The organism is Microbispora rosea, assembly GCF_900156315.1.
Classification (GTDB): Bacteria; Actinomycetota; Actinomycetes; order Streptosporangiales; family Streptosporangiaceae; genus Microbispora; species Microbispora rosea.
The window spans coordinates 115,107-172,777 of the sequence record NZ_FTNI01000005.1 but is presented as its reverse complement, the minus strand read 5'-3'; the positions used below and the strand labels follow the sequence as shown (position 1 = coordinate 172,777).

47 protein-coding genes and 1 riboswitch (2 of these 48 cut by a window edge) are annotated in these 57,671 nt (G+C 73.9%); of the genes, 31 read left to right on the top strand and 16 right to left on the bottom strand.

What is annotated here, in order from left to right; genetic code table 11:
- The 3 genes in view from BXA11_RS09525 to BXA11_RS09515 are tightly spaced (at most 4 nt apart) and all read left to right on the top strand, a layout consistent with a single transcriptional unit that may run on beyond the window.
- A protein-coding gene (locus BXA11_RS09525) for a thiamine pyrophosphate-dependent enzyme (protein ID WP_076434177.1) crosses the window boundary here: on the top strand, positions 1-1,501 show its 3' portion. It extends 266 nt beyond the left edge of the window; 1,501 of the gene's 1,767 nt are visible here — the last part of the coding sequence; its start codon lies off the left edge, out of view; it ends in the stop codon at positions 1,499-1,501.
- A 4-nt stretch (positions 1,502-1,505) separates the two neighbouring features.
- On the top strand, positions 1,506-4,508 hold the full coding sequence (locus tag BXA11_RS09520) for an FAD-binding and (Fe-S)-binding domain-containing protein (RefSeq protein ID WP_083744095.1): 3,003 nt from the start codon (positions 1,506-1,508) through the stop codon (positions 4,506-4,508).
- Positions 4,505-4,972: a MarR family winged helix-turn-helix transcriptional regulator gene (locus BXA11_RS09515; protein ID WP_030508039.1), complete on the top strand. Its 468-nt coding sequence runs from the start codon at positions 4,505-4,507 to the stop codon at positions 4,970-4,972. The genes BXA11_RS09520 and BXA11_RS09515 overlap by 4 nt, the downstream gene beginning before the upstream one ends.
- Positions 4,973-4,991: 19 nt before the next feature.
- Here BXA11_RS09515 and BXA11_RS09510 read toward each other — a convergent pair whose 3' ends face one another.
- Positions 4,992-6,035, bottom strand: a complete 1,044-nt coding sequence (locus BXA11_RS09510) for a family 2 encapsulin nanocompartment cargo protein polyprenyl transferase (RefSeq protein WP_076434176.1) — start codon at positions 6,033-6,035, stop codon at positions 4,992-4,994.
- A gap of 101 nt (positions 6,036-6,136) precedes the next feature.
- Here BXA11_RS09510 and BXA11_RS09505 point away from each other — a divergent pair, with 101 nt between their 5' ends.
- Positions 6,137-7,072 (top strand): aldo/keto reductase, encoded by a 936-nt coding sequence (locus BXA11_RS09505; protein WP_076434175.1) that lies wholly within the window; start codon positions 6,137-6,139, stop codon positions 7,070-7,072.
- Between the two features lie 3 nt (positions 7,073-7,075).
- Here BXA11_RS09505 and BXA11_RS09500 read toward each other — a convergent pair whose 3' ends face one another.
- Genes BXA11_RS09500 through BXA11_RS09485 form a run of 4 tightly spaced genes read right to left on the bottom strand, consistent with a single transcriptional unit; the run spans position 7,076 to position 13,838 of the window.
- Positions 7,076-7,744, bottom strand: a complete 669-nt coding sequence (locus BXA11_RS09500) for an ABC transporter ATP-binding protein (protein WP_083744093.1) — start codon at positions 7,742-7,744, stop codon at positions 7,076-7,078.
- A complete protein-coding gene (locus tag BXA11_RS09495) occupies positions 7,737-8,699 on the bottom strand; it encodes an ABC transporter ATP-binding protein (protein WP_076434173.1) in 963 nt (320 codons plus the stop codon). The genes BXA11_RS09500 and BXA11_RS09495 overlap by 8 nt, the downstream gene beginning before the upstream one ends.
- Positions 8,683-11,193: an FtsX-like permease family protein gene (locus tag BXA11_RS09490; RefSeq protein ID WP_076434172.1), complete on the bottom strand. Its 2,511-nt coding sequence runs from the start codon at positions 11,191-11,193 to the stop codon at positions 8,683-8,685. The genes BXA11_RS09495 and BXA11_RS09490 overlap by 17 nt, the downstream gene beginning before the upstream one ends.
- On the bottom strand, positions 11,190-13,838 hold the full coding sequence (locus BXA11_RS09485; protein WP_076434171.1) for an FtsX-like permease family protein: 2,649 nt from the start codon (positions 13,836-13,838) through the stop codon (positions 11,190-11,192). Before BXA11_RS09485 ends, BXA11_RS09490 begins: the two co-directional genes overlap by 4 nt.
- A 118-nt stretch (positions 13,839-13,956) precedes the next feature.
- Between BXA11_RS09485 and BXA11_RS09480 the strand changes: the two genes are divergently transcribed.
- From BXA11_RS09480 to BXA11_RS09405, 16 genes are all read left to right on the top strand, one after another.
- Positions 13,957-14,901, top strand: a complete 945-nt coding sequence (locus BXA11_RS09480) for a serine/threonine-protein kinase (RefSeq protein ID WP_076434170.1) — start codon at positions 13,957-13,959, stop codon at positions 14,899-14,901.
- On the top strand, positions 14,862-15,161 hold the full coding sequence (locus tag BXA11_RS09475) for a hypothetical protein (protein WP_076434169.1): 300 nt from the start codon (positions 14,862-14,864) through the stop codon (positions 15,159-15,161). The genes BXA11_RS09480 and BXA11_RS09475 overlap by 40 nt, the downstream gene beginning before the upstream one ends.
- Positions 15,162-15,243: 82 nt before the next feature.
- Positions 15,244-15,367: riboswitch (cobalamin riboswitch) on the top strand.
- A 111-nt stretch (positions 15,368-15,478) separates the two neighbouring features.
- The gene (locus BXA11_RS09470) at positions 15,479-16,984 is read left to right on the top strand and encodes a cobyric acid synthase (protein WP_076434168.1); all 1,506 of its coding nucleotides are present in this window, start codon (positions 15,479-15,481) and stop codon (positions 16,982-16,984) included.
- Positions 16,981-20,529: a cobaltochelatase subunit CobN gene (gene cobN / locus BXA11_RS09465; protein ID WP_204054034.1), complete on the top strand. Its 3,549-nt coding sequence runs from the start codon at positions 16,981-16,983 to the stop codon at positions 20,527-20,529. The genes BXA11_RS09470 and cobN overlap by 4 nt, the downstream gene beginning before the upstream one ends.
- On the top strand, positions 20,526-22,481 hold the full coding sequence (locus tag BXA11_RS09460) for a putative cobaltochelatase (RefSeq protein ID WP_083744091.1): 1,956 nt from the start codon (positions 20,526-20,528) through the stop codon (positions 22,479-22,481). The genes cobN and BXA11_RS09460 overlap by 4 nt, the downstream gene beginning before the upstream one ends.
- Positions 22,482-23,096 (top strand): cob(I)yrinic acid a,c-diamide adenosyltransferase, encoded by a 615-nt coding sequence (cobO, locus tag BXA11_RS09455; RefSeq protein ID WP_076434167.1) that lies wholly within the window; start codon positions 22,482-22,484, stop codon positions 23,094-23,096.
- 7 nt (positions 23,097-23,103) lie between these two features.
- Positions 23,104-24,447: a cobyrinic acid a,c-diamide synthase CobB gene (locus BXA11_RS09450; protein WP_076434166.1), complete on the top strand. Its 1,344-nt coding sequence runs from the start codon at positions 23,104-23,106 to the stop codon at positions 24,445-24,447.
- The gene (cobI, locus tag BXA11_RS09445) at positions 24,444-25,178 is read left to right on the top strand and encodes a precorrin-2 C(20)-methyltransferase (RefSeq protein WP_076434165.1); all 735 of its coding nucleotides are present in this window, start codon (positions 24,444-24,446) and stop codon (positions 25,176-25,178) included. The genes BXA11_RS09450 and cobI overlap by 4 nt, the downstream gene beginning before the upstream one ends.
- Positions 25,175-25,987 carry a precorrin-4 C(11)-methyltransferase gene (gene cobM / locus BXA11_RS09440; RefSeq protein WP_083744090.1) on the top strand — a complete coding sequence of 271 codons (813 nt, stop codon included), beginning with the start codon at positions 25,175-25,177 and terminating at the stop codon, positions 25,985-25,987. Before cobI ends, cobM begins: the two co-directional genes overlap by 4 nt.
- A complete protein-coding gene (locus tag BXA11_RS09435; protein ID WP_083744089.1) occupies positions 25,984-27,201 on the top strand; it encodes a cobalt-precorrin-5B (C(1))-methyltransferase in 1,218 nt (405 codons plus the stop codon). The genes cobM and BXA11_RS09435 overlap by 4 nt, the downstream gene beginning before the upstream one ends.
- Positions 27,195-28,370: a precorrin-6y C5,15-methyltransferase (decarboxylating) subunit CbiE gene (gene cbiE, locus BXA11_RS09430; protein ID WP_083744088.1), complete on the top strand. Its 1,176-nt coding sequence runs from the start codon at positions 27,195-27,197 to the stop codon at positions 28,368-28,370. Before BXA11_RS09435 ends, cbiE begins: the two co-directional genes overlap by 7 nt.
- A gap of 14 nt (positions 28,371-28,384) precedes the next feature.
- Positions 28,385-30,076 (top strand): precorrin-3B C(17)-methyltransferase, encoded by a 1,692-nt coding sequence (cobJ, locus tag BXA11_RS09425; protein WP_239105281.1) that lies wholly within the window; start codon positions 28,385-28,387, stop codon positions 30,074-30,076.
- A complete protein-coding gene (locus BXA11_RS09420) occupies positions 30,055-30,249 on the top strand; it encodes a 4Fe-4S binding protein (RefSeq protein ID WP_076434163.1) in 195 nt (64 codons plus the stop codon). The genes cobJ and BXA11_RS09420 overlap by 22 nt, the downstream gene beginning before the upstream one ends.
- Positions 30,246-31,286, top strand: a complete 1,041-nt coding sequence (locus tag BXA11_RS09415; protein ID WP_030508021.1) for a HoxN/HupN/NixA family nickel/cobalt transporter — start codon at positions 30,246-30,248, stop codon at positions 31,284-31,286. The genes BXA11_RS09420 and BXA11_RS09415 overlap by 4 nt, the downstream gene beginning before the upstream one ends.
- Positions 31,283-31,888, top strand: a complete 606-nt coding sequence (locus BXA11_RS09410; protein WP_076434162.1) for a precorrin-8X methylmutase — start codon at positions 31,283-31,285, stop codon at positions 31,886-31,888. Before BXA11_RS09415 ends, BXA11_RS09410 begins: the two co-directional genes overlap by 4 nt.
- Positions 31,885-32,754, top strand: coding sequence for a sirohydrochlorin chelatase (locus tag BXA11_RS09405; RefSeq protein WP_030508019.1), 870 nt, complete (start codon positions 31,885-31,887; stop codon positions 32,752-32,754). Before BXA11_RS09410 ends, BXA11_RS09405 begins: the two co-directional genes overlap by 4 nt.
- On the opposite strand, the gene BXA11_RS09400 is transcribed toward BXA11_RS09405, so the two are convergent.
- Together BXA11_RS09400 and BXA11_RS09395 are read right to left on the bottom strand one after the other, a co-directional pair.
- A complete protein-coding gene (locus tag BXA11_RS09400; RefSeq protein ID WP_239105280.1) occupies positions 32,751-33,596 on the bottom strand; it encodes an NAD-dependent protein deacetylase in 846 nt (281 codons plus the stop codon). The genes BXA11_RS09405 and BXA11_RS09400 overlap by 4 nt on opposite strands.
- A gap of 30 nt (positions 33,597-33,626) precedes the next feature.
- Positions 33,627-34,235, bottom strand: coding sequence for a YceI family protein (locus BXA11_RS09395; RefSeq protein ID WP_239105279.1), 609 nt, complete (start codon positions 34,233-34,235; stop codon positions 33,627-33,629).
- A 34-nt stretch (positions 34,236-34,269) separates the two neighbouring features.
- Here BXA11_RS09395 and tsaA point away from each other — a divergent pair, with 34 nt between their 5' ends.
- From tsaA to BXA11_RS09370, 5 genes are all read left to right on the top strand, one after another.
- Positions 34,270-34,689: a tRNA (N6-threonylcarbamoyladenosine(37)-N6)-methyltransferase TrmO gene (gene tsaA, locus BXA11_RS09390; RefSeq protein WP_030508016.1), complete on the top strand. Its 420-nt coding sequence runs from the start codon at positions 34,270-34,272 to the stop codon at positions 34,687-34,689.
- 38 nt (positions 34,690-34,727) lie between these two features.
- A complete protein-coding gene (locus BXA11_RS09385; protein WP_076434160.1) occupies positions 34,728-34,943 on the top strand; it encodes a hypothetical protein in 216 nt (71 codons plus the stop codon).
- 203 nt (positions 34,944-35,146) lie between these two features.
- The gene (locus BXA11_RS09380) at positions 35,147-36,391 is read left to right on the top strand and encodes a serine hydrolase domain-containing protein (protein ID WP_076434159.1); all 1,245 of its coding nucleotides are present in this window, start codon (positions 35,147-35,149) and stop codon (positions 36,389-36,391) included.
- A gap of 878 nt (positions 36,392-37,269) precedes the next feature.
- Complete coding sequence (locus BXA11_RS44420; RefSeq protein ID WP_204054032.1) at positions 37,270-38,652, top strand: poly(ethylene terephthalate) hydrolase family protein; 1,383 nt, start codon at positions 37,270-37,272, stop codon at positions 38,650-38,652.
- 176 nt (positions 38,653-38,828) lie between these two features.
- Positions 38,829-41,657 (top strand): glycosyl hydrolase family 95 catalytic domain-containing protein, encoded by a 2,829-nt coding sequence (locus BXA11_RS09370; RefSeq protein WP_208865557.1) that lies wholly within the window; start codon positions 38,829-38,831, stop codon positions 41,655-41,657.
- 116 nt (positions 41,658-41,773) lie between these two features.
- Here BXA11_RS09370 and BXA11_RS09365 read toward each other — a convergent pair whose 3' ends face one another.
- Both BXA11_RS09365 and arfA read right to left on the bottom strand, forming a co-directional pair.
- Positions 41,774-42,643, bottom strand: coding sequence for a universal stress protein (locus BXA11_RS09365; RefSeq protein WP_076434156.1), 870 nt, complete (start codon positions 42,641-42,643; stop codon positions 41,774-41,776).
- Between the two features lie 208 nt (positions 42,644-42,851).
- Positions 42,852-44,360, bottom strand: coding sequence for an arabinosylfuranosidase ArfA (gene arfA, locus BXA11_RS09360; RefSeq protein WP_076434311.1), 1,509 nt, complete (start codon positions 44,358-44,360; stop codon positions 42,852-42,854).
- 251 nt (positions 44,361-44,611) lie between these two features.
- On the opposite strand from arfA, the gene BXA11_RS09355 reads away from it, so the two are divergent.
- Positions 44,612-45,436, top strand: a complete 825-nt coding sequence (locus BXA11_RS09355; protein ID WP_204054091.1) for a hypothetical protein — start codon at positions 44,612-44,614, stop codon at positions 45,434-45,436.
- 25 nt (positions 45,437-45,461) lie between these two features.
- On the opposite strand, the gene BXA11_RS09350 is transcribed toward BXA11_RS09355, so the two are convergent.
- From BXA11_RS09350 to BXA11_RS09340, 3 genes are all read right to left on the bottom strand, one after another.
- On the bottom strand, positions 45,462-48,353 hold the full coding sequence (locus BXA11_RS09350; RefSeq protein WP_204054090.1) for a family 43 glycosylhydrolase: 2,892 nt from the start codon (positions 48,351-48,353) through the stop codon (positions 45,462-45,464).
- A gap of 160 nt (positions 48,354-48,513) precedes the next feature.
- Positions 48,514-49,143 carry an MBL fold metallo-hydrolase gene (locus tag BXA11_RS09345; RefSeq protein WP_076434154.1) on the bottom strand — a complete coding sequence of 210 codons (630 nt, stop codon included), beginning with the start codon at positions 49,141-49,143 and terminating at the stop codon, positions 48,514-48,516.
- A 95-nt stretch (positions 49,144-49,238) separates the two neighbouring features.
- A complete protein-coding gene (locus tag BXA11_RS09340; RefSeq protein ID WP_051761715.1) occupies positions 49,239-49,745 on the bottom strand; it encodes a CBS domain-containing protein in 507 nt (168 codons plus the stop codon).
- Positions 49,746-49,906: 161 nt separating this feature from the next.
- Between BXA11_RS09340 and BXA11_RS09335 the strand changes: the two genes are divergently transcribed.
- Positions 49,907-50,467 carry a CBS domain-containing protein gene (locus BXA11_RS09335; RefSeq protein ID WP_051761714.1) on the top strand — a complete coding sequence of 187 codons (561 nt, stop codon included), beginning with the start codon at positions 49,907-49,909 and terminating at the stop codon, positions 50,465-50,467.
- 20 nt (positions 50,468-50,487) lie between these two features.
- Here BXA11_RS09335 and BXA11_RS09330 read toward each other — a convergent pair whose 3' ends face one another.
- Together BXA11_RS09330 and BXA11_RS09325 are read right to left on the bottom strand one after the other, a co-directional pair.
- Positions 50,488-51,375, bottom strand: coding sequence for a universal stress protein (locus BXA11_RS09330; protein WP_076434153.1), 888 nt, complete (start codon positions 51,373-51,375; stop codon positions 50,488-50,490).
- Between the two features lie 37 nt (positions 51,376-51,412).
- Positions 51,413-53,092 (bottom strand): sensor histidine kinase, encoded by a 1,680-nt coding sequence (locus BXA11_RS09325; protein ID WP_076434152.1) that lies wholly within the window; start codon positions 53,090-53,092, stop codon positions 51,413-51,415.
- A 177-nt stretch (positions 53,093-53,269) separates the two neighbouring features.
- On the opposite strand from BXA11_RS09325, the gene BXA11_RS09320 reads away from it, so the two are divergent.
- The gene (locus BXA11_RS09320) at positions 53,270-53,725 is read left to right on the top strand and encodes an OsmC family protein (RefSeq protein WP_076434151.1); all 456 of its coding nucleotides are present in this window, start codon (positions 53,270-53,272) and stop codon (positions 53,723-53,725) included.
- On the opposite strand, the gene BXA11_RS09315 is transcribed toward BXA11_RS09320, so the two are convergent.
- Together BXA11_RS09315 and BXA11_RS09310 are read right to left on the bottom strand one after the other, a co-directional pair.
- Positions 53,692-54,495: an SAM-dependent methyltransferase gene (locus BXA11_RS09315; RefSeq protein WP_076434150.1), complete on the bottom strand. Its 804-nt coding sequence runs from the start codon at positions 54,493-54,495 to the stop codon at positions 53,692-53,694. The two genes, BXA11_RS09320 and BXA11_RS09315, sit on opposite strands and share 34 nt — an antisense overlap.
- A 35-nt stretch (positions 54,496-54,530) precedes the next feature.
- Complete coding sequence (locus tag BXA11_RS09310; protein ID WP_030508001.1) at positions 54,531-55,301, bottom strand: IclR family transcriptional regulator; 771 nt, start codon at positions 55,299-55,301, stop codon at positions 54,531-54,533.
- Between the two features lie 71 nt (positions 55,302-55,372).
- Between BXA11_RS09310 and BXA11_RS09305 the strand changes: the two genes are divergently transcribed.
- The 3 genes in view from BXA11_RS09305 to BXA11_RS09295 are tightly spaced (each overlapping or abutting the next) and all read left to right on the top strand, a layout consistent with a single transcriptional unit that may run on beyond the window.
- Positions 55,373-56,548 (top strand): 4-hydroxybenzoate 3-monooxygenase, encoded by a 1,176-nt coding sequence (locus BXA11_RS09305; RefSeq protein ID WP_076434149.1) that lies wholly within the window; start codon positions 55,373-55,375, stop codon positions 56,546-56,548.
- Positions 56,545-57,213, top strand: a complete 669-nt coding sequence (gene pcaH, locus BXA11_RS09300; RefSeq protein WP_076434148.1) for a protocatechuate 3,4-dioxygenase subunit beta — start codon at positions 56,545-56,547, stop codon at positions 57,211-57,213. The genes BXA11_RS09305 and pcaH overlap by 4 nt, the downstream gene beginning before the upstream one ends.
- Positions 57,210-57,671: the 5' portion of a peptidase associated/transthyretin-like domain-containing protein gene (locus tag BXA11_RS09295; protein WP_076434147.1), read on the top strand. Its footprint extends 30 nt past the window's final position; 462 of the gene's 492 nt are visible here — the first part of the coding sequence; its start codon is at positions 57,210-57,212; the stop codon falls past the right edge of the window. The genes pcaH and BXA11_RS09295 overlap by 4 nt, the downstream gene beginning before the upstream one ends.

Here is a 57,671-nt window from a genome sequence, read left to right as displayed (position 1 = left end):
CAAGCTCGACCACCAGCCGGTGCTGGCCATCACGGGCATGCAGGAGACCAGCGTGCTGGGCACCGGCTACCAGCAGGAGGTCCACCTCGACCGGCTGTACGAGGACGTGGCCGAATACAACCTCGTGGTGGACAACCCGGCCCAGCTGCCGGGGGTGGTGGACATCGCGATCCGCACGGCGTACGCGCGCCGCGGGGTCGCCCACCTGTGCCTGCCCAACGACGTCCAGGTGGCCCCCGCCGACGCCGACCCCTACCAGCACGTCGCCCCCGCGCGGCCGCCCGCGACCGCCCCCGTCTACCTGTCCCCGCCCGGCGTGCCGCGCCAGGAGGACCTGAGGGCGGCCGCCGAGGTGCTCAACGCGGCCCGGCGGCCCGCGATCCTGGCCGGCGCCGGCGCCCTGCACGCCCGCGAGGAGGTGCTGGCCGTCGCCGAGACGCTGGGCGCCCCCGTGATCAAGACGCTCCCCGGCAAGGCGGTCATCCCCGACGACTCGCCGTACGCGGTGGGCGGGATCGGCCTGCTCGGCACGAAGCCGGGCGAGGAGCTGGTCGAGGACTGCGACACCCTGCTGATGGTCGGCACCAACTTCCCCTACACCAAGCACCTGCCCGAGCCCGGCAAGGTCCGCGTCGTGCAGATCGACGCCGACCCCGCCCGCGCGGGCGTGCGAATGCCGACCGAGGTCCCGATGATCGGGGACGCCAAGGAGGGGCTTGCCGCGCTGCTGCCGCTGCTGCACCGCACCGACGACCGGGCGCACCTGGAGAAGTACCAGAAGGCCATGGCCGAATGGCGGGAGAACATGGCCGCCCTGGAGAACCCGGAGCGCGCCCCGATCGCCCCGCAGTACCTGATCGGCTGCGTGGACCGGGCCGCCTCCGACGACGCCATCCTCACCTGCGACTCCGGCACGATCGCGACCTGGGCGGCCCGGCACTGGACGATCCGCGGCGGCCGGGAGTTCTACCTGTCGGGCAACCTCGCCACCATGGCCCCCGGCCTGCCGTACGCGATCGCGGCGCAGCTCGCCCACCCCGACCGGCAGGTGATCGCGTTCATCGGCGACGGCGGCTTCGCGATGCTGATGGCCGAGTTCCTCACCGCGGCCCGTCTCGGCCTGCCGATCACCGTGGTGGTGAACAACAACGGCTCGCTCGGCCAGATCCTGTGGGAGCAGATGGTGCTGGGGTACCCCGAGCACGGGGTCAGGTTCGGCGCGCCGTCCTCCGACTTCTCCGCCTGGGCCCGCTCCTGCGGCGGCTACGGCCGCAAGGTCACCGACCCCGCCGAGGTGAACGAGGCCGTACGGCAGGCCCTCGCCCATCCGGGGCCGGCGCTGGTGGACGTGGACGTCGACCCGAACGAGCCGCCCATGCCGGGCAAGGTCGCCCGCGATCAGGCGGTCAAGTTCGCCGAGGCGTTCCTGAAGGGACAGCCGCACAAGGCGGCCATCGCGACGACGCTGTTCAAGGACAAGATCTCTCAACTGGGGCGGTGACGCCATGACGGACCAGGTGCTCGTTCCCCTGCCCGTGACGACCCGGCCGGGGCGCCCGTACGTGCGGGTGCGCGACCTGGAGCGGGACCTCGCCGCCCGGGTGGACGGCGAGGTCAGGTTCGACCCGGGCAGCCGGGGCGCCTACTCCACGGACGGATCGAACTACCGGCAGGTGCCGCTCGGGGTGGTGGTGCCGCGCACGGTGGACGCGGCGGCCGAGGCGATCGCCGTCTGCCGGGAGCACGGCGCGCCCGTCACCTCACGGGGCGGGGGGACCAGCCTGGCCGGTCAGACCTGCAACACCGCGGTGGTGATCGACTGGTCGAAGTACTGCCACCGGCTCGTGTCGGTGGACGCCGCGGCGCGCACCTGCGTGGTCGAGCCCGGAATCGTGCTCGACGTGCTGAACCGGCTGCTGGCCGACACCGGCCTGATGTTCGGGCCGCGTCCGTCCACCCACTCCCAGTGCACGCTCGGCGGCATGATCGGCAACAACTCCTGCGGCTCGACCGCCCAGGCGTACGGCAAGACCGCCGACAACGTCGCGCGGCTGGAGATCCTCACCTACGACGGACAGCGGATGTGGGTGGGGCCGACCAGCCAGGAGCAGTTCGACCGGATCGTCGCCGAAGGCGGGCCGAGGGGGCGGATCTACCGCGAGCTGCGGGCGATCGTGGACGAGCACGCCGACGAGATCCGCCGCCGCTTCCCCGACATCCCCCGGCGGGTGTCGGGCTACAACCTCGACCAGCTCCTGCCCGAGGCCGGGTTCGACCTGGCCAGGGCGCTGGTCGGGTCGGAGGGCACGCTGGTCACCGTGCTGCGGGCCGAGCTGCGCCTGGTGCCCGCGCCCAAGGCCGAGTGCCTCGTCCTGCTCGGCTATCACGACATCGGCGTGGCCGCCGACGCCGTGCCGCGCATCGCCCGCCACGGCCCGCTCCAGCTCGAAGGGGTGGACGACAAGCTCGTGGACTTCGAGCGGCGCAAGCACATGCATCCCGACGCCCTCAAGCGGCTGCCGGAGGGCGGCGGCTGGCTCATGGTCTCCTTCGGGGCGGACTCGCAGAAGGAGGCGGACGCCAAGGCCCGTGACCTGCTGAAGGAGCTGAAGGGCGGCGAGCACGCGCCGCACATCTCCTTCCTCGACGACGCGAAGATCGAAAAAGAGCTGTGGGAGGTCCGCGAGTCCGGTCTGGGCGCCACCGCCCGGGTGCCCGGCATGCGCGAGACGTGGGAGGGGTTCGAGGACTCGGCCGTCCCGCCGGACAGGCTCGGCGGCTACCTGCGCGACCTGCGCCGCCTGTTCGAGGAGTTCGGCTACGGCGACGCCTCGCTGTACGGGCACTTCGGGCAGGGCTGCGTGCACACCCGCATCCCGTTCGACCTGGTGACGGCCGACGGGGTGGCGGCCTTCCGCGCCTTCCTCGATCGGGCCGCCGACCTGGTCGTCTCCTACGGCGGCTCGCTGTCGGGCGAGCACGGCGACGGGCAGGCCAGGGGCGAGCTGCTGCCCAAGATGTTCGGGCCGGCGGTCATTACCGCATTCGAGCAGGTGAAGGCCGTCTTCGACCCCGGCGACCGGATGAACCCGGGCAAGATCGTCTCGCCGTACCGGCTGGACGAGGACCTGCGGCTCGGCCCCGAGTGGACGCCCGCCGACCCGCCCGTCCACTTCGGCTACCCGGACGACGAGGGCAGCTTCCAGCGGGCCGTGATGCGGTGCGTGGGAGTCGGCCAATGCCGCGAGCACACCGGCGGGGTGATGTGCCCGTCCTACCGGGCCACGGGCGAGGAGGAGCACTCCACCCGCGGGCGCTCCCGGCTGCTGTTCGAGATGCTGAACGGCCACGCCGACTCCGTGGTGCGGGACGGCTGGCGGTCCGCCGCCGTGAAGGACGCGCTCGATTTGTGCCTGGCCTGCAAGGGCTGCAGGCACGACTGCCCGATGCAGGTCGACATGGCGACGTACAAGGCCGAGTTCCTCGCCCACCACTACGCCCGCAGGATCCGCCCGATGGACCACTACGCCATGGGCTGGCTGCCGGTGTGGGCCCGCGTGGCCGCGCTCGCCCCGGGGGTGGTCAACGCGCTGGCGCACGCGCCCGTGCTGTCCGGGCTCGCCAAACGCCTGGCGGGGCTCGAACCGGCCCGGCCGGTCCCGGACTTCGCGCCGCTCCGCTTCAGCGACTGGTATCGGCACCGGGGGCCGCGCGGCGGGGGCGAGCGGGGACCCGTGGTGCTGTGGCCCGACACGTTCACCGACAACTTCCACCCTCATATCGGCCGCGCCGCCGTCTGGGTGCTGGAGTCGGCGGGTTACCGCGTGCTGATCCCGCCGCGCACGCTGTGCTGCGGCCTGACGTGGATATCGACCGGCCAGCTCGGCGTGGCGCGGCGGGTGCTGCGCCGCACCGTGCGCACCCTCGCCCCGGCGCTGCGCCGCGGCATCCCGATCGTCGGGCTGGAGCCGAGCTGCACGGCGGTGTTCCGCGCCGACGCGCCCGAGCTGTTCGCGCACGACCGGGACTTCACCCGGCTGGGCGAGCAGACCAGGACCCTCGCCGAGCTGCTGAGCGCGACCGACGGCTGGGAGCCGCCCCGGATCGACCGGGACGCCGTCGCCCAGCCGCACTGCCACCACCACTCGGTGCTCGGCTTCGACACCGATCGGGCCCTGCTGTCCCGGGCCGGTGTGCGGGTGGAGACGGTGGGCGGCTGCTGCGGCCTCGCCGGGAACTTCGGCTTCACCGCCGGCCACCTGGAGGTGTCGACGACCTGCGCGGAGCACGAGATCCTGCCGGCCGTCCGCGCCGCCGATCCCCGCACGGTCGTCCTCGCCGACGGCTTCAGCTGCCGTACGCAGATCGAGCAGGCGGGAGTGGGACGCCAGGCGATCCACCTCGCGGAGTTGCTGGCGGCCGGGGTGCGGGGCATTCCGCTGGGCGACCACCCCGAGTGGCGGGCCGCGCGCAGGCCCGGCCCGGCGCGGGTGCTGGGGAGCCGATGAGCGCCGAGATCATGGAGGAGACGGACCAGACACTGGACGAGGACGCGTGGTCCGTGGAGGACGCCTCGCTCGCCCTGGTGGAGATGACCCTCAACGCGATGACGCGCAGCTCCGAGCTCTCGGTCACCCAGTTGCGGGTGCTGCTCGCGGTCGACCGGCACGGCCCGGTGAACCTGAGCGGGCTCGCCGCCCTGCTGGGCATGTCGGTCTCGGCCACGGGCCGTCTGGTGGCCCGCCTGCACACCGCCGGGCTGCTGACGCGCCTGCTGTCCCCGCACAGCCGCCGTGAGGTCAGCATCGACGTCACCGAGACCGGCAGGAGGTCGCTGGAGCGGATCCGTGCGGCCCGCCGCGGGCACATCGCCGCCGCGCTGCGCCACCTGCCGCCGGACAGCCGCCGTACGCTCGCGCGGACGCTGCGCGAGCTCACCGCGGCGGCCGGTGCGCACGAAACGGACGGTTAGCCGACGGTCGGCAGGCGGGTCAGCGGTCGCGGTCGGCGGCCAGGCGGGCCAGGGCCTCGAGACCCGCCGCCGGACCGGGCGCCAGCTCCGCCGACCGCAGCGCCTCCAGCGCCTCGGACAGCAGATCGTCCACCCTGGCGAGGCTCCACGCCCGCCCGCCGGCCTCCTCCACCAGCCGCGCGGCCCGGGGGAGGTCGGCCGGCGCGAGCGGGCGGCGGTACAACGCGGCGAGCGCGCCGCCGGCCGGCGTGCCCGATGTCAGCGCGGCGACGACCGGCAGGGACTTCTTCCGGTTGCGCAGATCCGAGTGGACCGGTTTGCCGGTGACGGCCGGGTCGCCCCAGATGCCCAGCAGGTCGTCGACGATCTGGAACGCCAGCCCCACGCGCTCGCCGAACACCCGCAGGAAGGACACCTGCTCGGTGGTGGTGGCGCCCCCCGGAAGACCGGCGGCCTGCAGCGCGCCGAGGGCGCAGGCGCAGCCGAACAGCGCGCCCGTCTTGCCCTCCGCCATGCGCATGCACTCCCCCAGGCTCACGTCCGCCCGCTCCTCGAAGCCGAGGTCGGCGCTCTGGCCGTCCAGCAGCGACTGGACGCACCGGGCCAGCGTCCGCACGCCGGCGGCGGGGCGGCCGCTCCCGGCGAGCACGGCGAAGGCCAGCGTCAGCAGGGAGTCTCCGGCCAGGATCGCCTCGGAGCGCCCGAAGACGTTCCACACCGTGGGGCGGTGGCGGCGGACCGCGTCACCGTCCATCACGTCGTCGTGGATGAGAGAGAAGTTGTGCACCAGCTCGACCGCGACGGCGGCCGGCAGTGCCGCGTCCGCGTCTCCCCCGGCGCCCTCCGCCGCCAGGAGCGTGAACGCGGGCCGCAGGGCCTTGCCGCCGTCCGCCCGCAGCGGCCGCTCCCGCGCGTCCCACCATCCGAAGTGGTATCCCGCCATCCGGCGCATCGGCGGAGGCAGGGTGTCGACCGCATGGCGCAGGGCGGGCTCCACCAGGTCGCGCGTCCGGGCGAGCACCTCCGCCGCGGTGCGCACTCCCTCTGCAACCGGTTCCGTCACGCTCCCACCACCTCGGGCTCGAGTGGACCCACAGGCCGGCTGGACTTGTCGGCATACCCCGGCCGCCTCCGCACCACACGTGTCACCTAACGTGATACCCCATGCGGAAGTGGCTGCAGGAGATGGGTCTCGGGCTCGCCGCCGTCGGGCGCCCCGCGTACATCACGCTCGGCCGGGACGAGGATTTCGGCGGCGACCGCGACGTGGCGGCGATGCGGGCGCGCACCTGGGAGGTGCTGGACGCCGCCCGGGCGGCGGGCGTGCGGTACGTCGACGTGGCCCGGTCCTACGGACTGGCGGAGGAGTTCCTCGCGGGCTGGCTGGCCGACCGGGGCATCCGGCCCGGCGAGGTCGAGGTCGGGTCGAAGTGGGGGTACGAGTACGTCGGCGGCTGGCGGATGGACGCCGGCCGCCACGAGGAGAAGGACCTGTCGGCCGCGCGGCTCCGCCGCCAGCTCGGCGAGACCCGCGAGCTGCTCGGCGCGCATCTGTCGCTCTACCAGATCCACTCCGCCACGGTGGAGAGCGGGGTGCTCGACGACGAGGAGGTGCTCGGCGAGCTGCGCGCCCTGCGCGCCGAGGGCGTCGCCGTGGGCCTGTCCACCACCGGCCCCCGCCAGGCCGCGACCATCGACAGGGCGGTCGCGACCGGGCTCTTCGACACGGTCCAGTCGACCTGGAACCTGCTGGAGCGTTCGGCGGGCGAGGCCCTGGCCCGGGCGCACGCCGCAGGCCTCGCCGTGATCGTCAAGGAGGGCGTGGCCAACGGCAGGCTGACCGTCCGGGGCGCGCCCCCGGCGCTGGTGCTCGCCGCGCGCGAACGCGGCGTCACCCCCGACGCCCTGGCGCTGGCCGCCGCGCTCGCCCGCCCGTGGGCGGGGATCGTGCTGAGCGGCGCGGCCACGACCGCCCAGCTCGCCGAGAACCTGACGGCGCTCGCCGTCACCTGGGACGAGGAGGCCGAGAAGGCGCTCGCCGGGCTGGCGGAGGACGCCGAGACCTACTGGTCCCGCCGCGCCGCCCTCCCGTGGGCCTGACCCTCAGCTGAGGAACTCGCCGTCCTTGAGCTCCAGCACGCGGTCGGCGAGGCCGACGAGGGCCGCGTCGTGCGTGGCCACCAGCGCGGTGACGCCCTCGCCCCGGACGAGCACCCGGAGCAGCTCCATGATCTGCCGCGCGGTCTGCGAGTCGAGCTGACCGGTCGGCTCGTCGGCGAGCAGCAGGCGGGGCCGGTTGGCCAGGGCCCTCGCGATGGCCACGCGCTGCTGCTGGCCGCCCGACAGCTCGTAGGGCCGCTGCTCGGCCTGGTCGGACAGCCCGACCAGGGACAGCAGCACCTTGACCCGCTCCTCCCTGTCCCTGGCGGGAACCCGCGCCAGCAGCAGCGGCACACCCACGTTCTCGGCGGCCGACAGCACCGGGATCAGCCGGAACGACTGGAAGACGAACCCGACGACGTCGCGCCGCAGCCGCAGCAGGCCCTCCTCGGGCAGCTCGGGCACCGGCTGCCCTGCCACCCGCACCCGTCCCTCGTCGGGCCGGTCCAGGCCGCCGACCAGGTTGAGCAGCGTCGTCTTGCCCGCCCCGGAGCGCCCGCGGATCGCGACCAGCTCGCCGGGGTGAGCCTCGAAGGAGATCCCTCGCAGGGCGCGCACGCCCTTGGGATAGGTCTTGCGCAGGCCCTCGACGACGACCAGCGGCTCACTCATTCGTCTCTTCCTCTGTATCGTCCGTGTCGTCCCCGGCGACCGAGGGCCAGACCCCGATGTGGTCGCGTTCGAGCTCCAGGCGCACCCGGTGCTCCATCGACAGGGCGTTGACGAACTCCCTCGGCAGCTGCAGGCGCCCGGCCCGGTCCAGCACCGCGTACTCCTCGGCGACCACCCTGCCGTCGGAGGACGTGCGGCGGAACGTCTCGCTGGAGGTGCGGCCGTCCCGGATGCCGACGGTCCGGTCGACCTGCTCCGACACCAGCGGGTCGTGCGTCACGACGACGGTCGTGACGCCGAGCTCCCGGTTGACGTGGCGCAGCACGCCGAAGACCGTCTCGGCGCTCTCGCTGTCGAGCTCCCCGGTGGGCTCGTCGGCGAGCACCACCTCGGGCGCGTTGGCCAGCGCCACGGCGACGGCCACCCGCTGCTGCTCGCCGCCGGACATCTCCCCGGGCCGCCGGTCCGCGAGGCCGGCCATCCCCGTCAGCTCCAGCAGCTCGTCCGTACGCGCCGACCTGGCCCGCCGGGACGTGCCGCCCGCCAGCCGCATGGGGAGCATGACGTTCTCCCGCGCGGTGAGGTACGGCAGCAGGTTGCGGGCGGTCTGCTGCCAGACGAAGCCCACGACGGAACGCCGGTAGCGGAGGCGGTCGCGGGGGGTCATGGACAGCAGGTCGATCCCGGCGACCCGGGCCAGCCCGGCCGTCGGCACGTCGAGCCCCGACAGGATGTTGAGCAGCGTCGACTTGCCCGATCCCGAGGCCCCGACGACCGCCACCAGCTCACCCCTGCCGATGAGCAGGTCGAGACCCTGCAGGGCGACCACCTCGACCGCGGCGGACCCCTCGGTCTTGTAGATCCGCACGAGGTTGTCGCACAGGATGTGGGCGTCCGAGCCGAACGCGGGACCGCCCCGCGTCGCCCGGGCCTCCAGGTCAGCCAGCGTGTCCACGGCTTCCTCCCAAATAGGCGCCCACGAGGGCGACGGCGGCGACCCCGGCGGCCAGGGCACCGGCCACGGCACAGGGCAGGACGGGCAGGAGCGCGGTGGCCGTCAGCGCGCCGTAACGCCCGCCCGCGTACGCCGACAGGTCGATCCCCGGCCTGAGCAGCGCGGGCATGGCGAGACCGGCCGCCAGCCCGGCGACGGCGGTCAGGACGAGCAGCGGGGCCGCCTCCAGGACGGTGACCAGTCCGGCCTGCCTGCGCGTGAGGCCGAGGGCGCGCAGCAGCCCCAGGTCCTCCGCCCGCCGGGCCGCGCCCCCGGTCAGGGCGATCGCGACGGCCGCCAGCGCGTACGCGGCCAGCGCGGCGGCGGCGACCCGCAGCGCGGTGGTCAGCGCCTTCGTCAGCGGCATCCCGGTGATCTCGGCGAGCGCGCCCGCCACGGTGGTCATGTGCGCGCCGGACGGCAACAGCGGCCTGACCGCACCCGGGTCTCCCGCGATCAGCAGCGTGTTGACCTGCTCGGGAGCCGCGCGGAGGACGATGAGAGCGCCGTCGCCGGCCCGCACCCCCGGCATCGCGTCGACGGTCCCCGCCGGGGTGACCGTCGTCCGCGCGGGCCAGCCGATATCGAAGCTCCGCATGGCGGACAGGTCGGGCGAGACCAGCGCACCGGTTCCCGGCGGCGGCAGGTGGAGCGGGCTGCCCGCGACCAATCGGCGGTAGGCGTCGAGATCGACCGCGACGACCGTGGCCGGCCGCCCGCCGAAGCCCACCTCGGCGACCGTCGTCCCGACCGCGGCAGGGACGACGGCCCTGACGCCGGGCGCGCGGGCGATCTGCTCCAGCGTCTCCGGCGCGATGCCCTGCGCGCGCTCCACCCTGATCTCCGCGCCGGTCCGCTCCCACGCCGCCTGCCGCTGGGCCTCCTCCAGCCCTCCGGCGGTGACCATGCCGTACGCCGCCAGCGCGACGGCCGGCAGCAGCGTGAGCACCGGCAGCGCGGCGCCCGGCACGGCCCGGGCGGCGGCGAGCCCGAGGAACGGCACGGCGGCGGCGCGCCGGGCCGCGGCGCGAAAGGCGAGGTGGATCAGGGCCGGGCCGGCGCGCAGCAGCGCCAGCGCGGCGGCCAGCGCCAGCAGCACGGGCGCCGACGCGAGGAACGCGTCGCCCGCGCCCGGACCGCCCGCGCCCGGACCGCCCGTGCCCGGACCGCCCGTGCCCAGGCCGCCCGTGCGCAGGAGCTGGACGCTCGCCACGGCGAGCACGAGCACCAGGATCTCCAGCACGATCCGGCGCAGCGCGTTCGCGGACCGCCGGCCCGTGGACCGGCGCGCCGCGGCCGCGGCGCAGGCGATCGCGACGGTCCCCACCGCCAGCGCGGCGGGTCCCAGCCGCGCGAACGCCGTCGGTGCGCCCGGCACGAAGCCCGCGGCCAGCTGGCCCGCCGCGGCCGCCGGCACCGCCACGAGCGCGACCGCTCCCCCGCAGGTCAGCACGGCCCGGGCCAGGGACGCGCCGCGGGCGCGCATCAGCAGCAGGTCGCCGCGCACCCGCCCGGCGAACAACAGCACGGCCAGGGCCGTGGTGCCCAGGCACACGACGGCCAGCCCGCTCAGGAACACCGTGATGAGCGCGCGCGTGACGGCCAGCCGGTCCAGGTACTCCCGCAGGATGCGGTCGAACCCGGTCGACAGGGTGAGTTCGAGGTCCTGCCTGCCCAGCCGGCGGTCGAACTCCTCCGTGGCGGCGAGCACGTCCGCCGCGTTGCCCGCGCCGACGCGGCCCTGCGCCGGGGTGACGAGCCATCGGAAGATCATGGGCAGCTCGGCGCCCGCGAGCCTGTCGCCGTCGGTGAGCGCGGTGACGATCAGGTCGTCCTCCGTGGCGAGCGGCACGCGGTGGTGGATGACGTAAGTGAGCTCCGGCTCCAGAGCCCAGAACCGGTCGGCGGGACGCGCCGGCTCGAACAGGCCGGTGACCTTCGCGGTCAGGTCGCCGAGGCGGAGAGTGTCGCCCGTTCTGATCGACATCTCCGAGGCGGCGACCGCGGGGACGGCCACCTCGAAACGGGTGCCCGAGCCGGGGCCCGGGGGGCCGCCCTCGACGTACCGCACGTGCCGGTCCGCCCCGGAGACCCATTTCAGCGTCAGGTAGCGATGCGCCTGGTTGTTGATCAGGATCGGCGAGGAGGCGGAGAAGTCGAAGAGCGGGGCGGGATCGGCGGCCATCCGCAACGCCGTGGGGAGCAGGGCTCGCCAGGCGGTGTCCGCCCCGGCCACGTCGGCCGTCGTCCGCATCGGCCTCAGGTCGAAGCCCCGGCTGTACTGGACCGTCAGCGAGGCCGTGCCGGGCGGGGCGGCGCCGATGATCGACCTGGCCGCCGCGTCGAGCGAGGACTCGACCATCCGGGGCAGGGCCGAGACGACAAGTGCGGCGCCGAACACCAGCGTGGCCAGCAGCGCCGCCACACCTTTGTGCACCCCGAGAAGGCGGATCACGACGCCTCCCCAGAACGCAGCACGGCGGCCGGCTCACGGCGGTGCAGCGACCGCGCGAGCCCCGCCACGATCACGAGGAGCACGGCGAGGACCGCGACGGCGAGCACCGCCACCTGGAGCCACGGAACGTGGAGCAGCACCGGCAGCCCGCCTCCGGCCGCGTATCCGGCGGTCACCATCGGCGGCACCACCGCGGCGGAGACGGCCACGGCGAGCGCCACTCCGCCGGCCAGCGACAGCCCGATGACGAACGACTGCTCGGCGGCGAGCAGGCCGAGCGTCTGCCGGAAGCTCACGCCGAGCGCGCCGAGCACGGCGAACTCGCCCCTGCGCTCGCGCGCCGAGACCGCCGCGTTGACCAGGAATCCCAGCACGGCGAAGGCCAGCGCCGCCGCGAAGCCGAGCAGCAGCGCGCCCTGCAGGCCCGCCGCCGTGGGGTCGTCCCTGTGACCTGCGGTCAGCGTGGCCACGTCGACGACGTCCCTGTGCGTCAGCGCGGTGGCGGCTGGTGTGGTGTCGTTCCCGTCGGCGGCCAGCCACCACTCCGTCACCGGCCAGTCCGCCCCCTGCGCGCCTTGGCCCCGCAGCGCGGCGAGGTCGGCGAGCAGGGCCGGGGTGCCCTCCGGTGTGCCGGGCATCGCCGTGACGACGCCCACGACCCGGATCGGGATCGCCGCCGTGCCGGCCGTGATCCTGGTGGTGTCGGCCAGACCGGGGGTCACCACGACCGGTAGCGGCTGTCCGGCGGACCCGGCGATCCGGGAGGTCAGCGTGGCCGGCGACAGCTCCGACAGGTCGGGGCGAAGCAGCAGGACCCGGCCCAGGTGCGCCGCGTCCGCGGCGATCAGGGTGGCGTCCGCGCCGTTCGCGACGACCGTGGCTCGGTGCGCGGGCACGGCCGCCGCGACTCCCGGCAGCGTGGTGAAGGTCCGGGCGTCGTCGCCCGGGAGGGCCGAGACGCGCAGGGCGGCGCCGGCGAGATGCATGGCCCGGTCCTCCTGGGCGCCGCGCCAGGTCGCGGCCGTGGTCAGGGACAGCACGCCGATCGCGGTCGCCATCGTCAGCAGCAGCGCCGGACCGGAATAGCGGGCCGGGCGCCGGCTCACCTGCCGGGCGGCCACGGCCGGCCCGAACCCGGGGCGGCGCCGCGTCGCCCGCTCGGCGACCCTCGCGACGGCGGGCACCAGCCGGAGGGCGGCCATCCCGCCGCAGAGCAGGGCGAGCGCCGGCCCCGCCCCGACGAGCGGGTCGAGCCCGAGCTCGCCGCCGAGGCGCGTGACCTCCGGCGCGTCCTGGGCGCGCAGGCGCCAGACGGCGAGCGCCGCCAGGACGAGCAGCGCCACGTCGGCCCCGGCCCGCTGGACCAGGCCCGGCCGGTCGGCGCGCCCGAGCACCGCCTGCTCCTCGACGTACGTGCGGCGGGCGGCGAGCAGGGGCGGAGCGGCCAGCATGGCGGCGCAGGCGAGCGCGACCGCCGCCGCGACCGCGAACGTGGCCCCGTCGGGCGCGCGGGGCGGCGCCACGCCGGTGGCCTCGATCCAGGGGAAGGCGCTCATCAGCCGCAGGAGGACCGGCGCGAGGAACGGCGCCACGGGCGCACAGGGCAGCGCGATCAGCAGCGCCTCCCCCGCCGCCATTGCGGCGAGCCGCGGCGATCCGCCGCCCCTCGATCGCAGCAGCGCCGTCTCCATCCGGCGGTGCTCGGCGAGCAGCCGCGCGGTCAGCGCCAGCGCGTACGCGCTCAGCACCAGCAGCTGGAGCACCGGCACCAGCATGGTCGAGCGGGCGACCAGGGCGCCGCGGTCGAGCCGCAGCAGCGTGCCGGACAGCGTCTCGGTGACGGTGCACCGGGGGCAGCCGGACCGCACGTCCGCGGAGACCGCGGCGACCGACGCCGAGAACGGCCGCAGCCGGTCGGAGGAGAGCCGGCGCAGGTCGGGTTCGGCGAGCCAGCGGGCCGAGACACCGGTCGCGAACCTGCCGAGGAAGGCGCCGGCCGGCATGACCAGGGGGCCGCGGGAGGTGAAGTCGCCGGTCTGCGTGCCGTAGCGCAGCAGTTCCTCTCCCTTCCAGCGCGGGTCGTCGGGGTCGCGCAGCCGGAACACGCCGGTGACGCGCACGCGGACCGATTTCCCGTCCAGGCGTCCGACGACGGTGAACTCGTCGCCGGTGGAGACTCCCATCGCCCGCGCGGCCGGCTCCGAGAGCGCCACCGCCGTTCCCTCCGTGGGCCAGCGGCCACTCACCAGGTCCGCCTGGCCGTCCAGTCCCTCGTACGCGGCGAACCGGGTCAGGACGGGCTGACCGCCGCGGTCGTCTTCCTTCAGCGCGTACGAGGCGGACTCGACGCGAACGGTGACCCGTACGGGCACCTCGCCGTGGGCGTGGGCGATCCCCGCGCGGACGGCCCGGTCGGCCGAGGCGAAGTCCCCCGCGGTGACCGAGGAGGTGACGACGGTGGCGGTGGCGGCGAGCGGCGCCGTCTCCAGGGCCCGCCGTACACCCGCCTGGGTCGCCGAGCCCGCGTGCAGCAGCAGAGCCAAGATCGCCGTGGTGGCGAGCAGGATGGAGCCGAACGCGGCGGCCAGCAGCAGGGGCTCGGCCAGCGCGCGCCGGACCACCAGCGGCAGCCGCCCCCGCACCATCCTCACCACGTTCGTCTGAGTCTCGCCACGTTCATCCCGGCATCATGGCAAGGGTGATCGAGAAGCACCAGCGTGGCATTCGTCTAGGGTGAGGGCAAGACGGGCCGAGGAGGGCTGCATGCCTGCGGTGTGGCCGCTGCTCACGGGAGATCCGGCCGAGATCGGCGGCTGCCGGCTGGAGGGCCGCCTGGGCGCGGGCGGCCAGGGGGTGGTCTACCTCGGCCGCACGGCCGAGGGCGCCCCGGTGGCGGTCAAGCTGCTCCATGAGGGCTGGTCGGGAGACGAGAGCGCCCGCCGCCGCTTCGCGCGGGAGATCGACGCCGCGCGGCGGGTCGCGCCGTTCTGCGTGGCCCGGGTCCTCGACTTCGACCTGGACGGCCCCCGGCCCTACATCGTGAGCGAGTACGTGGAGGGCCCCACGCTGCGGCAGGCGGGGCGGCGGTCCGGGCCCGCCCTGCACCGGCTGGCCGTCGCGACCGCGACCGCACTCGCCGCCGTGCACCGGGCCGGGATCGTGCACCGCGACTTCAAGCCCGCCAACGTGCTGCTCGGGCCCGACGGTCCGAGGGTCGTCGACTTCGGGGTCGCCCGCGGTCTCGGCGCCACCACGGCGAGCGGCGGCATCGTCGGCACGCCCGCCTACATGGCGCCCGAGCAGATCGCCGGCGAGCCGCCCACTCCCGCCTGGGACGTGTTCGCGTGGGGCTGCGTGATGGTGTTCGCCGCCACCGGCAGGCCGCCGTTCGGCGACGACGCGCTGCCGGCCGTGCTGAACCGCGTCCTCACCAAGGAGCCCGACCTGGGCGACCTGGAAGAGCCGCTGCGCTCCGTCGTGGCGCTGGCCCTGCGCAAGGACCCCGCGGAGCGCCCGGGCATCCTCGACATCACAATGCGGCTGCTCGCCGCGGTGCCGGAGGGGGCCGCCGGGGGCTGCTCGCCGGGGCGCCGACCCCCGCACCGGCGGCCACGTCGCGCGCGCCCCTGCGCTTCACCGCACGCTTCGCGGGCGTGTGGCGCGGCAGGGTGGACTACGAGCCCGGCGCGTACGACACGCTCGTGCTGACCGTGCCGAAGGGCGGCGACACCGTCACCGAGCGGTTCGTCGACTACCGGTGCGAGGGCAGGTCCAAGCTCCAGGTCGTCAGCGGGACGACGGTGCGGCTGACGCGGGTGTCGATGCGCGGCAACTGCGTGCGCAACGGCACGATCTACCTCACCGTCCACGACAACGGGACGATGACCTTCGACTACAACGGACACGGCGAGAACGCGGTGACGAAGAACGAGCCGTTCTCCATGATCGCCACGCTGCGGCGAACGTAGCGTTTCCGATATATCAGACAGACCGTACTTGCGGGACATACGGCACGAAGGTGTAAGTTGACCACCGCAAGCGATGGACGCGGAGGAAGCCGGTGTGAATCCGGCGCGGTCCCGCCACTGTCACCGGGGAGCGACCCTCACCCACGCCACTGCCCAGCACGGGCGGGAAGGCTGAGGGGAGCGCTGATCCGGGAGCCAGGATACTCCGGCCGTCGGACCTTCTACCGGGGGCGCGGACCCCCAGGGGGGACATGCCATGGCCCGGACAGGCCTGCGCAGACGCGCCTCACTGCCGGTTTCGCGCTCCACCACCTGACGTGGCGCCCGGCGGCGGCCTGCTCGTGGCGGGCACGACCTCCGACGCGGGAAAGAGCGTGCTGGTGGCCGGCCTGTGCCGGTGGCTGGCCCGGCGCGGCGTACGGGTCGCGCCGTTCAAGGCGCAGAACATGGCGCTCAACTCGACGGTCACCGCGGACGGCGGTGAGATCGGGCGGGCCCAGGCGATGCAGGCCGCGGCGGCCCGGGTCGAGCCCGAGGCCGCGATGAACCCGGTGCTGATCAAACCCGCAGGCGAGCGGCACTCCCACGTGGTCGTGCTCGGCCGCGCGCACGCCGACGTGGACGCCATGTCCTACCGCGACCACAAGATGCGCCTGCTCGACGTCGCCCTCGACGCGCTGGACGGCCTGCGCCGTCGCTACGACGTGGTGATCTGCGAGGGCGCGGGCAGCCCGGCCGAGGTCAACCTGCGCGACCGCGACATCGCCAACATGGGCCTGGCCCGCGCCGCCGGCCTGCCCGCGCTCGTCGTCGGCGACATCGACAGGGGTGGCGTGCTCGCGCATTTCGCCGGCACCCTCGCCGTGCTCGACCGGCACGACCAGCGGCACATCGCCGCCTTCGTGGTCAACAAGTTCCGCGGGGATCTCGCGCTGCTGCGGCCGGGGCTCGACTGGCTCACGGAGACCACCGGCCGCCCGTGCCTCGGCGTGCTGCCGTGGCGCTCCGGCCTGTGGCTCGACGTGGAGGACTCCCTCGACCTCGACAGCCGTCCGGGCCTGCTCACCCCGCCGGTGGGACGTGACGTGCTGCGCGTGGCGCTGGTGCGGCTGCCGCGCATGTCCAACGTCACCGACGCCGACGCGCTCGCCGCCGAGCCGGGGGTGAGCGTCCGCCTGGTCACCACCCCCGCCGAGCTCGCCGACGCCGACCTCGTCGTGCTGCCCGGCACCCGCGCAACCGTCGGCGACCTCGCCTGGCTGCGCGAGCGGGGCCTGGACGAGGCGCTGCGCCGCCGCGCCGCCGACGGCCTCCCCGTGCTCGGGATCTGCGGCGGCTACCAGATGCTCGGCGCGGTCATCGACGACGACGTGGAGAGCCGGGCGGGCCGGGTGCCCGGCCTCGGGCTGCTGCCGGCCCGCACGGCGTACGCGCCGGACAAGGTGCTCGCGCTCGCGGAGGGCGAGTGGCGCGGCCATGAGGTCGCGGGCTACCAGATCCACCACGGCCGGGTGACGTCCGACGCGGGCGAGCCGTTCCTCGACGGCTGCCGGGCAGGCCAGGTGTGGGGCACGACCTGGCACGGCCTGTTCGAGCGCGACGGATTCCGCCGGGCCTTCCTCGCCGAGGTGGCCGCCGTCACCGGCAGGGCCTGGCTGCCGGGGACCGGCACGTTCGCCGCGCACCGGGAGGCCCGCCTCGACGCCCTGGGCGACCTGGTGGAAGAGCACCTCGACACCGAGGCCGTGTGGCGGCTCATCGAGCGCGGCGTGCCCGCCGGCCTGCCCACCGCCGGGATCACGCTGCGGGAGGACCGTCCATGACGATGCTGTTGCTGTCCACCGCCGACACCGAGCTGCTCGCCGCGACCCGCGGCAGGACCGGCTGGCGGGTCGCCAACCCCGCGCGTACGGCCGCCGGGGACGTGCCCGCCCTGGTGGAGGGCGTGGACGCCGTCGTCGTCCGGCTGCTCGGCGGCAGGCGCTCGTGGCCCGAGGGGCTCGACGCCGTGCTGGCGGCCGGGCTGCCCACCGTCGTGCTCGGCGGCGAGCAGGCCCCGGACGCCGCGCTGATGGCCCTGTCCACCGTGCCGTCGGGGGTCGCGGCGCAGACGCTGGCGTATCTGGCCGAGGGCGGCCCGGACAACCTGGCGGAGCTGCGCCGTTTCCTGTCCGACACGCTCCTGCTGACCGGCGAGGGCTTCGCGCCGCCCAGACCCACCCCCGCCTGCGGCGTGCGGCCCGGCCGGGCGCGCCGGGAGGGCCGGGAGGGCCGTCCTCTGGTCGGCGTGGTCTACTACCGGGCGCACGAGCTGTCGGGCAACACGGCGTTCGTCGACGCGCTGTGCGACGCGGTCGAGGCGGCGGGCGCCGACGTCCTGCCGGTCTTCTGCGGGTCGCTGCGCGGGGCCGGCGACGACCTGCTCGAACTGCTGCGGCCGGTGGACGCGCTGGTCGTCACCGTGCTCGCCGCGGGCGGGGCGGTCGCCGCCGCCGCGAGCGCCGGCGGCGACGAGGACGCCTGGGACGCCGGGGCCCTGGCCGATCTCGACGTGCCGGTGCTGCAGGCGCTGTGCCTGACCACGCCCCGGTCGGTCTGGGCCGGCTCGGACGCCGGGCTGACCCCGCTGGACGCCGCGATGCAGGTGGCGGTGCCCGAGTTCGACGGGCGCCTGATCGGCGTGCCGTTCTCGTTCAAGGAGGACGGGCCCGACGGGGTGCCGGTCTACGTCGCCGACACCGAGCGGTGCGCCCGGGTGGCCGCGCTCGCGGTCGCGCACGCCCGGCTGCGCCACGTGCCGAACGCGGACAAGCGCCTGGCGATCGTGCTGTCGTCCTATCCCACCCGGCACGCCCGGGTCGGCAACGCCGTCGGGCTCGACACCCCGGCCTCCGCCGTCGTGCTGCTGCGCGCCCTGCGAGCGGCCGGGTACGACGTGGGCGACGCGCCGGACGACGGCGACGCGCTGATCCACACCCTGATCGCGGCCGGCGGCCACGACGTGGAGTGGCTCACCGAGGAGCAGATCGAGACCGCCCCCGCCCGCGTGCCGCTGCGCGCCTACCAGGAGTGGTTCGCCGCGCTGCCCGCCGAGCTGGGCGAGGCGGTGACCGCCCACTGGGGGCCGCCGCCCGGGTCCCTCTACGTGGACGGAACCGACATCGTGCTGGCCGCGCTGCGGTTCGGCAACGTCATGCTCGCCATCCAGCCGCCCCGGGGGTTCGGCGAGAACCCGGTCGCCATCTACCACGACCCCGACCTGCCGCCCAGCCACCACTACCTCGCGGCGTACTGGTGGCTGGCCCGCGAGTTCGGCGCGCACGCGGTCGTCCACCTCGGCAAGCACGGCACGCTGGAGTGGCTGCCGGGCAAGGGGCTGGGGCTGTCTGCGTCGTGCGCGCCCGACGCCGCGCTCGGCGCGCTGCCGCTGGTCTACCCCTTCATCGTCAACGACCCCGGCGAGGGCACCCAGGCCAAGCGGCGGGCCCACGCGACCGTCGTCGACCACCTGATCCCGCCGATGGCCAGGGCCGACTCCTACGGCGACCTCGCCCGGCTGGAGCAGCTGCTGGACGAGCACGCCACCGTCGCCGCCCTCGACCCGCCCAAGCTGCCGGCCGTACGCGCGCGGATCTGGACCCTCGTCCAGGCCGCCCAGCTCCACCACGACCTGCACGTGGACGAGCGGCCGCAGGACGCGGAGTTCGACGACTTCCTGCTGCACGTGGACGGCTACCTGTGCGAGATCAAGGACGCGCAGATCCGTGACGGCCTGCATGTGCTGGGCCAGGTCCACACCGGGGAGGCCCGGGTCAACCTCGTGCTCGCCGTGCTGCGCGCCCGCCAGGTCTGGGCCGGCGCCGCCGGGGCCCTGCCCGGCCTGCGCGAGGCCCTCGGACTGCCCGAGGACGCCGGTGGGGCGCAGGTGGACGCGTTCGAGGCCGAGGCGCGGCGGCTGGTGGAGGCCATGGAGGACCACGGCTGGGACCCCGCGGCGGCCGGAGCGGTCACGGACGTGCCGGAGGTCGCCCGGGTGCTGCGCTTCGCCGCGACCGAGGTGGTGCCCCGGCTCGACCGGACGACGGACGAGGTGGCGCACGTGCTGCACGCGCTCGACGGCGGCTACGTGCCCGCCGGGCCGTCCGGGTCGCCCACGCGCGGGCTGGTCAACGTGCTGCCCACCGGGCGCAACTTCTACTCGGTGGATCCCAAGGCCATCCCGTCCCGGCTGGCCTGGGAGACCGGGTCGGCCCTCGCGGCCTCGCTGGTCGAGCGCTACCGCGCCGACACCGGCGAGTGGCCGCGCACGGTCGGGCTCACGGTCTGGGGCACCAGCGCGATGCGCACCCAGGGCGACGACATCGCCGAGATCATGGCCCTGCTCGGCGTGCGCCCGGAGTGGGACGACGCCTCCCGCCGGGTGACCGGCTTCGCGGTCATGCCGGCCGAGGAGCTGGGCCGCCCCCGCGTGGACGTGATCGTGCGCATCAGCGGATTCTTCCGCGACGCGTTCCCCCACGTCGTGGCGCTGCTCGACGAGGCCGTGCGGACGGTCGCCGCGCTGGACGAGCCCGCCGAGGTCAACCCGCTGCGCGCGCACGTCCACGCCGACCTCGCCCGGCACGGCGACGAGCGCCGCGCCACCAGCCGCGTCTTCGGCTCCAAACCCGGCGCGTACGGCGCCGGCCTCCTGCCGCTCATCGACGCCCGCAACTGGCGCGACGACGCCGACCTCGCCGAGGTGTACGCGGTGTGGGGCGGCTACGCGTACGGCAGGGGCCTCGACGGCCGGGAGGCCCGCGCGGACATGGAGGCGGCGTTCCGCCGCATCGACGTGGCGGCCAAGAACCAGGACAACCGCGAGCACGACATCGCCGACTCCGACGACTACTTCCAGTACCACGGCGGGATGGTGGCCATGGTCCGTCACCTGACCGGCAGGTCCCCCGCGGCGTATGTGGGCGACTCGCACGTTCCCGACGCGGTGCGCACCCGGACGCTGGGCGAGGAGACACGGCGGGTGTTCCGGTCGCGGGTGGTCAACCCGCGCTGGATCGCGGCCATGCGGCGGCACGGCTACAAGGGCGCGTTCGAGATGGCGGCCACGGTGGACTACCTGTTCGGGTTCGACGCCACCGCCGGGGTGGTCGACGACTGGATGTACGAGTCGCTTGCCTCCTCCTACGTCTTCGACCCCGAGGTGCGGGAGTTCATGCGGGCGTCCAACCCCTGGGCGCTGCGCGGCATCGCCGAACGGCTGCTGGAGGCGGCCGACCGGGGGCTGTGGGCGCGCCCGCGGCCGGAGACGCTCGACGGGCTGCGCGCGGCTTACCTGGAGACGGAAGGCGACCTGGAGGCGGGCAAGTGATCGTGGGATACCCCTTCAGCGCGGTGGTCGGGCACGACGACCTCAAGCTGGCGCTGCTGCTCAACGCCGTGTCGCCCGCGATCGGCGGCGTGCTCGTGCGGGGCGAGAAGGGCACGGCGAAGTCGACCGTGGTGCGGTCGCTCGCGGCGCTGCTGCCGGAGGTGGCGGTGGTGGCGGGCTGCCGGTTCTCCTGCGACCCCGCCGCCCCCGACCCGTCGTGTCCCGACGGCCCGCACGAGAGCGGCCTGTCGCCGCAGACGCGCCCGGCACGGCTGGTGGAACTGCCGGTGGGTGCGTCGGAGGACCGCGTGGCCGGGTCGCTCGACCTGGAGCGGGCGCTGACCGAGGGCGTCAAGGCGTTCGAGCCGGGCCTGCTGGCGGCGGCCCACCGGGGCGTGCTGTACGTGGACGAGGTCAACCTGCTCCACGACCACCTGGTGGACCTGCTGCTCGACGCGGCGGCGATGGGCGTGGCCCATGTGGAGCGCGAGGGCGTGTCCGTCCGCCACGCGGCCCGCTTCCTGCTGGTCGGCACGATGAACCCGGAGGAGGGCGAGCTGCGCCCGCAGCTGCTCGACCGTTTCGGCCTGGCCGTCGAGGTGCGCGCGTCCCGCGACCCGGCCGAGCGGGCCGAGGTGGTGCGCCGCCGCCTCGCCTTCGACGCCGACCCGGCCGGATACACCGGCGCGTACGCCGCCGGCGAGCGCGACCTCGCCCAGCGGATCGCGGCGGCCCGCGAGCGGTTGCCCGCCGTGACCCTGCCCGACGACGCGCTGCGGGGGATCACGGCGGTGTGCGCGGCCTTCGACGTCGAGGGGATGCGCGCCGACCTCGTGATGGCGCGTGCGGCCGTCGCCCTGGCCGCCTGGGAGGGCAGGGACGAGGTCACCCCCGGCGACGTCCGGACGGCCGCCCGCCTGGCGCTCCCCCACCGGCGCCGCCGCGACCCGTTCGACGACCCGGGCCAGGGGCTCGACGAGGAGCGGCTGGAACAGGCTCTCTCCGAGGCGCTCTCCCCGGACGACGACTCCGGCGACGACGCGCCCGACGACGGGCCCGACGACGACGGCCCGGGCGGTGGGGGCGCCCCGGATGGAGAGCCCGCGGACGCGCCGCCCGGCGAGGGCGGCGGGACGGGCGGCCGGAGGCCCGAGTCTCCGGGAGCGCCCTATCGGACCCGGCTCCTCGCGCCGGAGACGGTGGGCCGAGGCGGGCCCGCCGGCCGGCGTGGCCGCACGACGGGCGAGTCCGGGCGCGCCGCCGGCGCCCGCACCCCGGACGGGCGGCTGCGCCGGCTCGACCTGCCGGCGACGCTGGCCGCCGCCGCGCCGCACCAGCGCGGCCGCGGCCGCACCGGCTCCGGACTGGTGCTGCGCCGCGAGGACCTGCGTGAGGCCCTGCGGGAGGGACGCGAGTCGAACCTCGTGCTGTTCTGCGTGGACGCGAGCGGGTCGATGGCGGCGCGGACGCGGATGCGCGCGGTGAAGGGCGCCGTGCTGTCCCTGCTGCTGGACGCCTACCAGCGCCGCGACAAGGTCGGGCTGGTGACCTTCCGGGGCGAGGAGGCGACGGTCGCGCTGCCGCCGACCTCCAGCGTCGAGCTGGCCTCCGGCCGGCTGGCCCGGCTCGCCACCGGCGGGCGCACCCCGCTGGCCGCCGGGCTGCGCCGGGCGGAACGGGTGCTGGCCGCCGAGCGGCTGCGCGACCCCCGCCGCCGCCCGCTGCTCGTGGTCGTCACCGACGGGCGGCACACCAACGGTCCAGACCCGGTGATCACGGCCCGGCGGCTCGCCGGGGTCGCGAGCGTCGTCGTCGACTGCGAGCACGGCCCCGTACGGCTCGGCCTGGCCGGGCGGCTCGCCGCCGCGCTCGGCGGGACGGCGATCCGGTTGGAAGAGCTGGCGGCCGATCACCTGGCCGCGGTGGTGCGTGACGTCAGGAAGGTGGCGTAGATGCCGCAGGGCAGACCGGCCGGCGTGCCGGACGACGGGCTGACCACGCGCGAGCGGCGCAACCGCCCGCTGGTCATCGTGCACACCGGGGAGATGAAGGGGAAGTCGACGGCCGCCTTCGGCCTGGCGCTGCGCGCCTGGAACCAGGGCTGGCCCGTCGGGGTGTTCCAGTTCGTCAAGAGCGCCAAGTGGCGGGTCGGCGAGGAGGCCGCGCTGCGCGCCCTCGGCCGGCTGCACGAGCAGACCGGCGAGGGCGGCCCGGTGACCTGGCACAAGATGGGCGAGGGCTGGTCGTGGATCCAGCGGCCCGGCACCGAGGCCGACCACGCCGCCGACGCCCGCGAGGGCTGGGCGCAGATCAGGCGCGACCTCGCGGCCGAGACCTACGGCCTGTACGTGCTGGACGAGTTCACCTATCCGATGAAGTGGGGCTGGGTCGACGTGGACGACGTCGTCGAGACCCTGCGCGCCCGGCCCGGCCGCCAGCACGTGGTGATCACCGGCAGGGACGCCGATCCCCGCCTGGTCGAGACCGCCGACCTCGTCGTGGAGATGACCAAGGTCAAGCACCCGATGGACGCGGGACAGAAGGGCCAGAGGGGCATCGAATGGTGACGCTCGAATGGTGACGATCCCCCGGCTCGTGGTCGCCGCCCCCGCCTCGGGCGCGGGCAAGACCACCGTGGCCACCGGGCTGATGGCGGCGCTGACCGCGCGCGGCCTCGCCGTTTCGCCGCACAAGGCGGGCCCCGACTACATCGACCCCGGCTACCACGCGCTCGCCACCGGCCGCCCCGGCCGCAACCTCGACGCTTTCCTCACCGGGGAGGACCTGATCGCCCCGCTGTTCGCGCACGGCGCGCGCGGCGCGGACATCGCCGTGGTCGAGGGCGTCATGGGCCTGTTCGACGGTCGCTTCAACCACGGGCGTGGTCCCACGTCCGAGGCATCCACCGCGCACGTCGCCCGCCTGCTCGGCGCGCCCGTGCTGCTCGTGGTGGACGCGTCGTCCCAGTCGGCGTCCGTCGCGGCCCTCGTGCACGGCTTCGCCACCTTCGACCGGTCCGTACGTGTCGCCGGGGTGGTGCTCAACCGGGTGGGCTCGGCCCGCCACGAGGAGATCCTCCGCGAGGCGCTGCGGCCTCTGGGCATTCCGGTGGCGGGGGCCCTGCCGCGCGACGCGGCCGTCCACGTGCCGTCGCGGCACCTCGGCCTGGTGCCCGCCGCCGAGCGCGACGCGCAGGCGCGGCGGGCCGTCGCCGCCCTCGGCGCCCTGGTCGAACGGCACTGCGACCTCGATCTCGTGCTGCGCCTGGCCTCGGCCGCGCCCCCGCTCGCGGCCACGCCCTGGTCGGCCGCCGACGCGGTGGGAACCCCGGTTTCCGGCCGGCCCGTGGTCGCGGTCGCCGCCGGCGCGGCGTTCACGTTCTCCTACGCCGAGACGGCCGAGCTGCTGACCGCCGCCGGGGCCGAGGTGGCCCATGTCGACCCGCTGCGCGACGAGGCGCTGCCGCCCGGCACGCGGGGACTGGTGATCGGCGGCGGGTTCCCCGAGGTCCACGCCGCCGACCTGGCCGCCAACGCGCCGCTGCGGGAACAGGTGGCCCATCACGCCGCCCGCGGCCTGCCGATCGCGGCCGAGTGCGCGGGCCTGCTCTACCTGGCCGCCTCGCTCGACGGCGCGCCGATGTGCGGCGTGCTGCCGGTGGAGGCGCGGATGACCGGAAAGCTGACGCTCGGCTACCGCGAGGCCGTGCGGCCCGACGGCACCGTCGTGCGCGCTCATGAGTTCCACCGCACCGCCTGTTTCCCGCCCGCCGGCGAGTCCCCGGCGTACGTGCTGCCGGAGCGGGAGGGGTTCGTGCACGGCGGTGTGCACGCCTCCTACCTCCACCCGCACTGGGCGGGCGCGCCGCGCCTGGCCCGTGATCTCGTGGAGGCCGCTGTTTCGGAGGACGCCGCATGAGTCCCGTGCTGTTCGGGGTGGGCGTCGGCCCGGGAGACCCCGACCTGGTCACCGTGAAGGCCGTGCGCGTGCTGCGTGAGTCCGACGTGGTCGTGGTGCCGGTCGCCGACACCGGCGAGGAAGGCCGCGCCGAGCGCATCGTCCGGGCCCACACCGGCCGCGAGGTGACCCGCCTGGAGTTCGCCCTGAACGACCCTCCGGGCAGCGGCCCCCGGCGCGCCACGGCCTGGGACGCGGCGGGCGCGGCCGTCGCCGCCGCGTACGACGCGGGCGCGAGCACGGTCGCGTTCGCGACGATCGGCGACCCCAACGTCTACAGCACCTTCACCTACCTGGCCGAGACCGTGCGCGGGCTCGTGCCGGAGGTGGAGGTCCGCACGGTCCCCGGCGTCACCGCCATGCAGGCGCTCGCCGCGAGCAGCGGGACCGTTCTCGTCGAGGGACGCGAGTCGCTCGCGCTGATGCCGCTGACGGCGGGGCTGGACGCCCTGCGTGGGGCGCTCGACGTCCACGACACCGTCGTCGCCTACAAGGGAGGACGCATGCTGCCCCAGGTGCTGGCCGCCGTCCGCGATTCCGGCCGCCTGGCCGGCGCGGTGTACGGGGCGTCGCTCGGACTGCCGCAGGAGGACGTGCGGCCCGCCGCCGGGCTCGACCCGGCCGAGGCCGGGCCCTACCTGTCCGCGCTGCTGGTGACCCGGGAGCGTACGGGCCGGGGAGGCAGGCTGTGAGCGGGCCGGCGGTGAGCGGCACGGTGACCTTCGTGGGGGCGGGGCCGGGCGCGCCCGACCTGCTCACGCTGCGCGGCGCGGCGGCCATCGCGGAGGCCGACATCGTGATCTGGGCCTCCAGCCTGGTGCATCCCGGCGTGCTCGCCCACGCCCGCGACGGCGCCCGGGTGGTCGACTCCGCCGCCGTGCCCCTGGAGGAGGTCGTCGCCTTGTATGAGGAGGCGGCCCGCGACGGGCTGCGCGTGGCCCGCGTGCACTCCGGCGACCCCGCCCTGTGGGGGGCGGTCCAGGAACAGCTCGACCGGTGCGCCGCGCTCGGGCTGGAGACCGAGGTCGTGCCGGGGGTCTCCAGCTTCACCGCCGTCGCCGCCGCCGTAGGGCGGGAGCTGACCGTGCCGGAGGTCGCGCAGTCGGTCGTGCTCACCCGGCTGGAGGGCGGCAAGACGCCGATGCCCGAGGGCGAGACCGTGCGCGAGTTCGCCGCGCACGGCACGACGATGGCGCTGTTCCTGTCGGCGGCCCGTGCCGGCCGGTTGCAGGAGGAGCTGCTGGCGGGCGGCTACCCGCCCGGGACGCCCTGCGTGGTCGGCTACCGGGTCACCTGGGAGGACGAGCTGGTGCTGCGTTGCCGCCTGGACGAGCTGGCGGCGACCGTGCGCGCCCATCGGCTGTGGAAGCACACGCTGGTGCTGGTCGGGCCCGCGCTGGAGGCCCACGGCACGCGCTCGCACCTCTACCACCCCGGCCATTTCCACGGCCACCGCCGTTCCGACCCGGCGGCCAGGCGCGAAATGCGCGGCGCGCGATGAGCGAGGCCTCCGAACCGCGCGGTCCCGAACTGGGCGGTCCCGAACTGGGCGGTCCCGAACTGGGCGGTCCCGAACTGGGCGGTCCCGAACTGCGCGAGCCGGACCTGCCGCGCACGATGCGGGTGCGCAAGCGGGCGTTGCGCACCGGATGGACGACGGGCACCTGCGGCGCCGCCGCCGCCAAGGCCGCCAGCATCGCGCTCGCGCACGGCGACACCCCGTCCACGGTGGACACGCCGCTGCCGGGCGGTGGCCGGGTGACGCTGCCGGTCGACTCCTACGACGTGGCGGACGCGAAGGCCACGGCCGTCGTCGTCAAGGACGCGGGGGACGACCCCGACGTGACGCACGGCGCGCATCTGACCGCGACCGTGTCCTGGCGGCCCGAGGCCGGCATCGAACTCGACGGCGGCGTCGGCGTCGGTGTGGTCACCCGGCCGGGCCTCGGCCTGGAGGTCGGCGGCCCGGCCATCAACCCGGTCCCCCGCGCGCAGATCACCCAGGCCGTCGGCGAGGTCGTGGACCTGGGACGGCGCGGCGTCCGCGTGATCATCAGCGTGCCCGAGGGCGAGCGGATGGCCCGCAAGACCACCAACGCCAGGCTCGGCATCCTCGGCGGCATCTCGATCCTCGGCACGACCGGGATCGTGCGGCCGTTCTCCACCGAGTCGTGGCGTTCCTCGGTCGTCCAGGCCATCGACGTGATGGCGGCGCAGGGCGAGCGCACGCTCGTGCTGTCCACGGGCGGGCGCACCGACCGGGCCGCCATGCGGCTGCGGCCCGAGCTGCCCGCCGTGTGCTTCGTCGAGGTCGGCGACTTCACCGGGGCCGCGCTGCGCCGGGCCGCCGACGCGGGGCTGACCGACGTGCTCTTCGTCGGCATGGCCGGCAAGCTGACCAAGCTCGCGGCCGGCGTGCTCATGACCCACTACACCCGGTCGAAGATCGACAAGGATCTGCTGGCCCGGGTGACCCGGGAGGCCGGCGGCGACGAGGCCCTCATCGGGCGGGTCGCCGAGGCCAACACCGCCCGGCACGCGTACGAGCTGTGGGAGGCCGCCGGGCTGCTCGAACCCGCCGGGCGCGTGCTGTGCGCACGGGTCAAGGACGTGCTGGAGCGGTTCTGCGACGGCACGCTCACCGCGTCGGTGATCATGGTGGATCCCGACGGCCACGCTCCGGTCGCCTCCAGCGGGGAGGGACGCTGGTGGTGACGGTCATCGGCGTCGACGGGCGGCCGCTCGCCCCCTGGGCGGCCGAGCGGCTGGCCGAGGCGACGCTGGTCGTGGGCGCCGCCCGCCACCTCGTCGCGCTCCCCGTCCCCCGGCAGGCCGAGCGGGTGGTGCTGGGCCAGGTGACGGCGGGCGTGCGGGCCCTCACGTCCCACGACGGCCCGGCCGTCGTGCTCGCCTCCGGCGACCCCGGGTTCTTCGGCCTCGTCCGCCTGCTGCGCGAGCACGGGCTGGACGTCGAGGTCGCGCCGGCCGTCTCCTCGGTCGCGGCGGCCTTCGGCCTGGCCGGGCTGAACTGGGACGACGCCGTCGTGGTGAGCGCGCACGGGCGCGACCCCCGCCGGGCCGTCAACGCCTGCAGGGCGCTGGCGAAGGTCGCCGTGCTCACCGCCCCCGGCGCGGGGCCCGCCGAGATCGGCGCGGCGCTGCGCGGCTGGCCACGCCGGCTTCTGGTCGCGGAACGCCTCGGCACCGCCTCGCGGCGGGTGACCACGTGCACGCCCGAGGAGGCCGCCGGGCGGGAGTGGGCCGACCCCAACGTGGTGCTGTCCCTCGCCGATCGCCCGTCTCCGCGCGGCTGGGCGGCGCCGCCGCGCCCGGCTCCCGAGCGGTGGGCGCTGCCGGAAGAGTACTTCGAGCACCGCGACGGCATGATCACCAAGGCGGAGGTGCGGGCGCTTGCCCTCGCGCACCTCGGTCCCGGCCTGGGCGACCTGGTCTGGGACCTCGGCTGCGGCAGCGGCTCCGTGGCGGTCGAGGCGGCCCGGTTCGGCGCCGCCGTCGTCGCGGTCGACCGCGACCCCGGCCAGTGCCACCGCACGCGCCGCAACGCCGCGGCGTACGGCGCCGAGGTGCGGGTCGTGCACGGCGAGGCCCCCGGCTGCCTGACCGGGCTGCCCGCCCCCGACGCCGTGTTCGTCGGCGGGGGCGGCGCGGACGTGGTGAGCCACGTCGCCCGTCTCGGCGCACGCACCGTGGTCGCCGCGCTCGCCGCCGTCGACCGGGTGCCCGCCGCACGCGACGCGCTGCGCGCCGCGGCCTATGACGTGGGCGGCGCGTCGCTCGCGGCGAGCAGGTTCGCCGATCTGCCCGGCGGCGCCACGCGGCTGGCCGCGGCCAATCCGGTCTTTCTCGTATGGGGGCATCGTTGACAGTGATCGGCTTGGTGACCGCGACGAAGGCGGGCCGGACCGCCGCCGCGCTGCTGGAGCGGGCCTGGCCCGAGACCCGGTCGTATCCGGTGGCGGACCTGGCGCGGGCCTGGCGCGAGTGCGACCGCATCGTGTGCTTCCTCGCGGTCGGCGCGGCCGTACGGCTGCTCGCGCCGCTGCTGCGCGACAAGCACGACGACCCCGGGGTGGTCTGCGTGGACGAGGCGGGCCGCTTCGCGGTGGCCCTGACCGGCGGCCACGGCGGCGGCGCCAACCGGCTCGCCCACGAGGTCGCCGACGTGCTCGGCGCGACGCCGGTCGTCACCACCGCGACCGACGCCACCGGGACGGGCGCGCTCGACGCGCTCGGCCTGCCGGTCGAGGGCGACGTCGCCGCCGTGACCCGCGCCATGCTCGACAGTGTGCTCGACGGTGCGCCCGACGGTGTGCTCGGCGGCGAGGAGGTCACGCTCACCGCGGACGTCACCTGGCCGCTGCCGCCGCTGCCCGTCACCGCGTCGGACTCGCCGCGCCCGCCCTGCGTGGTCGTCACCGACAGGATCGTGGACCCGCCGCGCCCGGCCGTCGTCGTCCGGCCGCCGAGCCTCGTCGTCGGCGTCGGCGCGAGCCGGGGCGTCGCCGCCGAGGAGGTCCTCGCGCTCATCCACGACACGCTGGCGGAGGCCGGGCTGTCGCCCCGCTCGATCGCTCGCCTCGCCACCGCCGACGTGAAGGCCGACGAGGCCGGGATCGTGGCGGCCGCCCGCGCGCTCGGCGTGCCGCTCGTCACCCACCCCGCGGAACGGCTCGCCGATGTCGAGGTGCCGCACCCCAGCGAGGTCGTCCGCCGGGCCGTCGGCACCCCCAGCGTGGCCGAGGCCGCCGCGCTCGCCGACGGCGGTGAGCTTCTGGTGCCCAAGCGCAGGTCGGCGATGGCGACCGCGGCCGTCGCCCGGCTGCGGCCCCGCGGCAGGCTGGCGATCGTCGGCCTCGGCCCCGGCGCCCGCGACCTGATGACCCCGCGCGCCGTCGCCGAGGTGCGCCGCTGCGGCTACCTGGTCGGCCTCGACCAGTACGTCGACCAGATCCGCGACCTGCTGCGCCCCGGCACGCACGTCATCGAGTCGGGCCTCGGGGCGGAGGAGGAACGCGCCCGCACCGCCGTACGGCTCGCGAGCGAGGGACACGCCGTCGCGCTCGTCGGCAGCGGCGACGCGGGCGTCTACGCGATGGCCGCGCCCGCCCTCGACCTCGCGGACGACACCTTCGACGTCGTCGGCGTGCCGGGGGTGACGGCCATGCTCGCCGCCGGCGCGCTGCTCGGCGCGCCGCTCGGCCACGACCACTGCGCGATCAGCCTGTCCGACCTGCACACGCCGTGGGAGGCGATCGAGCGGCGGGTGCGGGCGGCGGCCGACGCCGACCTGGTGGTGGCCTTCTACAACCCCCGCTCGCGCGGCCGCGACTGGCAGCTTCCCCGGGCGCTGGAGATCCTCGCCGAGCGGCGCGGGCCCGGCACCCCGGTCGGCGTGGTGACCGACGCGAGCCGGCCCGGGGAGAGCGTCGCGCTGACCACGCTCGCCGGGCTCGACGTGTCCGCCGTGACCATGCGCAGCCTGGTGATCGTCGGCGCCACGTCCAGCCGGGTCGTGGCGGGCCGCTTCGTGACACCGAGGGGGTACGCGTGGCAGCCCTCGCCTACCTAGTCACAGAGTCCTGCGCCGGGTGCGGCGCCTGCCTGCTCACCTGTCCCGAGCACGCCATCCGGCCCAGTGACCGGCCCAGCGGCGCGCTCGTCGTACTCGATCAGAGGTGCACGCGCTGCGGCGAGTGCGCCGAGGTATGCCCCGTCGACGCCGTACTGGAGGTGCGGGCGTGAGTGTCGAAACGCACGGAGCCTGGACGCCCCGCGAACGGGCCAGGATCGGCGGCATCGTCGCCGTCGTCGCCGCCCTGCACATCGCGGGCTGGGCGCTCTACCTGTACTACGCGAACGGCCTGGCCGGGGCCGGGGCGTTCGCGGGCGCCGGGACGCTCGCCTACAGCCTCGGCATCCGCCACGCCTTCGACGCCGACCACATCGCCGCCATCGACGACACGACCCGGCTGATGATGCAGCGGGGCCGCCGCCCCGTCGGCGTCGGCTTCTTCTTCGCCCTCGGCCACTCGACCGTCGTCCTGGTGCTCGCCATGGTCGTCGCCGCCGCCGCAGGAGCGGCGGCGACCGGAGAGAGCGTCGAGGAGTTCCGGCACGTCGGCGGCGTGGTGTCCCAGGTGGTCGCCATGTCGTTCCTGCTGCTCGTCGCCGTACTCAACGCCCTCGTCCTGGCCGGGGTGATCGGCCTGTGGCGGCGGATGGCGCGCGGCACGCTCGACCGGGACGAGCTGGAGGTGCTGCTGCTCAACCGCGGCCTGCTCAACCGGATGCTCGGCCGCCGCGCGCGCGGGCTGATCCGGTCCTCGTGGCACATGTACCCGGTGGGCGTCCTGTTCGGGCTCGGCCTGGAGACCGCCAGCGAGGTCACGCTGCTCGCGCTGTCGGCCGGGACGGCGGCGCAGGGCGGGCTGCCCGCCCTCGCGGTGCTGACGCTGCCCCTGCTGTTCGCTGCCGGGATGACCGCCTGCGACACCGCCGACAGCCTGCTGATGTCGCGCGCCTACTCCTGGGCGCACCGCAGCCCAGCCCGGCGGCTCTACTACAACGCGGCGACGACCGGGATGACCGTCGTCGTGGCCGCCTTCATCGCGAGCGTCTACCTCGCCGGGCTCCTCGGCGGGCCGTTCGAGGCGTACGGGTCGCTCGCCGAGCACTTCGAGGTGCTCGGCTACGCCATCGTCGCCGCGTTCGCCGTCGTCTGGGCGGGCGCCGCCCTCGTGTGGCGGCTGTCCGGGCTCGGCAGGAGGTACGCGGAGTGAGAAGGGCCGTCCACCCCATCGAGGCGCGGTCGTACGAGATCCTGCGCTCCCGGGCCGACACCTCCGGGCTGCCGCCGCTGACCCGGGCCGTGACCGAGCGGGTGATCCACGCCAGCGCCGACCTCGACTACCTGACCGACCTGGTGGTCTCGGCGGAGGAGGACCTGCGGCGGGCCGCGGACGCCCTGCGCGCCGGGGCCCCCGTCGTCACCGACGTCGAGATGGTCGCGGCGGGCATCACCGCCGTCACCCCCGTCTGCCACGTCCGCCGGGCCGTCGCGCACGACGGCCTGACCCGCAGTGCCGCCGCCGTCCGCCTGGCGTACGACGAGGTCGGCCCGGGGGCGGTGTGGGTCGTGGGCAACGCCCCCACCGCGCTGGAGGAGATCCTCCGGCTCGGTGTCCGTCCCGTGCTCGTCGTCGGCCTGCCGGTCGGGTTCGTCGGCGCCGCCGAGAGCAAGGCCGCCCTGCGCGCGTCGGCACTGCCCGCGGTCAGCAACCGCGGCGAGAAGGGCGGCTCGGCGGTCGCCGCCGCCGCCGTCAACGCGCTGCTCTACGCCCGTGACAACCAAGCCCCGAACAACCTGGAGGGTTCACTATGACCGGCTCGCCGGCGCTGCTCCTCGTCGGCCACGGCACGCGGGACGCGGCCGGAGTCCGCGACTTCCACCTTCTGGTCGAGGAGGTGGCCGCCCGCTCCCCCGTCCCGGTCGCCGGGGGGTTCATCGAACTGTCCCGCCCGCCCCTGCGCGAGGCGGTCGCGACACTGACCGGCGCCGGGCACACGAGACTCGGCGTGGTCCCGCTCGTGCTGGTCGCGGCCGGGCACGCCAAGGGCGACGTGCCCGCGGCGCTGCAGCGGGAGGCGCTCCGCCACCCCGGCCTCGGCTACGCGTACGGCAGGCCGCTCGGACCGCACCCCACCCTGCTCCAGTTGCTCGACGAGCGGCTGGACGCCGTGCTCGACCCGTCCGAGCGCCCGGAGACGACCGTCGTGCTCGTCGGCCGCGGCTCCTCCGACCCGGACGCGAACGCCGAGCACGTCAAGGTGGCCCGGCTGCTGTGGGAGGGACGCGGCCTGGCCGGCGTCGAGCCCGCGTTCATCAGCCTCGCCGGCCCCGGCGTGCCGGCCGCGCTCGAACGGGCCCGGCTGCTCGGCGCCCGCCGGATCGTCGTCCTGCCGTACTTCCTGTTCAGCGGCGTGCTGCCGGACCGCACGGTGGCGCAGGCACGTGAGTGGGCCGCGGCGCGTCCGGAAGTCGAGGTGCGCTTCGCCGGCGTCATCGGACCCGCGCCCGCCCTGGCCGGCCTGGTGCTGGAGCGCTACCACGAGGCGCTGCGCGGCGACATCCGGATGAACTGCGACACCTGTCTCTACCGGGTGCCGCTGCCGGGTCACGAGCATCGGGTGGGCGCCGCCCAGCACCCGCACCACCACCCGGACGACCCGGCGCACGCGCACGTCTAGGAGATGCCGCGCAGGAGGGTGGTGAGGGTCGCGCCGAGCGGGGCGTCGAAGGTCATCAGCGCCTCGCCGTCGCCCCGGGTCGGCCCCTGGTTGATGATCGCGACGGGGATGGAGCAGACCGCGGCGCGCCGGACGAATCGGTATCCGGACATGACGGTCAGCGAGGACCCCAGCACCAGCAGCAGACCGGCCCGCTCGGTCAGCGCGTAGCACTCCTCGACCCGTGACGGCGGCACGTTCTCGCCGAAGAACACCACGTCGGGCTTGAGCACGCCGCCGCAGCCCTCGCAGTCCACCATGCGGAACGTCTCGATCTCGTCCACGGCCAGGACGGCGTCGCCGTCCGGGTTGATCATCTCCGAGCTGGCCTGCCACCCCGGGTTGGCCGCGCGCAGCCTGTGGTCGAGCACGCGCCGCGAGGTGCGGTGGCCGCAGTCCAGGCAGCGCACCCGATGCAGGCTGCCGTGCAGTTCCACGACCCCGTGCGCGCCCGCCGCCTGGTGCAGGCCGTCCACGTTCTGGGTGATGATCCCCGCGACCAGGCCGCGGCGCTGCAGCTCGGCGACCGCGAGGTGCCCGTCATTGGGCGCGGCGTCCACGATGTGACGCCACCCCAGATGGCTGCGCGCCCAGTAGCGCCTGCGGGCGGGGGCGCTGCTCACGAAGGTCTGGTAGGTCATCGGCTCGGCTCTGCGCCTGCGCCCGGTCTCCCCCCGGTAGTCCGGGATCCCGGATTCGGTCGAAAGGCCGGCCCCGCTGAGGACCACCACCTCGCCGTCGGCCACGAGATCGGTGAGCATCCCCCACCGCTCGGCAATCCCCGCGTCGCGCACCACAGTCACGCATCCATGGTGCCCGACACGCCGTAGTCGTCAGCCCCGCCCCTCCCCCAGCCGTACGTCGAAGATGACCTCGACCTCGTCGCGCAGCTTGAGCGCCCCGAAGAACGCGGTGTAGGGGCGGATGCCCCACGCGGACTGCACGACGGTCGCCCGTCCGCGCGCCCGGCCGCCCGCGAGCGCGCCGTCGACCGTGACGGGCCGGGTGACGCCTGCGATCGTCAGGTCCCCCTCGACGTGGAACGCCTCGGGATCGCCCCCGACCCGGGTCGAGCGGAACGTGACCAGTGGGTGCTGGTCCGCCTTGAGGACCTTGTTGCGCATGTTCTTCTCGATCTCGACCCGGTCGGAGTCGGTGAGCGGCTTGACCCCGCCCGTGCCCTCCCTGACCCGCATCGAGGCCACCTCGGCCTCCACCGTCACCCGGCAGCCCGCCGGGTCGCCCGGCGTCACGACCGCCTCGCCTCGCCACCGCGTGACCTCCATCGTCAGATCGTGCCCGGCCTTGGCGCCCAGCCCGGCGCGGCCGGTGAGGACCAGGAGCCGGCCGGACCTCGGCCCCAACGCGTACGTGCCCGCCTCGACGTCCATTCCGTGGGCATTCCCGCGGAACGGACCGGAGATGTCGGTGCCGGATGACATCGTGGTGATCCAATCACCCGAAAGGAGAGGGATCATGAGTGAGCCCGGGACATTCAGCGTGCGGCCCGTCGGAGTCGTGCGGTCCGTGCTGACCGATCGCGGCGAGGCGCCGCGGCAGGGGCGCGAGGGCGCGCCGGACGCCTGGCTGGAGGTCGACCCGGCCGTCGCGGAGGCGCTCGACGGGGTGACGGCGGGCGACGAGGTGCTCGTCCTCACCTGGTTCCACCAGGCCGACCGCGAGACCCTGCGCATCCACCCACGCGGGGAGACGAGCAACCCGTTGACCGGCGTGTTCGCCACCCGCTCCCCGGACCGCCCCAACCCGATCGGCCTGCACCGGGTCACGGTCCTGGAGGCCGACCCGGCACGGGGACTGCGTGTGCACCCCCTGGAGGCCATCGACGGCACTCCTGTGATCGACGTCAAGCCTGTGCTCGACGCTGCCGAGCGGTGACAATCGTCCAGGCCCCTTTACATTGTAGATTCAACTCCTTGAGGGGACGTCGCCACCGTCTCCTCTTCGCTCACCTGGGACCGCTGTGCGACGCGAGCGAGATCCGCTGGAAGGTCGTCGACGCCACCACCGGCCACGTCGTCGGCCGCGGCACGGGTGCCACCGACCGCTGGCGGATCTCCGGCCTGACCAACAGCTACTACGGCCGTCTGGACAACTGTCCCCGGATGACGATCCGCATCCACAACTCGTAGCCACCCACGAGAGGGCCGAACCGGCCTGATCTTTCCGGTCAGGCCGGTGGAGGAGGCGGAGGGGGTCCGGAAATCACCGCAAGCCATCGAAGACGGCCGCTAGTCACGATCACAAAGGTTCGATGTGGATGTCACACTAAAGCACGATCTTCGCTCTTATTGCTGTCCATAGTTCCAGCTGACCGGAGAACGGGGATCCACTCATGCTGACTCGCAGGGATTCGCTGCGCCTGCTCGCGGGCACCGTCATGGGAGCCGCCGCGCTGCCCGCCCGCTCGGCGATCGCGGCCGACACTCCCCCTCCCTGGACGGTCACCGGCTCGGGCTCGCTACCGCCCTTCGACGACCTGATGAGAAGCTTCATGGAGTCGCGGAGCATCCCGTACGCTTCGCTCGCCGTGGTGCGGCAGGGCAAGCTGATGCTCGCGCGGGGATACAACTCCACGTCGGGCCCGGTCCTGGCCCAGCCGACGTCGTTGTTCCGCCTGGCCAGCGTGAGCAAGCCGGTCACGGCCACCGCGATCATGAAGCTTGTCCAGGACGGCAGGCTCAGTCTGTCGGCCACGGTGGCTCCGATGCTGGGGCTCAGCACGGCCGCCGACTCCCGCCTCGGCAACGTCACCGTGCGTCACCTGCTGCAACACCTTGGCGGCTGGGATCGCTCCGTATCCGGGTTCGATCCGATGTACCGGGAGGATTCCACCATCAGCAGCGCACTCCAGGTGTCGCTGCCGGTGACGCAGGCGAACATCATGGACTACGTGTCCACGCGCACGCTGGACTTCGACCCCGGCCTGAGGTACGCCTACTCGAACTACGGCTACATGCTGCTCGGCAAGGTCATCGAGACTGTCACCGGCCTGCCGTACGCCACCTACGTGCGGCAGAACGTGCTCTCCCCGGTGAAGATCACCCGGATGGCGCAGGGCCGCACGGCGCAGAGCCTACGGCGGTCCACGGAGGTCCCCTACTATTCGCCGTACAGCGATACGACAGTGATGGACGACTCCGGGGCTCAGGTGCCCCTGCCGTACGGGACGTTCAATCTCGAGAACATGGCCGCGCACGGCGCCTGGCTCTCCTCGGCCGTCGACATGGCGAAGTTCACCACGATCTTCGACGCTCCCGGCCTGCTCACCTCGTCGACGATCGGGCAGATGTTCGCCCCGCCCGACGGAGTCCCATGGAGCGGCTCTTACTACGGCATGGGCTGGTCTGTCCGCCCCATCGGCAGCGCCCTGAACACGTGGCACGACGGGGCGTATCCCGGCACCTCCACCCTCATGGTCCGGCGGTATGACGGGCTGAGCTGGATCGTGCTCTTCAACCGGTGGGACGACGCCTTGGGCCAGAACTACACCGCTGACATCGACTACCCGTTGCACGTGGCGGCCGACCGAGTCACCTCCTGGCCGAATACGGACCTGTTCCCGTCCTACGGCCTGTGACCCTGGGCTGACCAGCCGCAGCTCGCCGCTCAACGTCAGCAGCACCGCGGTGCCCAGCTGGGCGGCGAGGCGCGGCGCCCGCATGGTGAGAAGCGTCAGTGATTCATGTCGTGGGCGAACGCATGCGCCCGCGTCCCCGAGACTGCACTCCCGCCCGAACAGAGCCGGCACCGAGACCGTATTGCGCGCCGTGTCGTACGCCCGGAACGTGGAAGGGCCCGCGGAGTGGCCGACCCGCGGGTAGGTGATCGGCTGGTGCCCAAGCGGGAGGGATTCACCGAGTGCTTCCGCACCGAGCGAGGCTTCGGTCGTGACCGCCAACGGGTGCCTCTTGGCCCCGCCTCGGACGCGCTAGCGGCCGGCATGCCCTCGGATGATTGTTAGCGTTAACATTTTGCCCTCGTCTTCGTCCTCCTCCACATCGAGAGATCGGCCGGTGGTGGTGGAGCGGAGCAAAGCGGAGGCGTGAGCCCGCTGTCAAGTGGCGCGATAGGTGCGGACCCGAACGCGGGAGGGCGCGAACGCGGCCCAGCTGCCGCATCAGGGAACTCTCGGAGCTTCCCGGCGACGACGGTGAATGAAACGTTCATCCGATGACTGCGCTCCCGGATCACACACCGGCCGCGGCGGTTCGAGATCACGGGATGGTTTACGCTGCGCCGGACTTTCTCGGCGGAACCCTACTCTTGACACATTTCGGCGAGGTTTCCACACTGAGCCCCGAGGCGGTCTCCCGCTGTCCGGTGGTGGTGCGCGGGGCGGAGGCCTGCCGTTCGCGACGCCCTCGTGGTGTGCGCTCCTTGCCCGAGAGCACGGCGTCCAGCGCTGAATGCCCCCGCGTTTCCCCTTTCTCTGGTCGCAGTGATGGAGGCTCAGGCATGGGCGCACGCGCCGTTCCGCCGCCGGGAACCCGGCGGCCACCCGCGGACCCGTCCGCGTCCGGGCCCGGCTCGCGGAGCCGGTCGCTCCGGCGGGCGACAGGCCGGGCGATGGGCTGGACGGTGGCGGCGGTGGTGGCCGTCCTCGGGCTGTTGTCGGCGGCCATCGCGACCGGCCCGGCGTCGGCCGCGGACAATCCCTTCCAGCGCGGGCCGAACCCGACCGTGGAGAGCGTCGCGGCCACCAGGGGGACCTTCGCGACCGCCCAGACCAGCGTGCCGGCCGGCAACGGCTTCGGCGGCGGAGTCGTCTACTACCCGACCGACACCAGCCAGGGAACGTTCGGCGGAGTCGCGATCGTGCCGGGCTACTCCGCCCTGTTCGCCGACGAAGAGGCCTGGATGGGGCCCTGGCTCGCCTCGTTCGGCTTCGTGGTGATCGGCATCGAGACCAACAGCCGCACCGACAGCGCGGACGCCCGCGGGACCCAGCTGCTCGCCGCCCTGGACTACCTCACCCAGCGCAGTCCGGTACGCGACCGGGTCGACCCGAACAGGTTGTCGGTCGTCGGACACTCGGCGGGCGGCGCGGGGGTCCTCAGCGCGCTGCTCCGGCGGCCCTCCCTCAAGGCCGGGGTCGGGCTCGCGCCCGGCTCTCCCGTGGGCAACTACGACCTCTACGACGACCGGGTGCCGACGATGTTCATCTCCGGGCAGCGGGACACGACCGTCACGCGGTCGTATCTCAACGGGCTGTACGGCACGCTGCCGGCCACGACGCCGAGCGCGTGGGTGGAGATCACCGGGGTGGACCACCTGTTCGCGACGCGGGCCAACACGACCGAGATGCGGGTGCTGATCCCGTGGCTGAAGATCTGGGTGGACGACGACACCCGGTACACCCGGTTCCTGTGCCCGCTGGCGGACTCCACCGGCATCTCGATGTACCGCGACACGTGCCCGTACGTGCCGCCGGGCGGGTCGTCGCCGTCGCCGAGCGCCTCGCCCTCGTCATCCCCCTCCCCCTCGCCGTCCCCATCTCCCTCGCCCTCGCCGTCCCCGTCCGCCAGTCCCTCACCGCCGCCGCCGGGCGCCTGCGCGGCCGAGTACCACACGGTGAACTCGTGGCCCGGCGGCTACCAGGCGTCGGTCACGGTGACGGCGGGCGCCTCGGCGGTCCAGGGCTGGACCGTCAGGTGGACGCTCGGCAGCGGCCAGTCGATCACCCAGCTGTGGAACGGCACGCTGAGCACGAGCGGTTCCGCGGTGACGGTGAAGAACGCCTCCTACAACGGCACGATCCCCGCGTCCGGCTCGGCCACCTTCGGGTTCCTGGCCACCGGCACGCCGTCGGCTCCCCCGCTCACCTGCACCAGCCCGTGACCGATCGCGGCAGGTCGCGCCAATCGATGTCCCGTTGACTCCGGACAGGCCCGGAGCGGAGCCCTGGCCGGAACTGTCGAAACGATTCCGAGTGTCCCTACCCCCGTGTCCCTACCCCGTGTCCCTACCCCCCATGGACTTGGAGAAGTGAATTGTCTGACTTCACCCGACGGCAAGTGCTGCGATTCGGCGCGGTCGGAGCCGGGGCCGCGCTGGCGCCGTTCCAATGGACGGCGGTCGCGCGGGCCGCGGTGGCGGCCCCTCCCGAGGTGAGCGCCGCGAACGACCTGGCCCTCTGGTACGACGAAAGCGCCGGCACCGACTGGCTGCGCGCGCTGCCGATCGGCAACGGCCGGCTGGGCGCGATGGTGTTCGGCAACGTCGACACCGAGCGGTTGCAGCTCAACGAGGACACCATCTGGGCCGGCGGCCCGTACGACCAGAGCAACACGAGGGGCGCGGGAGCGCTCGGCCAGATCCGGCAGCTGGTCTTCCAGAACCAGTGGAGCCAGGCCCAGAGCCTCATCGACCAGAACATGCTGGGCAACCCCTCGGCCCAGCTGGCGTACCAGACCGTCGGCAACCTGCGGCTCACCTTCGGCAGCAGCAGCGGAGTCTCGGAGTACAACCGTGTCCTGGACCTGACCACGGCCACCACGACCACGTCGTACCTGCAGAACGGCGTGAGGTATCGGCGTGAGGTGTTCGCGAGCGCGCCGGACCAGGTGATCGCCATCCGCCTCACCGCCGACAGGGGCGGCTCGATCACGTTCTCCGCGACGTTCGACAGCCCACAGCGGACCACGCGCTCCAGCCCGGACGGCACGACGGTGGCGCTCGACGGCGTCTCGGGCGACCAGCGTGGCCTGGCGGGCAAGGTCAGATTCCTGGCGCTGGCCAAGGCCGTGGCCGACGGCGGCACGGTCAGCAGCTCCGGCGGCACCCTCCAGGTGCGGAACGCCAACAGCGTGACCGTGCTGATCTCCATCGGCTCCAGCTATGTGAACTACAAGGACACCGGCGGCGACTACCAGGGCATCGCGCGGGGCTACCTCAACGCCGCCGGCGGCAGGACCTACGACGACCTGCGCTCCAGGCACGTCGCCGACTACCAGCGGCTGTTCGGGCGCACGACGCTCGACCTCGGCCGCACCTCGGCGGCCGACCAGCCGACCGACGTGCGGATCGCCCAGCACGCGAACACCAACGACCCGCAGTTCTCGGTGCTGCTGTTCCAGTTCGGCCGCTACCTGCTGATCTCCTCCTCGCGGCCGGGGACCCAGCCGGCCAACCTGCAGGGCATCTGGAACGACTCCCTCAGCCCGTCGTGGGATTCCAAGTACACCCTCAACGCGAACCTGCCGATGAACTACTGGCCCGCCGACACCACGAACCTGTCGGAGTGCTACGAGCCGGTGTTCGGCATGATCAACGACCTCACGGTGACCGGCGCCCGCACCGCCCGGGTGCAGTACAACGCCGGCGGCTGGGTCACCCACCACAACACCGACGGATGGCGGGGCAGCTCCGTCGTCGACGGCGCGCTCTGGGGCATGTGGCAGACCGGCGGCGCCTGGCTCGCCACGATGATCTGGGACCACTACCTGTTCACCGGCGACGTCGACTTCCTCCGGCAGAACTACCCGGCGATGAAGGGCGCGGCGCAGTTCTTCCTCGACACCCTCGTGCAGGAGCCGAGCCTGGGTTACCTGGTCACGAACCCGTCGAACTCCCCCGAACTTCCCCACCACTCGGGTGTCAGCGTGTGCGCCGGCCCGACGATGGACAACCAGATCCTGCGCGACCTGTTCAACGGCTGCGCCAAGGCCAGCGAGGTCCTCGGCACGGACGCGAGCTTCCGGACCCAGGTCCTGGCCGCCAGGGACCGGCTTCCTCCGATGAAGGTCGGCTCGCGCGGCAACATCCAGGAATGGCTGTACGACTGGGTGGAGACCGAGCAGAACCACCGGCACATCTCGCATTTGTACGGCCTGCACCCCAGCAACCAGATCACCAAGCGCGGCACCCCCACCCTCTACAACGCGGCGCGGCGGACCCTCGAATTGCGCGGCGACGACGGCACCGGCTGGTCGCTGGCCTGGAAGATCAACTACTGGGCGCGGATGGAGGAGGGCAACCGGGCACGCAACCTGATCGGCCTCCTGGTGAGGACCGACCGGCTCGCGCCGAACATGTTCGACCTGCACCCGCCGTTCCAGATCGACGGCAACTTCGGCGCCACCTCCGGCATCGCCGAGATGCTGCTGCAGAGCCACAACGGCGAGCTGCACGTGCTGCCCGCACTGCCCACGGCGTGGCCCAGCGGGAAGGTGCAGGGCCTGCGGGGCCGCGGCGGCTACACCGTGGGCGCGACCTGGAGCTCCAATGGGAACACCGAGATCCTCGTCAAATTCGACCGCGCCGGCACGGTCAACGTGCGCAACCGGAGCTTCACCGGCACCTACCAGGTGGTCGACGCCGAGACCGGCGGCGCCGTCACCGTCACCAAGCCCGAGGCCGACGTCATCGCGCTGCCCGGCCAGGCCGGCCGCACCTACCGCCTGACCGGTTCCGGCGGCGGCACCACGCCGTCGACCTACGTGCGGATCGCCAACGCCTCCACCGGCCTGGCGCTGGACAGCGGCGGCAACGTGGCGTCGGGGTCGAACCTCAAGCAGTGGAACTGGGACGGCAGCACGAACCTCCAGTGGCAGCTCGTCGACCTGGGCGGCGGCTGGTATCGGATCGTCAACCGCACCAACGGCATGGTGGCCGACAGCTGGGGCAACACCGCCAACGGCGCCAACGCCAGGCAGGCGGCCTGGAACGGCGGCAACAACCAGCAGTGGCGGCTCAACGACCTCGGCAACGGCCGCTACCAGATCGTCAACCGGGGCACCGGCACCGCCCTCGACGGCATGGGCTACACCACCGCCGGCTCCACCGTCGGCATGTGGACGCCGAACAACAACGCCAACAACCAGTGGACGATCACCGGCGTGTGACCTGGCCGACCCGGGCAGGACGGAAGGGAGTGTCAGGGCGGCAGCGGATCCTGCCGCCCTGCGGCACCCTGCACACCGATACGTTCGCGCCCTCGGTCGCACGCGGGCATCGCCGGTCAGGACAAGCCGTCGCGGGGCCGTACGACCGCGACGGGGCAGTGCGCGCGGTGCAGCACGGCGTGGCTGACCGAGCCGATCAGGGCGCCGCGCACTCCGCCCAGTCCGCGGGAGCCGACGACCACGAGGTCGGCGACGAGCGAGGCCTCGGCCAGCGCCGGGACCGGGTGGCCGCAGACCGCCGACTCGACGAGCGGGACGTCCGGGTGCTTGTCGCGCCACGGCGCGAGCCGCAGCCGCGCCGCCCGGCACTCGTTGTCGAATATCTCCTGGAGCGCCAGCCCGTAGCCGACCGCGAAGGGCGACACCATCGGCATCTCCCAGGCGTACACCGCGTGCACCCGCCCGCGCCGGGCCCGGGCCTCCTCGAAGGCGAACTGCAGAGCCGCCTCGGAATGAGGTGATCCGTCGAAGCCGACGACGACCTCGTGGTACTCGTCCCGGTGCGGTTTGCGCACCACCACGACCGGGACCTCCGCGTGACCGGTCAGGCCGAGGCCGACGGAGCCCAGGACCAGGCCGGAGAAGCCGCCCATCCCCCGGCTGCCGACCACGAGGGCGTCGGCGGCGGCCGATGCGGCGCGCAGGGTCTCGACGACCGTCCCCTCGGCGAGCTCCGTGGTCACCTCCAGGCCGGGGGCGAGCTCCCGGGCCCGGGCGGCCGCCGCCGCGAGCACGCCCTCGCAGAACTCGCTGTAGGACTGGGCGAAGCCCTCGACGGCGTGGAACGGGTATTCGTGCGCCCACGGCTCTCGCACGTGGACGATCCGCAGTGCGGCCTCCCGGCGCCGCGCGTCGTCCGCCGCCCACTCCAGCGCCGCCGTCGCCGGCTTCGATCCATCGACGGCCACGACGATCTGTCCGGACATGTACTTCTCCTCCTGTGCTCAAGCGGTACGCGGACGCGCGAGGGTCAGCGCTCCCGGCCACCATCGCACCGTGTCCGCCGCCCACGGCGCAGCAGACGAAAGTCCTCAAGCGGAGGGACTTCCGCCCGCCCGGGCCCGGCGCGCTCCGCACAGCGGCCGCGCGGGGGACGACGGTCCCCCGCGCGGCCGGGTGTGAGGCTGCCGCCGGTCAGGCCCGCGACAGCCTGATCACGTTCCAGGAGACCGGCGGCAGCACGATCCGGAGCGGATCGCTCCGGTGGCTCGTGTTGGGGCGGGGCGCCACCCGATCGGGGTCGTCGGCGGTGTTGCGGGCGTAGACGTCCTCGTGGGTGAGCGTCGTCGCCTCGACGATCCGCACGGCGCCCGTGCCCGCGCCCAGCGCCCCCGCGTCGAGCTCCAGCTCCACCGGCTCGGCCGTCGACCTGTTCACCACGAACAGCGTCGTCTCCGTCTCGTCCCGGGTGGCGACCGCGTGGAGCACGGGCACCGCGCCGAACTCGGCCGTCTCGTACGTCGGGCAGACGGGCTCGACCCGGACGACGTCGCCCTTGGCGTGCCGTGCCGCCTGCGCGAACGGGTGGAAGGTCGTCTGCCGCCAGGCCCGGCCGCCCGGCTCGGTCATGATGGGCGCGATCACGTTCACGAGCTGGGCCATGCAGGCCGCCGCGACCCGGTCGCTGTGCCGCAGCAGCGTGATGAGCAGGCTGCCGAAGGCCACGGCGTCGGCGAGGTGGTAGTGGTCCTCCAGGAGCGGCGGCGCGACCGGCCAGTCCTGCCCGGGCTCCGCCGCCTGGACGCGGCTCAGGTACCAGACGTTCCACTCGTCGAAGGAGACGGAGATCTTCTTGCGGGAGCCGAGTTTGGCCCCCACCTGGTCGGCCGTGGAGACGACCGTGGAGATGAAGTGCTCCATGTCGCTGGCGCAGGCCAGGAAACCGGCGAGGTCGCCGTCCTTCTCCTCGTAGTAGGCGTGACAGGAGATGTGGTCGACCAGGTCGTAGGTCTCCTCCAGCACGGTCGCCTCCCAGGTGCCGAAGGTCGGCATGGAGGAGCCGGAGCTGCCGCAGGCGACCAGTTCCAGACTGGGGTCGACCATGCGCATGGCCCGGGCGGTCTCGGCGGCGATCCTGCCGTACTCGAGGGCGGTCTTGTGCCCGATCTGCCAGGGGCCGTCCATCTCGTTGCCCAGGCACCACATGCGGATGTCGTGCGGATCCTTGGCGCCGTTGGCGATCCGCAGGTCCGACAGCGCAGTGCCGGACGGGATGTTGCAGTATTCGAGGAGGTCCACGGCCTCCTGCACGCCTCGGGTGCCGAGGTTGACCGCCATCATCGGCTCAAGGCCGGCCACCCGGGTCCACCGGATGAACTCGTCGATGCCGATCTCGTTGGTCTCGGTGCTGTGCCAGGCGAGGTCGAGCCGCCGGGGGCGCTGCTCGCGCGGGCCGATGCCGTCCTCCCAGCGGTAGCCGGAGACGAAGTTGCCGCCGGGGTAGCGCACGGTGCTCACGCCGAGCTCGCGGGTGAGCGCGAGCACGTCGCCGCGGAACCCCTCCTCGTCCGCCGTGGGGTGGCCGGGCTCGTAGATGCCGGTGTAAACGCAGCGGCCGAGGTGCTCGACGAACGTGCCGAACGTGCGGCGCCGTACGGGGGCCACACGGTGGGCGGGATCGATGGTCAGCTGTGCCTGGAGCACGAACATCTCCTTCAGCAGGCAGGGGTCTCGCGGGCTGATTGTTAGCGTTCGCATTGCCTCTGGTCAAGATCTCGCCCCGGAAAACCCGACCCTTGACGCATCCGCTGTTACCGCTAACAGTCGTAGTCGATCTCCCCTCGGGACGCCGACGGCGTCCCCTGGACCGAGCCGGCACCCTCGTGCAGGGAATGCCCGCCATCCGGCCGGGCATGCTCTCAGTCAAGGAACCTCTGGGAGCGGGAGCGCGCATCGTGACTCGCGGCGTGACGAACGGCCGGGCGGGCCGGGCCAGGTGGGCCCCCGCCGTGCTGACCGCGCTCGGCCTGCTGGCGGGCGCGTGCGGATCCGGCCCAGGGAGCGGCACGGCGACCGGCACGGCGACCGGCACGGCGACCGTCCGGCAGAGCAGCCCGGCGGCCACCTCCCCCACCCCCTCCGCCACAACCACCGCGGGTTCCCTCGTGGCGGGCCGCTACCAGCCGTTGTGGCCGTTCGCCGACGAGAGACAGGCGCGGGACTGGCAGGAGAGCTACCGCTCGGGCGGCCACCAGCCCTGGCACCTGGACGCGGAGCGCACCGCGCTCTCCTTCACGCAGGGATTCCTGGGCTTCACCGGTGTCGACCGGGTGGTCAAGCGCACGGTGACCGGTGCGGACGCCCGCGTCTCGGTCGGCATCCGCGGAGAGGGCGGCGGGCGGCCCGGCATCGCCGCCGTCATCCACCTGGTCAGGTTCGGCACGGGGCCGGACGCGCCGTGGGAGGTGGTGGGCACCGACGACACCACCTTCTCCCTCACCACGCCCCGGTACGGCGCCCTCGTCTCGTCCCCCGTCACGGTGGGCGGCAGGATCACCGGGGTGGACGAGAGCGTCCGGGTGCAGGTACGCGCGATCGGGAGCACCCGCCCCCTCGGCGAGCGCTGCTGCGTCTCGGCCGGAGGGGACGACGCCCCCTGGTCCGCCACCGTGACCTTCCGCGCGGACCCGGGCCGCACGCTCACCCTCGTCGCCGGCACCGGCGGTCATGTGGCGGAGGTCGAGCGCTTCGCCGTCACCGGCGTCCGGGTGGCGCGGTAGGCGCGCGCTGCTTCGCGTGCACGACCTACTTCGCGTGCACGACGACGCTGCCGTGGGCCACGTCACCGGCTCCGTTCTGGTAGATCAGGTCACCGGTCCTCTCGTCCCAGATCCGGACGGCGAAGCGGTCCACGCCGTCCCCGTCGCCGGTGTCGCCGTCGCGGGCGACGACCTCGAAGCCGTACCGCCCGGTGCCGCCGATCGTCCCGATGCCGCGATACCGGACCTCTCCGCCCGCGACCACGAGCCAGTCGTACGCCGTGGACCGGAAGCTCAGCCGCCCGGCCTGGAACGAGAAGGTCGTGTCACCGATCGGAACCGCGTGGTCCTTGCCGGAGGCGTTCTTCACGTACCTGGCCGCGAACCCGAAGGTGGCCTGACCGGTCAGCGCGGGGTTGGCGCGGTAGGCGCCCGCGGGCGAGTCGATCCAGCCGCCGCCGGTGACGAAGCCGGCGTCCCGGTCGTACACGACCACGGGACGGCCCGTGGCCGTGGCGGTCGCGCCGTCGTCGTCGGCGACGGTGACGACGGGCTCGTACACACCGGGCTTCGCGTAGGTGCGCCGGGCCGTGCACGTCCCGCCGTCGACATCGCCGGACGAGGTGGTCCCGTCCTTCCAGTCCACCGCGCAGGTGAGCACGTCGTTCGCGCCCCGGTCGGTGACCGGGACCGAGAGGGTCACGCGCGTGCCGGCCTCGACCGGGCCGGTGGGCGTGACGACGTCCCCGGTCTTCGGAACCGCGTTGGCGACGGTCACCTTCGCGGTGTCGCGGCTGCGGCCGGAGGTCAGCGTGACGGTGTAGGTCCCGTCGTCGTCGCAGGTGAGGGCGGTCTCAGCGGCGGCGGGATCCGAGAAGGAGCAGGTCGCGCCGGAGCCGGCGCCCTCGCCGGGCGCGTAGCTCCACTTCGCCGCGCCGGTGGCCGATCCCGCCAGCCGGATGGGGGACCCCTCGCGGCCCTCGGCGTCCGGCCCGGCGTTCGCGACCGACACCGGGGCGACGCTCTCCAGCGTCGGCACGACCTTCTTGATCAGGCCGTTCTCGTCGAACTCCATCCGGTCGATGGTGGTCTCCCGGTGGGTGCCGTCGCCGCCGGGGACGGCGAAGCGGTGATAGGCGATGTACCAGTCGTCGGTGCCCGGCACCCGTACGACGGAGTGGTGGCCGGTGCCCCTGATCCCGAGGGACAGGTCCTTCTGCAGGATCACGCCCCGCTTGGTCCACGGGCCGAGCGGCGAGGCGCCGGTGGCGTACGCGACCTGGTAGTTCTCGTCGCGCGTGTCGTTCTCCGACCACATGAAGTAGTAGATCCCGCCGCGCTCGAAGACGAACGAGCCCTCGTTGTAGCCGCTCGGCTTGTACGTCTTCACCTTGGCGGGGTCGAACGACACCATGTCGTCGTTCAGCGGCACCTGGTAGGAGTTTCCGTTGCCCCAGTAGAGGTAGGCCTGGCCGTCGTCGTCGACGAACACGTCGGAGTCGATCATCTGGCCGCTGTAGGTCCCGGCCGCCACCAGCGGCTTGCCCAGGGCGTCCTTGAACGGCCCGGCCGGCGAGTCGGACACGGCGACGCCGAGGTGTTTGCCGGTGTCGCCGGTGGCCATGCCGCCGCTGAAGTAGAAGTAGTAGGTGCCGTTCCGCTCGGCGATCGTCGGCGCCCAGGCGCTGTTGTCGGCCCAGGTCACGTCGGGTCCGAGGTCGAGGACGACGCCGTGGTCGGTCCAGTGGACGAGGTCCTTGGACGAGAACGCGTGGAACTGCGTGCCGCTCCAGCCGGCGAAGCCGTCGGTGGTCGGATACATCCAGAACGTGTCGCCGAAGACGGCGATGTTCGGGTCGGCGTACAGGCCGGGGAGCACCGGGCTCCTCATCACCCGCGCCTCGACCGTCCACGTTCGCCGGGCGCCGTCGGAGCCGGTGACGGTGTAGGTGACCGGCTCGGACAGGTCGCGCACGGTGCCGGAGGCGGGACTGATGCTCGCTCCCGGGACCAGGGTGAACGCGGGGGCGAGCCGGCTGAGGTCGGTGCCCTCCTTCACCGGCAGGACGATCCTGCCGTTCGTGCCGTCCACGATCGCCGGGACCTTGAGCTCGGGCAGCGTGGCCGCGCCGACGGCCGCCGTGTTGCCGGAGACCCGGAGCACCTCGGTCGCCGACAGCGCGTGGTCGTAGATCCGGAAGTCGTCCACCTCGCCGGCGAAGTAGGGGTCGGCCGCGTAGAGCGACTTCCCGATGTACCCCGTGTGGTCCTTGGTCGCGTCGTACAGGTCGGAGGGCGTGACCGGCACGTCGGTCGCGCGCGCCGCCTCGATGCCGTCGAGGTACATGACGGCGGTCCTGCTGTCGCCGTCGACGGTCACCGCGACGTGCTTCCAGGCGCCGCCCGGCAGGGCCGCGCCGCCGGACAGCTTCGACTCGGCCTGCCAGCCGCCCGCCGTGATCGCCGAGTAGAGGGTCTTGCCGCCGTTGTACGGCGAGGTGAACAGATACTTGGTGCTGTCCGGGCCGAGACCGTACAGCCACTGGTTCACCGTCGTGGAGGCGTTCCACTTCACGTAGGTGGCGACGGTGACGCCGCCGAGGCCCTTCAGCACGCCGTTCGGGATCTTCACGTACGGCGCGGTGGTGGACGAGGACGGCCCTCCGGACATCGCGAACGAGCCGCCCTCGACGCCCCGGCCGAAGGCGGGCGTCCGCTCGTAGCCGCCGTCGTTGCCGTGGCCCGAGGCGTCGTGGACGACGGTGCCGCCCGTCTCGTCGAACGTGTACCGCAGCAGCAGGCCGGACGGTTCCGTCTCGCCGGCCGCGTGCGCCGGGGTCACGAGCGGGCCCGCCACCAGGGACAGCACGGCCGCGGCCGCGAGCGCGAGCCGAGAGAGGCGTGGGAGGCGTCGTAGGGGGGTGGTGCGGCTGGGCATCGTCTCTCCCGACCGGCGGCCCGGGACCATCGGCCTCGTTAGCGCTAACATCAGGAGACCCGCTCCGCCCCGACGATGTCGGGAGCGGAGTGGATCGGTCTCGTGAGTGTCGGCCGCGGAGCGTGTGATCGTCAAGACCCCGCGCGAAGGCCCGGGGTTGTCAGTGGCCCCGGCGGATCCACTCGTCGAGGTGCGGCAGCTCCGCGCCGATCGTCGTGCTGTCGCCGTGACCGGTGTGGACGACGGTCTCGGGCGGCAGGGCCAGCAGGCGGTCGCGGATGGAGTCGATGATCACGCCGAAGTCGGAGAACGAGCGGCCGGTCGCGCCGGGACCGCCCTGGAACAGGGTGTCGCCGGTGAAGACGACGCCGAGGCCGGGCGCGTGGAAGCAGCAGGCGCCGGGAGCGTGCCCGGGAGTGTGGAGCACTTCGAGGCGGGTTCCGGCGACCTCGATGACCTGTCCGTCGGACAGCGTGCCGCCGGGCTCGCGATCGGGGTGGGTGAGCCGCCAGACCGGCAGGTCGTCCGGGTGCAGCAGGACGGGCGCCCCGGTGGCCTCCGACAGGTCCGGCGCGACCCGCACATGGTCGTCGTGGGCGTGGGTGGCGAGGATGGCCAGGACGCGCCGGCCCGCGATCACGTCGGTGATCGCCTTGACGTCGTGGGGCGCGTCGAACACCACGCACTCGGCGTCGTCGCCGAGCACCCAGACGTTGTTGTCGACGTCGAAGGTCTGGCCGTCCAGGCTGAAGGTGCCCGAGGTGACGGCATGGTCGATACGGGCACTCACTTGAAGATCACCACCGTGCGGAACATGACCTTATTCTGCACGTGCTCCGCGGGCGGTGACGACCGGGAGGTCACGATGGGCGTCACGATGGGGGGTCACGGCCCCTGACGCTGGTCCTCGGCGGTCCGGGAGGGCTTGGGCGGCAGCACCGGCTCCAGGCGGAACATCCCGGCCGACACCTCCTCGTGCGGGGGCGCGGCCCCCCGCCTGCCCGCGACCGCCACGAGCACGTCGGTCACGGTGACGAGACCCTGCAGGGCGCCGGAGGTCCCGATCACCGGGACGACGTCCACCCCCGACTCCAGCATGACGTCCGCCACGGCGGGGAGCGACGCGTCGGGCGACACGTGCGGGCACCTGCGCCCGGTCAGCAACTGGCGCACCTGGCTGCTCGACTGCTCCGCCGGCCCGCCGGACCAGTGGGCCGCGATGTCCTCCCGGGTGAGCACGCCGATGATGCGGGAATTCGAATCCACAACGGGCAGGTGATGCATCGACCCGCGACGCATGAGTTCCCAGGCCATGAGCGGGGACTCGTCCGGCTTCACGGTCACGAGCACCCTGCTCATCACGTCGGCGGCGGTCATGGCTTCTACGGTCATCGTTCCTCCCGCGGGCGGCGCTGCGCCATCTCCATCCGACCACCGTGGGCGCGGCGCCGCACGGGCCCAAAGACCCGACCGCCGGGGACCTCCGGCACCTGCCCGTACGGCCCGCGCGGCGGTGGAATGACCACGACGGCGACGGACGGGGGAGGTGGGCCATGCTGGCCGCTGAGGTCATGAGCAGCCCGGCGATCACGTTGCGCCGCGACGACTCCGTGCGGCGGGCGATCCGGGTGCTGTACGACCACGACATCACGGCCGCCCCCGTGCTCGGGGAGCACGGCGAGCTGGTCGGCATGGTCAGCGAGATCGACCTGCTGTGCGGCGCGTTCGCGCCGGGCGCCTCGGCGCCCCGCACCGTGGCGGACGTCATGTCGCGCCAGGTGAGCACGGTCGAGGACACCACGGACGCGCGGGTGCTGACGGACCTCATGATCGCCAAGCGGGTCAAGAGCGTGCCCGTGCTGCGCGACGAGCGGGTCGTCGGGATGGTCAGCCGCCACGACCTCATGGCGCTGCTGGCCAGGTCGGACGACGAGCTGCGCGAGGCCGTTCTGGCCGCCCTGCGGGAGCGCTACCCCTCCGACGCGTCCTGGGAGGTGCTCGTGCGCGACGGCGAGATCGACCTGCGGGGCCCGGAGGGCCAGGGCCCCGGGCACGTGGGCGACCTGCTGGAGCGGACCGTCCCGGGGGTGCGGCCGGCCCGCCTGCTCCGCTGACGCGGCGCCGGCGTGACGGCTCAGCGCGCCCTCACCACGGCGACCGGGCAGCGGGCGTGGGCGAGCACGGCGCGGCTCACCGAGCCGAGCACGGCCGCGGTGAAGGCGTTGCGGCCGTGGGAGCCGACCACGAGCAGGACGGCCCGGGACGAGGCCTCGATGAGCGCGGAGACCGGATGGGCGCGGACCATCTCCAGCTCGGCTTTGACGTCGGCGTACCGGCTCCGCCACGGCTGCAGCTCGCCGCGCGCGTAGTCCTCCGCGGCCCGCCGCATGCCGTCCAGGTCCATCCCGATCACGGGCCCGTACGGCACCGGCGGCTCCCAGGCGCAGACGACCCGCACCCGGTGACCGCGCAGCCGCGCCTCCTCGAACGCGTACGCCAGGGCGGGCCCGGACGCCTCCGAGCAGTCGAACCCCGCCACGATCTCGGCCGCCGCCTCCGGGGGCTCCGGCCGTACGACGACGACCGGCACGGCCACGTGCCCGGCGACCTGGTTGCCCACCGAGCCGAGCAGCATGCCGGGGAAGCCGCCCCCGCCGTGGCTGCCGAGCACCACTTCGGAGGCGCGGGCCGCCTGGTCGCGCAGGACCCGGCCGGGACGCCCCTCGGCGAGCTCCGTCGTCACGTCGAGGCCGGGGCCCCGGTCCCTGGCGACCCGCTCGGCGTGGTCGAGGAGCTGCCGACCGGAGGGCGCCAGCCTGTCGTAGCTGTCGGGGATGGGATAGCGCGGGCCGTCGTACGGCAGGCGCTCGACGGCGTGGACCACCCGCAGGGGCAGGCCCTGCAGGACGGCGTGTCCGGCCGCCCACTCCACCGCCCGGGTCGCGCCCGCGGACCCGTCGGTGCCGACGACCACCGGGTCGCTGACCCGATCGGCGAACGGATCACTGATCGGCTCGGTCATGGCGCGATGCCTCCTCACGGTGTCGATCAAGTGTCGATCAAGGTGTCGAGCACGGCGTGGACGGCAGCGGCACGCTCCAGCACACGCGCGTTCCTCCGGCGGCGCCGGTCTCGGCGGCGCACGACCCGCCCAGGCTCTCGGCGCGGTCGCACAGGTTGCGCAGGCCGCTGCGGCGTCCCCGCGCCGGGAGGCCGACCCCGTCGTCCTCCACGAGCAGGGTCAGCCGGTCCTTGTCCAGGCGTACGGTGACGGCGGCGCGGGTGGCATGGGCGTGCCGCACCACGTTGGAGATCGCCTCCCGCGCCACGGCCAGCAGGTGGTCGCCGACGTGGGCGGGCACGCGGGTGTCGAGCTGCCCGTCCATGCACAGGGCCGGCAGGAAACCGAGGGGCTCCCGGGCGCCCTCGACCAGCTCGACGAGCCGGGCGCGCAGCCCGGGGGCGTCGGCGGGAGCGCGCAGGGCGAAGATCGTGGAGCGGATCTGCCGGATCGTGCCGTCGAGTTCGTCGATCGCGGTCCGCAGCCGCGCGGCCGCCTCCGGGCGCTCCACCAGCCGCGTGGCGCCCGTCAGCGTCATCGCGACCGCGAACAGCCGCTGGATGACCACGTCGTGCAGGTCCTTGGCGATGCGGTCGCGGTCCTCCAGCAGGCCGAGCCGCTCGGCGTCCCTGCGCGCCTCGTCCAGTTCGAGCGCGACCGCCGCGTGCCCGGCGAAGGAGTGGACCATGCAGACCTCCGCCCGGCTGAACGGGACACGGCCGGGCCGCCTGGCCAGAGACAGCACCCCGCGCACCGCTCCCGGCGCTCCCAGCGGCACGGCGCACGCCGCTCCCGCCTCCCCTGTCGCCGTGAGGAAGTCGGTGTCGCTCAGTTCCGTGACGACGCGCGGCTCCGCACGGAGGAAGGCCTGCCCGGCCAGCGAGCCCTCGACGGGCAGCCGGCGCCTGCGGGCCGGGCCGGGCACGCCGTCCGCGATCGCGACCCGCAGCGTCAGGCCGCCGCCTTCCGGCAGGAGGATCGCCGCCGTGTCCGCGCCGGCCATCCGCCGGGCACGGCGGGCGATCAGCGTCAGCACCCGCGGTGTCTCGGCGCCGGACAGCAGGCTCCTCGTGATCTCCGCCGACGCCTGGAGCCAGGTCTCCCTGCGGCGGCTGTCCTCGTAGAGGCGGGCGTTCTCGATCGCCACCCCGGCGGCGCCGGCGAAGGCCACGATGATCGCCTCGTCGTCCTCGTCGAACTCCCCTCCCCCGCGCTTGTCCGTCAGGTAGAGGTTGCCGAACAGCCTGCCCCGGACCCGTACGGGCACGCCGAGGAAGCCGGCCATCGGCGGATGGCCGGCGGGGAAGCCGTACGACCGGGGATGGTCGCCGATACGGGCCAGCCGCAGGGGCCGGGGTTCCTTGATCAGCAGGCCGAGCAGACCCAGGCCGTGCGGCCAGTGATCGATGCGGGCGATCTCCTCCTCGCTCAGCCCCACGGGGACGAAGCGGGCGAGGGTGTCGTCCTCCCCGATCACGCCGAGCGCGGCGTACCTGGCATCGGCCAGCGTGGCGGCGGTCTCGACGATCCGGTGCAGCACGGTCTCCAGGTCCAGGTTTCCGCCCACGGAGACGACCGCCTCCAGCAGCGCGTAGGCCCGGTCGCGCGTCGACAGGACCGCCTGCAGCCTCGTGTGCAGTTCGGCCAGCAGCCCGTCCAGGTGCGTCTGCGGGATCATGGTCCGCTCCCCCGTCGGCGCCACGCATGCCCCCCCACATTGGAGTGTCGCAAACCGGGCACTCCACGCTCCCGCCCTTTGCCAGGTCGCGACCGGCTTCTTACGGTACGTATGCGCCCATCCTCCGTCGGCCGCGGACATACTCGGATTGAGCCGAATCGGACGCGGGGGTGCGCCATGAGTGAGCCGCGTGACGGCGTCATCCGGGTCGCCTGGCACGGAGCCGACCGGTTCGACGTCCGGATCCGGCGCCACGTGGTACGCGCCGACCAGCCCGCGGACGTCGGCGGGAGCGACACCGGCCCCACTCCGGCCGAGCTGTTCGTGGGCAGCGTGGCGGCGGGCGTCGCCTGCTGCGCCGAACGCTACCTGCGCCAGCGGCAGCTGCCCGCCGGGGTGGGCGTGACCGTGCGGTACGGCCTGGGCGTCTGCCCCGGGCGGATCGACCACATCGAGCTGTCGGTGGAGGCTCCCGGCCTGCCCGCGGGGCTGCGCGCCTCACTCCTGTCGGTCCTGGAGCACTGCGCCGTCTGCACCACGCTGCGGGTGCCGCCGCGGGTCACGTTCGAGGTCCGCCAGGAAGCCTGTCCGCGGGCGGGTCAGGCCAGCCGGCCGACGCCGCCGAGGACGTAGCCGCCCTTGCTGTGCTCGACGAAGTCGCCGTCGTTGCGCCAGTCGGCCACGTCGACCAGCCCCGGCTCGACCAGCTCGAACCCCGTGAAGAACCTGGCGATGTGCTCGGGCGTGCGGTCGCGCAGCGCGGCCGTCGACTTCTCGTACACCGCCCTGGCCTCGGTGATCGTGTCCTCGCTCAGGCGGCCCTGGGTGCCGTGGGAGATGACGAGGTGGCTGCCGGGGGCCATGCGCTCGCGGAAGTACGACACCACCCGCTCGGCGTCGTCGTCCTCCACGAAGTGCAGAACGGCGACGAACAGCACGGCCACCGGCTTGCTGAAGTCGATCAGCTCCTTAGTGACCGGGCTCTCGACGATCGCGTCCGGGTCGCGCATGTCGGCCTGCACCACGCCCGTACGGCCGGTGCCGGTGAGCAGCGCCCGCCCGTGCGCGGCGACGATGGGGTCGTTGTCGACGTAGACGACGGTCGCCTCGGGATCGACCTCGTGGGCGACCTCGTGGACGTTGCCCTGTGTGGGGACGCCCGTGCCCAGGTCGAGGAACTGCCGGATGCCCGACTCGCTGAGGAAGCGGACGGCCCGGCCGAGGAACTCCCGGTTCTGCCTGATCACCAGGCGGCCGTCGGAGCCGACCAGTTCGAGCAGTTTCTCGGCGGCGGCCCTGTCGACCGCGAAGTTGTCCTTGCCGCCCAGCCACCAGTCGTAGATCCGCGCCACGCTCGGCGTGGAGAAGTCGATGGCCTTCAGCGCTTCCTCGTCCCGGCTCACCCGCGCTCCCCTCGCCTTCCCGCTCCGCGATGATCTTACGGGAACGGGCGGGAGACGGCGGCCCGGTAGTCGCCGGCGATTCGGGCCGCGACGGCCAGCAGCGGATCGACCAGGCGGGGCAGCTCGCGCACCCGCCTGGAGGAGACCACGATGCCGACGGCCGCGACGGGCCGGTCCCCGGCCAGCACCGGCGCGGCGGCCGAGCAGGAGCCGAGCGTCATCTCCTCGTGTGTCGTGGCGTACCCCTGGGCGCGCACCTGGGTCAGCTCGCGGGCCAGCCGGCCCGGCTCGGTGATGGTGTGCGGGGTCGGCCGCTCCAGCGGTCTCGACAGGTAGGAGCTGACGAACCAGCCCGGCTCGAAGGCGAGCAGCGCCTTGCCGACGCCGGTCGGGTGCATGGGCAGGCGCGCCCCGGTCCGCGACACGATCGGCACGGCCCGCTTGCCGTACACCTTGTCCACGTAGAGCACCTCCAGCCCGTCGCGCACCGCCAGGTGGACGTTCTCCCCGGTGCCGCCGAACAGCTCCTGCAGCCAGGGGCGCGCCACCTCCTGCAGCGGGTCGGGAACGAGCTGGCCCAGCTCCCACAGGCGGCGGCCGATCTGGTAGCGCCCGTCGGCGCCGCGGCGCAGGGCGCGCCACTCCTCCAGCTCCCCGACGAGCCGGTGGGCGGTGCTCAGCGCCATGCCGGTCCGTTCGGCGATCTCCGTCAGCGTGAGCCGCGGTTGGTGGGCGTCGAAGGCGCCGAGAATGGCCAGCGCCCGGGAGGTCACGGAACGTCCCGGGTCGCGCGCGCCGCCGGCCATGTGACCCCCTTCTTCCGCTCAGTAGAAGCAAAGCCTACGCGGGACGGCGGGTGCTTCCCGATGCTTGGGCCATGCGAACTCAGGTCGGGATCATCGGGGCCGGGCCGGCCGGCCTGCTGCTCTCTCATCTGCTCCACCTGCGCGGGATCGAGTCCGTCGTGCTCGAACGCCGCAGCAGGGACTACGTCGAGCGGCGGGTGCGGGCGGGGGTGCTCGAACAGGGCACGGTGGACACGCTCGTGGAGGCGGGGGTGGGCGCGCGCATGCAGGCGGAGGGCCTGCCCCACCACGGGATCGAGCTGCGGTACGGCGGAGCGGGCCACCGCATCGCCTTCGAGCGGCTGGTGCCCGGACGGGCCATCACCGTGTACGGCCAGCAGGAGGTCGTCAAGGACCTGATCGCCGCACGGCTGGCGGCCGGGGGCGACGTCCGCTTCGAGGTGGACGACGTGGCGGTGCACGACATCGGCACCGACCGGCCGTACCTCACTTTCGGGGGCGAGCGGCTGGACTGCGACGTGATCGCCGGGTGCGACGGCTTCCACGGGGTGTCTCGGCCGTCGATCCCCGAGGGCGTGCTGACCGAGTATCAGCGCGACTACCCGTTCGCCTGGCTCGGCATCCTCGCGAAGGTGAAGCCGTCGTCGGAGGAGCTGATCTACTCGCGGACCGAGCGCGGCTTCGCGCTGCACAGCATGCGCACCCCGGAGATCAGCCGCTTCTATCTGCAGGTGGCCCCCGACGAGGACCTCGCCGCGTGGCCCGACGAGCGGATCTGGGCCGAGCTGCGGGCCCGGCTGGAGACCGTGCCCGGCTTCACCCTCACGACCGGCGAGATCCTCGAACGGGGGATCACGCCGATGCGCGGCTACGTGGCCGAGCCCATGCAGTACGGCAGGCTGTTCCTGGCCGGGGACGCGGCCCACATCGTGCCGCCGACCGGCGCGAAGGGGCTCAACCTCGCGGTGGCCGACGTGCGGGTGCTGACCGAGGCGCTGGCGCGCTTCTTCGCCGACGGCTCGACCGAGGCGTTGGACGACTATTCGCGGGCCTGCCTGCCCCGGGTGTGGCGGGCCCAGCACTTCTCGTGGTGGATGACGACGCTGCTGCACACGTTCGAGTCCGACGACGCCTACGCCAGGAAGCTGCAGACCTCCTACCTCGACTACGTGACGTCCTCCGAGGCGGCCGGGACGACACTGGCGGAGAACTACGTGGGCCTGCCCTACCAAGAGGAGACACCGTGACACACCCGCCCTACCTGCACCCGGACTACGCCAGCACGGTCCTGCGGGCGCCGTCCCGGCCGCCGCTGGAGATGAAGCAGGACCCGGAGGCGGCCGAGCTGACCGGCCCGGTCTTCGGCCGCGGCGAGGTGGACCCGCTCGACGCCGACCTGACCGCGGGCCACGCGGGCGAGCCGCTCGGCGAGCGCATCATCGTCACCGGACGCGTCCTCGACGCGTCGGGCCGGCCGGTGCCGGACACGCTGGTGGAGATCTGGCAGGCCAACTCCGCCGGCCGGTACGCCCACCAGCGCGACCAGCATCCGGCCCCGCTCGACCCCAACTTCACCGGAGCCGGCCGGTGCCTGACCGACGACGAGGGCCGCTACCGGTTCGTCACGATCAAGCCGGGGGCCTATCCCTGGCGCAACCACCCCAACGCCTGGCGGCCCGCGCACATCCACTTCTCGGTGTTCGGCACGGCGTTCACCCAGCGCCTGGTGACGCAGATGTACTTCCCCGGCGACCCGCTGTTCGCCTTCGACCCGATCTTCCGGTCCATTCCCGACCCGGCCGCCCGCGAGCGGCTCGTCGCCACGTTCGACCTGGGGATCACCGAGCCGGAGTGGGCGCTCGGCTACCGGTGGGACGTGGTGCTCGGCCGTACCCCCATGGAGGACGCGTGACCACCCCTTCGCAGACCGTCGGCCCGTTCTTCGGGTACGCCCTGCCGTACGCGGCCGACTGGGAGCTCGTCCCCGAGGGCCATCCGGGGGCCGTCACGATCACCGGCCTGGTGCTGGACGGGGCCGGCGAGCCGGTGCCCGACGCCCTGCTCGAGCTGTGGACCGGGGAAGGCGGTGATCGGGGCGCCCTGAGCCGGAGCGGGACCGGGGTCTCCGGCTTCGGCCGGTGCGGCACCGCGCCCGACGGCTCCTACCGGTTCCGCCTCGCGCCGCCGTCCCGGCCGTACGCCGCGCTGCTGGTCTTCGCGCGGGGCCTGCTCAAGCCGGTGCGCACCCGCGTCTACCTCGCCGACGTGCCCGACCCCCTGCTCGGCTCCCTCGACCCGGCCCGCCGCGCGACGTTGCTCGCCCGCCCGGAGGGGCAGGACGTCTACCGGTTCGACGTACGGCTGCAGGGC

Excerpts from the sequence above, each read along its gene's own strand:
- BXA11_RS09520 (WP_083744095.1), top strand. The coding sequence starts at position 1,506 with ATGACGGACCAGGTGCTCGTTCCCCTGCCCGTGACGACCCGGCCGGGG.
- BXA11_RS09515 (WP_030508039.1), top strand. The coding sequence starts at position 4,505 with ATGAGCGCCGAGATCATGGAGGAGACGGACCAGACACTGGACGAGGAC.
- BXA11_RS09505 (WP_076434175.1), top strand. The coding sequence starts at position 6,137 with ATGCGGAAGTGGCTGCAGGAGATGGGTCTCGGGCTCGCCGCCGTCGGG.
- BXA11_RS09500 (WP_083744093.1), bottom strand. The coding sequence starts at position 7,744 with ATGAGTGAGCCGCTGGTCGTCGTCGAGGGCCTGCGCAAGACCTATCCC.
- BXA11_RS09485 (WP_076434171.1), bottom strand. The coding sequence starts at position 13,838 with ATGGTGCGGGGGCGGCTGCCGCTGGTGGTCCGGCGCGCGCTGGCCGAG.
- BXA11_RS09480 (WP_076434170.1), top strand. The coding sequence starts at position 13,957 with ATGCCTGCGGTGTGGCCGCTGCTCACGGGAGATCCGGCCGAGATCGGC.
- cobN (WP_204054034.1), top strand. The coding sequence starts at position 16,981 with ATGACGATGCTGTTGCTGTCCACCGCCGACACCGAGCTGCTCGCCGCG.
- cobO (WP_076434167.1), top strand. The coding sequence starts at position 22,482 with ATGCCGCAGGGCAGACCGGCCGGCGTGCCGGACGACGGGCTGACCACG.
- BXA11_RS09450 (WP_076434166.1), top strand. The coding sequence starts at position 23,104 with ATGGTGACGATCCCCCGGCTCGTGGTCGCCGCCCCCGCCTCGGGCGCG.
- cobI (WP_076434165.1), top strand. The coding sequence starts at position 24,444 with ATGAGTCCCGTGCTGTTCGGGGTGGGCGTCGGCCCGGGAGACCCCGAC.
- BXA11_RS09435 (WP_083744089.1), top strand. The coding sequence starts at position 25,984 with ATGAGCGAGGCCTCCGAACCGCGCGGTCCCGAACTGGGCGGTCCCGAA.
- BXA11_RS09405 (WP_030508019.1), top strand. The coding sequence starts at position 31,885 with ATGACCGGCTCGCCGGCGCTGCTCCTCGTCGGCCACGGCACGCGGGAC.
- BXA11_RS09395 (WP_239105279.1), bottom strand. The coding sequence starts at position 34,235 with ATGTCATCCGGCACCGACATCTCCGGTCCGTTCCGCGGGAATGCCCAC.
- tsaA (WP_030508016.1), top strand. The coding sequence starts at position 34,270 with ATGAGTGAGCCCGGGACATTCAGCGTGCGGCCCGTCGGAGTCGTGCGG.
- BXA11_RS09380 (WP_076434159.1), top strand. The coding sequence starts at position 35,147 with ATGCTGACTCGCAGGGATTCGCTGCGCCTGCTCGCGGGCACCGTCATG.
- BXA11_RS44420 (WP_204054032.1), top strand. The coding sequence starts at position 37,270 with ATGGGCGCACGCGCCGTTCCGCCGCCGGGAACCCGGCGGCCACCCGCG.
- BXA11_RS09365 (WP_076434156.1), bottom strand. The coding sequence starts at position 42,643 with ATGTCCGGACAGATCGTCGTGGCCGTCGATGGATCGAAGCCGGCGACG.
- BXA11_RS09350 (WP_204054090.1), bottom strand. The coding sequence starts at position 48,353 with ATGCCCAGCCGCACCACCCCCCTACGACGCCTCCCACGCCTCTCTCGG.
- BXA11_RS09340 (WP_051761715.1), bottom strand. The coding sequence starts at position 49,745 with ATGACCGTAGAAGCCATGACCGCCGCCGACGTGATGAGCAGGGTGCTC.
- BXA11_RS09335 (WP_051761714.1), top strand. The coding sequence starts at position 49,907 with ATGCTGGCCGCTGAGGTCATGAGCAGCCCGGCGATCACGTTGCGCCGC.
- BXA11_RS09330 (WP_076434153.1), bottom strand. The coding sequence starts at position 51,375 with ATGACCGAGCCGATCAGTGATCCGTTCGCCGATCGGGTCAGCGACCCG.
- BXA11_RS09325 (WP_076434152.1), bottom strand. The coding sequence starts at position 53,092 with ATGATCCCGCAGACGCACCTGGACGGGCTGCTGGCCGAACTGCACACG.
- BXA11_RS09320 (WP_076434151.1), top strand. The coding sequence starts at position 53,270 with ATGAGTGAGCCGCGTGACGGCGTCATCCGGGTCGCCTGGCACGGAGCC.
- BXA11_RS09310 (WP_030508001.1), bottom strand. The coding sequence starts at position 55,301 with ATGGCCGGCGGCGCGCGCGACCCGGGACGTTCCGTGACCTCCCGGGCG.
- BXA11_RS09305 (WP_076434149.1), top strand. The coding sequence starts at position 55,373 with ATGCGAACTCAGGTCGGGATCATCGGGGCCGGGCCGGCCGGCCTGCTG.